This is a genomic window from Paenibacillus sp. D2_2, assembly GCF_031199965.1.
Classification (GTDB): Bacteria; Bacillota; Bacilli; order Paenibacillales; family Paenibacillaceae; genus Fontibacillus.
On sequence record NZ_CP133605.1, the window covers coordinates 4422794 to 4480000 of the forward strand.

Below are 57207 nucleotides of genomic sequence, written 5' to 3' on the forward strand. Positions count from 1 at the left end.
GCTTACACCACGAACCGCTTCAACTTCTTGTTCACGGGTCTGAAAGGAAACGGTTAATTCTTTCACTTCTAGTATAGTTTCCACATTAATCACACCTGCCTAGTATGTATTATATTCAAATCTATCAATTCGAGTGTTGACATAAAAAACAACCTACCATAATATATACTATATCCATCGGAATAATGCAAATTGATGCATCAGGAGGAGATCTGTTGTGGAAGTTGCTAGAGCAACCAAAGAGCAAAAAGGAGAATCGCATTTCATCCAATACATAAGTAACACCTATGCCAAAATGTTGCGGAATCCTTCTTATAGATACTTTTTACTCATCCTAGGAGCACCCGTAAATCTCGCTGTTCTACTATTCTACTTATCTCGCCGGAAGAACGACATCTATCACACCGCACTAGACGAGACTCATCAAGAATTGCTCGAATCAGGATATATGGAGCAACTAATAGAAGAGACGCGAGAACAATTGATAAGAAAACAGCAGTTCTTCAAACAGAATGTCAGCGTAGAACAAACGGAACGCGAGGCCAACAAAATAGCTAAAGCCAGATTTCAGGAAAAGCTGACCGAGAGCACGAATCGCAAGCTGCTGCTTGGTGGACAGCAAAGATTAAGCTATGCCGAGACTTTTGCCTCGTGTATCGAGAACTGGGCTTTTCTGCTTCTCTCATTTATACCTGGGATTTTCATGTATCTGCTGATCTTTCTTTATAGCAGCCCTTATGTGAAATACGTGTTCGAGAGATTGCTCATGAGTCTGCTCGTCATTATAGGAGTATCGGTACTCGTCTTTACGATTCTGCACTTGTCACCGATGAATCCAGCAGCAAATATCCTTGGTGAGACGGCCACGGAAGAACAGATTGCCAACTTTAATAGAATCTATGGACTTGATCAATCTTATCTATCTCAGCTGTGGAATAGCATCAAAGGGATTGCCACCTTCGATCTCGGCAAATCCTTCTCCGGCAATGAGCAGGTAACTGCAACAATCGCCAGAAAGTTTCCGATCACCTTCACGCTGACGATTATCTCACTACTCATGTCCATGATCATCGCTATACCGGTAGGAATCATCTCAGCAATGAAGCGCAATTCCTTCTGGGATTATACGTTCATGTTTATTGCCCTGATCGGCCTGTCCATTCCAAGCTTCTGGCAGGGGCTGATCTTTATATTGAACTTCTCGATCAAGCTGCACTGGCTACCGGCTGACTTACAATCCACAGAACTGGCTGTCTCTGATCATGCCGACGGTCGTGCTTGGGACCGGACTTACCGCGTCTGTCGCCAGGATGACCCGTTCTTCCACTCTGGAGGTCATCAATGAGGATTACATTATTACAGCCAAGGCCAAAGGACTTAGCAAACGTCAGGTGCTCTGGAGACATGCGGTCCGCAACGCCATGATCCCAATCATTACCGTCATCGGCTTGCAATTCGGCGGTATGCTGGGCGGATCGGCGGTCACCGAGAAAGTATTTAATATTAGCGGGATCGGGAGCTATATCGTAGATAAGCAATTTATCCCCGATATCCCAAGCATTATGGGCGGAGTTGTCTATACCGCAATCACAATATCGTTGATCAACGTCATTATCGATGTACTGTATGCCTTTTTCGATCCAAGAATCCGAACCAAAATGAAACAATATTAAAGCAGGTGTATATATGATCAAGACGAACTTGAAAACTTCTGAGGAGTACGGCAAAGCGGTCTTCGCTTTGGTTGTCTCCCTTGCCTTATCCTTGTTACTGCTGCTGAACAGCTACAATTTCACAGCACAGGCTGTTAATTCCTATATCTTTGCCGCTTTTCTCGCATATGCGCTGTTCACTATCATTCAAGCGGCCATCACCCTGCTGATCAGGAGAGATATTCTCTTATATGGAGAGATCAGAAACCTTACTAGAGCACTCGGCTTTATACAGCTGGCTAGCATTGTGACAGGGAATCTGTTCACGGTCACTTCTGCTTTTATCTCGTGAAGAAGCACAGAACCCCAGAGTATGCCCTGGCTGTATATTCACTACTTACAGGTATCTTTGTGTTTGCAGTATCTGCGCTTAATCTGTTCAAACCATATGTATCAGATACCTTTTTACCTGGGATGTCCATTCTATTGATCATAAGTCTATTTCATCTCATCGCATTGCTGCTTGTGGCGAAATATGTACGTGGTCATCAGACCATCGCTCCATGGATGTCAATCATTGCTTATCTGCTGATTCTAACCGCCGTAACCGGTAACCTATTTGCTCTACTATTAGGCATCAACTTATTGCTGAAGATTCGTAGCCAAGGGAAACCTACCTCAGCAAAGTGGGAGGATGTTTGGGAGAAAATCACGAGGAATACAGCGGCAATGATCGGTTTGTTCTTTATCATTTTCTTGTTCTCAATTTCGATCTGCAGCCTGTTCACCTTCGATTATGCGATGGCAACAGAGAATAACTATAGCGCCATATTGCAGCATCCGAGTCTAGCTTATCCACTTGGTACGGACAATTTCGGCAGATGTCTATTCTCGCGCATCATATTCGGTGCACGTACTTCCTTGATTGTAGGACTAATCTCTACAGCGATTCCCCTTGTTATCGGCGGCATTCTGGGAGCTGTATCTGGCTATTATGGGCGCCACACCGACAATATCATCATGCGGCTGCTAGATATTCTATATGCAATTCCCGGTGTTCTGCTGGCGATTGCGATTATTGCCGCATTCGGCGCCAACACCATAAACCTGATTCTAGCGCTAAGCGTGGGCTCCATTCCTACTTATGCAAGAACAATGCGGGCTAATGTATTGCTTGTCTCTACCTTCGAATATGTCGATGCTGCCCGAGCCTTCGGATCCAAAGATGCTGCGATCATCTTCAAGCATATTGTTCCGAACTCGCTCGCACCGATGATTGTTAAGGCTACTCTGACGATTGGCGCAGCCGTGATCTCTACTAGCAGTCTCAGCTTCCTTGGTCTCGGCGTAGAGCCGCATATCCCGGAATGGGGAAATATTCTGAAGCTGGGCAGCACTTATCTAGAGACAAATTCTTACTTAGCCATTTACCCAGGACTAGCCATCATAGCTCTTGTCCTGTCCTTTAACTTTCTTGGTGACGGACTTCGCGATGCACTTGATCCTAAATTGAGCTAGTTTCTTATATTTACTCTGGATGTACTCTTTTTCATTTAAGGTTGGCCTTCATTTTCATCAGCAATGCGGAGTCTTGACTCTCATTTGCCCTAGGAGAATGAATCAATATATATATAACAACAATTTAGGAGGGAACTATTCATGAAAAAATCTTCTTTGCTTGCACTACTGCTTACGTTTGGGCTGGTAGCGAGCGGTTGCTCCGTAAAAACCAAGACGGATGTGGCAAGTAAACCAGATAACTCTGGAACGGCAACGGTTCAGGATAATAAGCCAGTAGATATTGAATTGCTAAGCATGAGCTCTAATGAATCAGATACTAATATTATTCGCGACCAATTAACGAAGAACGGCTTCAATGTGAAGCTGAACATTCAGCCCGACTACGGCAGCTACAAGGCACAAGAGGATGCGGGGAACTTCGATATCGCTATCTCCAGCTGGACCACTGTTACCGGGAATCCCGATTATGCGGTCAGATCGCTATTTAAGACTGGCGGAGACTACAGCATTATCTCTGATCCCGAACTGGACAAGCTGATCGATGAAGCAGCAACTGAAACAGCGGATCAATACACAGGAACCTACAAGCAATTGGAACAACGTCTCGTATTTGACAAAGCTTATATTGCGCCACTCTACATTTCCCTGAAGAGTCAGGCCGTGAACAAGGATGTGCTCAACCCAAATACTGTCCGACTCTCCAAATCCCGCGCTCTGGCTTGGGAGACGATTGATTTCAACGATACATCCAAACGGAACAAGGAGCCGCTTATTCTGACGCAATCCGCTTCAGTATTGACTTCCTTAGACCCGATCAAGGGTAATGACGGCTCGATTAACCAGCTTAATACGAATATGTATGTGCGCCTGATTAATCTGACGGATGATGACAAAATTACGTCCGATGGCTCTCTATCCTATAATCACAGCATTGCAGAAGGTAATACGGAATATTATTTCATCCTTAGGGACGATATTGACTTTGCCAAAATCGAGAACAAGAAGGCCGTCGACACCGGTGAACGTGTAGGCGCGGATGACGTCATCTTCTCCCTCGATCGGGCCAAGGATAAGAACTCGGTACCGGATCACCGGACTTACAGTCTTCATGAGCATATTAAAACCATCGAGACTGTTACTGACCTGTCCGCTCTGGACAATGTGAAGCAATCCTCGGGCAACGGTACAGTTAGAGAAGCCCTTGAAGCTGGCCTCGATACGAAGATCAAAGAACTCGTAGCCGACAAGAATCAAGCGGACAGCAAAGCGGGCAAATATCAAGTTGTGAAGTTGACGACGACCGAGCCTTTCCCGCAAGTGCTGAATTACTTGGCGCACCAGTCTGCCGGGATCGTCTCCAAGAAGCAAGTAGAGAGCATCAATACTTATGATGTAGCGAAATTCGACGTTAATAAGGATATCCCTTACGGGGATCAGAACACAGTTACAGAAGGAAGCAAATACAACAATACTTTGTATGCCAGCGGCCCTTATATTTTATCTTATAAAAATGACTATGAAGGCATCTTCTACAAAAACCCTGGTTACCGTAAAGGTTCTGAATTCGAACCGAAAATCTCAACCGTGAAGGTACGCTTCATTGCTGATACCGATAGCGCTCTGTCCGCACTGCGTAGCGGTGAGATTCACCTCCTCTACGGCGTGCCGGAGACGAAGTTCGATACGGTTGAGAGCGACAGCAAGCTGAAGCTACAAAGCATTGAGAGTAACGGAGTAACTTACCTGCTGTTCAATACGAGTAATCGCGATGTAGCTAAGAGTGATGATCTGAGAAAAGCAGTGCTCTACTCGATCAATCAGGATGAGTTCCTGCAATTCTATAGCAACAGGAAGATCAAGGCTTTCTCGACCGTTAGCCCGATCGTTAAGACCGGCAATGAGTTGACGGCTGACCCAGCCAAGGTGAAGGAATACCTGGATAAATACAAAGCATCAAAATAAGCAGTGAACAAATCATTTCCATAGCAAAAAGAACCCTTGAATCCGCCGCCAAAATGGCAGATTTAAGGGTTCTTTACTTTTATAAAATTTGAAATAATGGTTTCTCCGAAATAAAGTGAACTGGAATATCGGGCAGCTTCGTCTGAAGCGATTCGGCCAAATATCTCATACCCGGTGCCTCACTCTCCGCATGTCCTAGGATCAGGAGCGCCCGCGGTTTGTTCTGAGTGAGCGAATCTTTAACGTATTCCGGCGTTTCCCATTCCGGACCCTCTCCGTAAATGATTAAATCAAGATTTTCCTGCTCAAATAGTGGGATCGCCGGGTTCCCCCGCCTCTGTATCCGACCAGAATACCGATTCTCTCACATGGCATCGTACTATCTCCGACGACGCGCACTTGTCCCAGGCCCAGCTTGCTCTTAACATAAACAGCCATTTCCGCAACCGTCATTCCCGGCAATCGGATGATCGCAGCATAGGAACTATAACCCTCCAGTTCATCTAGCCAGCCCAACTCCCGTACTAAGCCATAAGTTATTCCATCGGGCTGGGAGCGATGTATTCCATCATGATTTCGATATATCGCAATTCCACTCTGTTCGATCATTCTGATCTTCTCCCGTACTACATCAGTTCCTGCGATCTGCTCACCCGGCTTAAAATGACTATAATATAAACCTTCATGAGTAATCAGCAAATTGACTCCAAGAGACTTGGCTTTATCAATGACATGCTGGCTGGCATTAAAGGCCGTGGCAATTCCCTTCACCGCTGCATTCAGATCCCCATACTCGAGCCTGTCTACTCCATTCTCTGGCAGATCCCCACCCGGCTCTGTTAACAGCTCCAATATCTCACGTATGCTTATACTCAATGGAATCGATACCTCCTGATTCGTCTAATCTATGTATGTTGAACTAATTATGATATCGTCCCTCCAACCTATCATGCTGGGGAGTAAATAACCATTGCCACTTCTATCGGAAGTTTATCCAAATTACGCCTGGCAGGTAGAAGTTGAACTTATTATAGTACGGATGAGGGCAGCCGGGTAAAATGTTTCTCCGATCGCTGTAGCTCACAGAATTTCTCTTGCCCATTCCCTACCCTTTCTTTAATTCAACATCTAACATCGCCCTATAAACAGCAAAAAGCTGAGGATTTCGAAGCAACAGGCAGCTCAGATGTACTTAACACTGAACTGTCTGTTGCTTTCGGTCTCCTCAGCCACTGTAATTAGGCTGAATTCACAACCTAATAGTATTCAGATTCATCCTGTCTCCTTCTTCTACAATAAAGAATTCAACAGCTCTACATTCAATCCCGAAGTGTTCGGGAGCACAATATCAGCCCCTGCTGCCTTCAATGCTTCAGCTTCACCGATGCCGACTGCCTTCATTCCTGCTGCCTTGATTGCTTCGACTCCAGCTGTCGCGTCCTCGATGCCAACGCAGTATTCTGGCATCGCTCCAACCTCTTCGGCACCGCGTAGGAATAGGTCTGGTGCTGGTTTGCCGTGCTTCACGGAATCTGGATGAACGACATAACGGAACAGGTTGTCAATCTCAAGCGAACGCAATATTTGCGGTGCGTTCTTACTCGCTGAAGCAATGACGGCCGGAATGCCTTGAGCATTCAGCTCGGTCAGCAATGAGACGATACCCGGATAAGTGTCAGCTGGAGTAAGATTAACCAGCAATGAGACATAATGTTCATTCTTCTGCCGGGCTAACTCCGCCTTCTCCTCCTCCGTATAATCATTCTCCTTGCCACCCAGTCGTAAGATCCGCTCCAGCGATTCGCCGCGGCTGATACCTTTCAAGGTCTCGTTAAATTCACGTTCGAACGGAATCCCGATCGATTCGCCAAGCTGCTTCCAAGCTACATAATGATATTCCGCTGTATCGGTAATGACTCCGTCCAGGTCGAATATAACTGCTTCCAGCTTCATGTTCTCTCTCCATTTCCTCTTGTCTATTTATATCATTTATATCGTTAAGGCATTTACATGTTCAGTTCAATGAGTTTTTCTGTGCTCGATATTGTCTGTCCATTCCATTCTACTGTTACCGTCCAGCCTGCATCATTGCGGATTTGACCCGTTAAGAGTCCATCCTGTTCTTTCAGAGACAGATCAAATTCAGCATTAGCGATGACCAAACGTTCCAGCGCGCATGCTTTACCGTTCCAAGCCGAAGGCAGCTGCGGACGCAATTTCAATTCCTGGCGAGCCGCAAACGGTTCAACTCCGAAGAAATGGCGGACAAACGGTACGGCCAACGCGTAGATCGTCCAAGCCTGCACAACGCAACCATAATCCGGTGACATCTCAGAGAAGGAACCTGGTAGAGCGCGTGAGAAGCTACGACGCATCCGGTTCAAAAGATCAAGCGCGGCATCCGCATTTCCGTTAGCCGCCTCAGCTACCGCATGTACCCCGGTAGAGATTGTCATCGTGCCTTGTTGGAATGTTCCGGACAAATACGTACCGTAATCACCGATAAAAGTATCATTTCGCATATTATCGAGCGCTCTACGTGCCTTATCAGGATCTGCAATCCCAGCTTCCATTGGGGTCACAATCACCCAGTTCTTGTTCAGCAGCCAGCCACGATCCGCATTAGCATTCCCACTGTTGTTAGCGTCAGCCAGCAGACCTTCTACATACTCGCGATAACCTGTGATACCCTGCCCTTCAGCCAGCGAGACAAGGTAATCAACCTTCGGTGCTACATCGCTAGCTGGTGCAACCGCGTCAGCATACAAGCCTTCATTCTCTTGCCAGAATATGCGGTTGATCGCTTCTCTGCTGCGCGTCGCGAGATCGCTATATTTACTATGAGCCACAGTGTCCTGCAAATATGCGCTCATTTCCGCCATCGCTTGTAAAGCTTTCGCCGTATAGACGGCGCTGTCGACCAGTTCCATGTTCAGACCAGCGATTTCAATAATGCCATAACCGGAAGGGAACAGATCATGATCCGGGTCCATCTCTTCCAACAGCCAATCGATGCCTTTCACGCAATAGGCATAATGACGGCGAAGCAGTTCCTCATCCCCAGTCCAGCAGAATAGATCCCAGACAAAGGCGATATAATGCGCAGTCTCCTGCGTATTGCCCGGGTTGGATACAGCGCCAAGCGTCGTCACCTCATGAATAAAGCGCCCGTTGCCGTTAACCTCCTCTGACTTCTGCAAGAGCAGATTCAACGTATCCTTGGCAAGCTGCGGATCTCCAATCGCTAGTACACCTTGTAAGGAATAGGTGTTGTCGCAGCCGAACCACCAAGGATATGTTGGACCGCCGGCAGTCAGAGCACGCCCGGTCCCGTCCACCTTCTGGATCAGCCATTGATTATTCCATTTTGCCCAATTGAAGACGTTATTCCAGTCCGTTTCCCCTTCGATCGTAAGCTTGGCCCGATCTGCCACGGCGTTGTATACCTCTTGCTTCTCAGCAAGCAGTTCTTGATGACTCGCAGCAAGGTGACGATAAGAATCCGCACATTCTTCCGCGGACACATATGAACCAGCAACGAACAGATTGAAGTGGCAGCTCTCGCCCGCTGGGATCGTCAGCTCAGTTTTGAAGGCAATCCCGCAGCCCGCACCGGCAGTAAATTCTGGACCATACAGCTCGGAACCGACATCCAATTGTTCCCCAGGCAGGTCTGTGCCGACTTGAACGAACCAGTCATTCTCAGGGTCACGAACAAACACTTCACGTGGATTTAACACAGTAGCTTGATCTCCGGCACCCTTACGGACACCTACCTCATCTGAGAACCAGACCGCCCGCAGATCGGTGCGCACAAGCAGTTCTACCTTCAGATGAAGTTCCCCTTCGCCATAATGACGAAGATCATAGCCAGCAGTCATACCTTTAACTTGCTCAGGCGCAAACTGTGTACGTTCCATCGCTATAGGAATATAACTGAGACCATGGTCGTATTGGAAGCGACTACCCCAAGGCTCGCTTGTAAAGCCGTCAGCCCGAGACCATACAGAAATATTCCGCTTCGTATCGGTTAGCTTCAACCAGAAGCCATCCAGCAGTTTCACCGGATGCAACCAAACTCCGCCCATTTCATTAGCTATGTGATGACCGAAATCAGGAAAATAGCCATCCTGTGAACCACAGATTTTGACGTATTCTCCGCCGTTATAATATAAGTTGAATGGATGTTTGCTGTTGATTCCAGCCATCTCTATCTTCATCTCCTCCATTATATGAGGTATACAATAGGTCCTCTTTTGAACTCTCGCTATAAGAACATGAACGCATTCAGTAGCATCAGCCTTTTACAGCCGAAGAAATTGAAATGCCTTCGATGAAATATTTTTGCGCAATAAAGAACAGAATTAATGCTGGCAGCATAATGAGAATTGTCGCAGCCATCAACATGTTCCACTCGACGTTATACATCCCTTTGAACATGGACAAACCAAGTGCCAACGTATATTTATCATTAGAGTTCAAATATATCAACGGGCTTTGGAAGTCATTCCACACCCCCATAAAGGTGAAGATGGAAACCGCAATAAGCGGAGCCTTTGAGAGCGGAGCTATAATCCGAGTAAAAATATGCCACCGGTTCGCTCCATCCACAAATGCTGACTCATCCAGCTCACGCGGAATACCGCGCATAAACTGACGAATCAGGAAGATGTTAAATGCTCCTCCGCCCAATCCACCAAAAAATGCAGGCAATATCAACGGTAAGAATGAATTGGTTAAGCCGACTTGCTTGAAGAGCAAGAAGGTCGGGATCAATGTTACCTGGCTCGGCAACATCATCGTAGCCAGCAGGATAAGGAACAAAGTTTGTTTGCCGCGGAAATTGAAACGCGCGAATCCATAGGCACAAAGAGCCCCCGTAAAAATAGTTCCTATCATAACCGGAATGAGAATAATTACCGTGTTACGCAGAAATAAAAAGAACGGAATAGCAGTTACCGCATCCGAGTAGTTGGACCATATCCATTTCCGTGGGAAAAAGGAATTTCCGAACACTTCGGCCGGTGTTTTGAGCGAAGTAGTTACCGTCCACAGTAGTGGTACAAGTACAATTGCGGTGCCCACAATGAGAATCAGAAGAGCGAGCCACTGAGATGGATTCATTTTTTTTAGAGTTTTTTGCATAGTAGGTCTCCCCCTTCCTTTAGTCTCGATCATCGCCCTGGTAGTACACCCAGAAGGACGAACTGCGGATAACCAGAAGCGTAAATACTAGAATTATCATGAACAGAATCCAGGAGAGCGCAGACGCATAACCCATATCGAATTCTTTAAATGCCTTGTTGTACAAATAGAGATTGTAGAATAAGGTCGAGTTGAGCGGGCCGCCATTCGTCATAACGAATGCCTGGGTGAAATATTGGAATCCACCGATAATTCCCATGATCAGATTGAAAAATATAGTTGGGGTAATCATCGGTAATGTGATGCTGAAGAAACGACGGAATACACCAGCACCATCAAGTTCCCCTGCTTCGTAAAGATCTTCTGGCACCCCTTGTAGACCTGACAAGTAAATGATGATTGTATTGCCGACTCCCCAAAGCCCCATAACGATCAGAGCGCCAAGTGCATAACTAGGATCCTGAAGCCAAGCCGGCCCTTGAATACCGAACCAGCTTAACGCCTGATTCAGAATTCCGTATTCCGGGTTGAAGATCATCACCCACATCATCGAAGTGGCAACAGCTGGAATTACGGATGGCATAAAATAAATAAGGCGGAAAAATTTCATTCCGCGTGTACGCATATTGAGCAGTAAAGCCATCAGAAGCGAAGCGACCTGATATAAAGGTACTGACACTAATGCAAAAATAAAAGTAACTTTTAGCGATTGATAAAATAAGTCGTCGTGGAAAATAGCTTTAAAGTTATCCAGCCCTACGAATTGAATGGACTCAACGCCGGTGATTACATCCCATTTACTGAAGGATAATATTAGTGAAAAAATCATCGGCCCAAGCGTGAATAAAATCAGTCCTAGCAGCCAAGGGAGAATATACAAGTATCCCGCTCGATCCGATTTGGTGTTATTCATGACAACCTCCTTGATAGAAGCGGTGAAGCACCGAAATCAGCGCTTCACCCGCAGCAATTTTTTACTTGATTTTGGAATCGACAGTTTTAGCCGCTTCATCAAGCGCGCCCTTCACATCCGCCTTGCCAAGCAATACTTTCTCCAAGGCTTGAGTGAATGCATCTTTAAAGATTGGGCCGTTACTAGAACGCATTGTCACAGGTTTCTGTGCAAAATTCATCATTTCAATGACTGGTTTATCTTTTTCTTCGGTTGCTTTAACTTGATCAAGTTCAGCTGTAGTAGCAGGCAATACTAGACCGTCTTTGGAACGAAGCTTCTGAGCATCTGTACCGGACAACCATTTCATCAGTTCATATGCTTCTTCTTTATGCTTCGATTTCGAGTTCATAGCCCAGCCTGCAGCTGCGATAATGCCAGCACGTTCACCGTTCGGACCTTTTGGAATCAAGGCAGAACCGTACTCTACATCGGATTTATCCAAATCGGATTTGACCCAACGTCCAGTAACCATCATAGCCAATTTATCCGTCATGAACATGGAGGAGTCTCCGCCCATCGTTTGTGTATCTTGAGGAGTCGGCGACACTCTGTTCGCGCCTATAGACATATCAACGTACTTCTGCATAGCACTTACCGTTTTTTCACTATTCATGAAGCCTTCAGCTTTAGTACCATCTTCATTAGCAATGTCGGTATCGTGCGCCCACAGGTAAGTGTAGATCGGGTATTCCCAAGTGCCTGCATTGAAACCGAATTGAGTATATTTGCCGTTTTCTTGCTTAGTCAGTTTTTGCGCTGTTGCAATCATATCGTCCCAAGTCCAGTCATCGCTTGGATAAGCAATACCGGCTTCATCAAAGACACGTTTGTTGTACCACAGAGCCAACGGATTGAAATCCTTTGGTAAATAATACAACTTGTCGTTGATCCGTCCCATATCGACCAGATCCTTTTGAAAGATGCCTAAATCGAAAGATTGATCCTTCGCGATATAATCGTCAAGTGGTTCAATTACACCTTTGTCTACAAAAGAGTAGAAGTCACCTTCACCAACAAGGAATACGTCCGGTGCAGTACCACTTGCGAGCGAAGTCGTCAACTTGGTACCATAACCATCGCCAGGTACCGGCTAAAATTTAACATTGATATTCGGATGGGAAGCATTGAATTCATCAGCCAGAGTCTGTTCGACAGATCCACTGTTTACATCTCCCCAAATGGTGAAGGTAAGATCAACCTTCCCTTTGCTTTCGGTATTTCCTTTATTAGAAGCAGAGTTGCTGCTGCTATTGTCCGTTTTGCCCGTGGAGCAAGCGGAGAGTAGCATTACTGAAGCGAGAACTGTTGCCATTGCAATTGACCATTTCTTTTTCATGTTGAATGACCTCCCATTATCATTTTCTAGATATTAATTAATAATAGTATTGCCTTTGATCTCCTGCGATTGACCGTTTATGAATAATTGAACCGGCTCACCTGCAGTGTTGTTAATAGAAATTTGCTCGTGCGTGATACTGATTTCAAGCAACTTGCCCTGCCAATGCAGCGGGAAGCTTAATTTCTCCCAATGCTCCGGAAGCTTAGGTGCTAAATGAAGCTGACCATCTAGCATTCTTACTCCGGCAAAGCCTAATACAACACACTCCCAAATCCCGCCAAGTGATGCGGAATGGATACCAGCATCTGATGAATGTACCTTCGGTCCCAGATCGATCTCAGCTGCTCTCTTGAAGAGATGATAAGCGAGTTCTTTGTCGCCGAAGTCGCTGGCCAGAATCGAATGAGTCGAGAGAGACAGCGATGAATCATGCAACGTCTTTTCTTCGTAATATTCATAGTTCGCGAGCTTCACTTCAGGTGTAAATTTATTTTCCAACAAGAAGAACAGCATCATAATGTCCGCTTGCTTCGAAACCTGCATATTACCAACCTGATCCAGGTTGTAGTCATTAAATATACTTCCTACTTTTTCCTGATCCTTGTAAGGCGTTAGATCAATAATTTCTTTCTGCAAATATGTGTCGTCCTGAGGAATAATCAGATTCTCATTCGGCTGTGGAAGATAGATCAGATCCAGCTTGCTCTCCCATACCTTCCGAGCTTCTTGTAAGTTAAGCAGTTCATTATAACGCTTAAACAGTTCCGGACTCTCTGTCTCTAGCTTGCTGTAATACTGCATTGCCAATTCAATATTGAAATGGGCCATGTAATTGGTGAAGGCATTGTTGTCCACATGCTCTTTGTACTCATCTGGACCGACAACTTCGTTAATCTCATAACGTCCTTCCGATTCGTCCCACTCCAGCCGACTCGCCCAGAATATCGCCGTATCAAAGATCATCTCGTAGCCGTAACGCTCCATGAAGTCTTCATCTCCGGTTGCCCGGTAGTAGTGCCATACGGCATAAGCGATATCAGATGTAATATGCTGCTCGATAAATCCAGACCAAATCTTTGTCTGCTCTCCTGTCACGATATCAACCGCGCCCCAGACCGGCGTTACTTCACCATCGGATGGCCAAGCAGCTTCCCAAGGATACATCGCTCCGGCAAAGCCGTTCTCCTTCGCTTTGCGGCGAGCTCCTTCAAGACCTAGATAACGGTATTCCAACAGCGAACGAGCTGTCTTAGGATTGCTATAAATATAGAATGGCAGAATGAAGATCTCTGTATCCCAGAAGGAATGTCCTTTGTAACCTTCGCCACTCAATCCTTTCGCACCAATCCCCATTCTCCGGTCATGGGCCGGGTCATGACGACCAGATGGTACAATGCGAAGCGCAATGCCAGAAGGTCAAAAGAATCCTTCGATTCGATCGTAATTCCATATTCATTCCAAACCTTCGCCCAAGCAGCTGCATGATCGCGGAACAGTTCATTGTAACCTGTAGTATACACGCTTCTCAACTCGCCAAGAGCATGTTCTCTCATCGCTGGCAAGCTGTAATCTTGCGCAAAAGCTTGGTCACGGCTTGTATGAATCGTTACTACTTTCTCGAAGCTGAGGTTCTGGCCTTCTTGAAGATCTACACTGTAAGCGATTGCCACCTTACGACGATCGATCTCCATTGCCGGATTAACCTCAATTTCCTGACCATCTAATTTTAAGCGATGTGCGGCTCCAATGACAAAATCAACTTTGGATTCTGTTGTTGTCTGAATTAGCTCCAAGTATTTCTTATCATAAATCCGTTTCTCGCCTTCATGGAAATGCTGACTACCGCTATTGCTGACCTGAGCATCAATGCCTGACGCGATCGACAATTTAACAGGTCCATTTAGAACCTTCACGTCCAGCTTCATAGCGATCAGATGCAGACGATCTAGAGATACAAACCTGCGGAAAGTAAATTCCAGCTTCTTGCCTTCCTCATTGCTCCAGATGAAGGAACGAACCAGTTCCGCATCACGTAGATTCAAACTGCGGCTGTATTCTGTCACTTCTCCCTGTTCCAACGAGAATCTCTTACCGTCGATCCGGATATCTAGCCCAGTGACGTCCGCCGCATTTGGCAGTTCACTCACTTCAAATTCGTCGAAGCGGTTAAAGGTACCGTTTACGAACAGATTACGCTTCTCTCCAACGTAGGATTCTTCGGCTGCGGAACGCAGTCCCATATAGCCGTTGCCTAAAGCCATTACAGCTTCGCACTTTCCGAGCGCAAGGGTCGAGAAGTTCTCCTCCGTTACTACCCAGTCCGACGCTCCGTCCGGCAGTTTCTTGTTGTAATTTAGCATGGCTTAAATTTCCTTTCTACTCCTGATTCAATTATCCTCTGACACTTGTAAACGTTCCCGAAATCGTTTTCGAATCTGAAAAAAAAGTTCGAATCCGATTCCGAAAACTCTCTTGTTTTTTAGTCTATGTTGCAAAGGTTTTCGAAAACGTTTTCGAACATATTATAAAGTCATTATCGATTGTCTGTCAACTATTTTGAAGGGAAGAATTTTATTGTAGCCTGGCAAATTATTCTCCAACATCTTCACTACCTGCTCCAAAGCCGCAAAACCAACGCCTGCGAAATCCTGCCTAATCGTCGACAGCTTAGGCGTTGTGTAACTGGATAGCACGATATCATCGAAGCCCATAATCGAAATATCCTCTGGGATGCGAATACCGATCTCTTTACAACGGTTCATCATACCGATTGCCATTAGATCACTGGATACAAATATTGCTGTCAAATGAGGATTGTTATTAATGTAAGATTCCGTCAACTCATAGGCTTTATCTTCACTAAAATCGGCCTCGATCACACGCGAAGCAACGAAGGTAATTCCCGCGCTCTCTAACGCCTCACGATAGCCCTGTTCACGCTGAATACTAACCGTCGCATATTTATGCCCATTCACCATACCGATCTCGCAATGTCCTTTGCTAATCAAGTATTGCACTGCCCGCTTAGCAGCCAGTAGATTGTCCGTAATAACAGAGCCTGTATGCGGCCCTACTGTATGAGCATCGACGACGATACAAGGAATATCGCTCTCGACCAGTTCTTTAAAGTAAGGGTCAGTCGTCCGCAGACCTGAAATCACGACTCCTGCTATTTTGTGGTCTTTACAGAATTGCCAATAAGACCGATCCTGCTGCTCGGAAAGGCTGCGGGTATAGATGACAACCTCGTACCCATATTGGGTAGCGGCGGCATATACCCCGCTCATAATTTGAAACATAACGCCGTCCTTACCGCTCGTCTGCTCAAAGTTGGATATGATTAGCGCAATCGTCTTGGTTACTTTATGCTTGAGATTCTTCGCGAGCATATTCGGAGAATAATTCAGCTCCTGAGCCGCTTTAAGAACCCTCTGCTTGGTTGCTTCACTTACATCGCTATATCCGTTTAAGGTCTTGGAGACCGCCGAAATGGAGACATTAGCATGCTTGGCCACATCTTTAATAGATACCATTGTGTTTGCACTACCATCCTCTATTCAATTTTCATCATTTTCTGTTTCGTTTTCATTATAGCATATAGGTCAAAGGCAGGAAAAAGCTTGTAAAGTTGAAATTCCAACTTTACAAGCTTCATGGCATTACTCTAAAAAAAATTGCATCGTCCTATCCGACGACTCTGGCAAATATTCATGTCCGAAGTCAGGATAAATAACGAGCCGCTTCTTCGCATTCATTTTATTGTAGGCTGCAAATTGCGTTGAAGGCGGACAGATGGTGTCCATTAATCCAACGATCATCATCACTTCGCCTTTTATCCGTTCAGCCAGGAACTGGATGTCGATATAGCCAAGCTTCTCGAATATATCATGCTCACGTTCATGCAACATATCATAATAGCGGAAATATGTACGCAGTTCACCGTATGCTCCCTGATCCAGATCCATATCCCATGTACGCTTGTAATCACTAAGAAAAGGGTAGATCGGCGCCAGCTTCTTCACCCTTGGCTCCAATGCAGCACATGCTATTGTAAGCCCGCCTCCTTGTGAGCCCCTACCGCATATACGCGATCCGGGTCAACTTCCGGCAGTTTCATCGCTATCCCGGCAAGCTGTGCCGTATCCAAGAATATATGGCGGAATAGCAGCTCATCCGGATGGTCATCTAGACCGCGGATAATATGTCCATGGTGGGTATTACCCTTCACCCCTCCTACATCTTCCGAGCTCCCCCTGACCGCGGCAATCCATAGCAAGTACAGAGAAGCCTAGCGAGGCAAAGGCCAGTTTCTCACTCCAATCTCCGGCATGGCCAGAATAGCCGTGAAACATAACTACTGCCGGATGAGGTTCTATCGCGTGCTTAGGCCGTACATACTTCGCGTGAATTCTCGCTCCCTTTACACCAGTAAAATACAAGTCAAAGCATTCCGCATTCGGCACTTGAAAGCTGCTAGGAACAAGCTCAATTTGCGAGTCCACCGCACGCATCTCCGCCAGAGCCCGCTCCCAGTATTCATCAAAATCCACTGGGCGTGGATTGGTTCCTTGATAGGTTTTCAATTGTTCTAATGGCATATCAACAATTGGCATACTTCTCCTCCTCTTCCTATTAGCTTACTAACTATATTAACTAGTTAGCTTTATTCGCTGGCTTCATATTCCTTATATTCTTCTTCAGCTTCCTCTGGTCTAGCTTGAACAGGAAGGATGATCGTAACCAGTGTACCTTGAAATTCCTCGCTCTCTATTGAGAGCTTCAATTGCTCTCCGTAATACAATCGCAGACGCTGATAGACATTAATTAGTCCCACACCACTGGAGGATGAAGTCCGGTTTCGGAAGCGTTGTCCTACCGTCACCTCCGTTTCCATCGCCAGCGACTGTCTTACCAGCTCCAGTTCCTCCTCACTCATTCCGACCCCGTTATCCTGCACCATGAGCTTTAAGAATTGCCCAAGGTCTCAGTTCGAATCACCAGTTCGCCTTCTCCATACAATTCCTCGATACCATGCTGTAATGCATTTTCAATGATCGGTTGCAGAATAAATTTGAGTACCGGAAGCCCCATGGCTTGTTCATCCAATTCCCAGCGGACAATGAACTTATTCTGAAAGCGTAGCTCCTGAATCGTCAAATAATTGCGCGCATGCTCAAGCTCATCGGATAGGGCTACAACCTCACTACCTGTATTGATCGTGAACCTGAATATTTTGGCTAACGATTTAACCATCGTGCTTACTTCAGTCGCTCCATACTGATGAGCCCGCATATTAATCGCTTCCAGCGTATTATACAGAAAATGAGGATTGATTTGCTGCTGCAGCATGCCCAGCTCTGCTTTCATTCTTGAAGTAACCAACTTCTTCTCACGTATTTCCTTATCCACATTTTCCTGCATCAGCTCGCGAATCTGTCTTAGCATCTGATTGAAGCTGGCAACGAGCCTGCCGATCTCATCCCGCGGCTGCTCTCCAGCCCTATCCTTCATTTCAGCAGGCAGAGGCTCCTCATTCTCGATAGCCTGCGTTAACCGCTCGATCGGTCTAACGAGCAAATAAGCGATTTGTCTCATTACAAGGAGTATAATTATTATGATAAGCACAAGTAGAAGGCCAAACCGATAAAACATCGAATGGATTTTCAGATAAATATCATCGATTGTCATGAAGATATACGAATACCAGCCAGGCTTCTCTAGACTGCGTTGAACAACCACCTGGTTGCTGCCCTCCACCTGCTGAATCTGCACGTCAAGTTCTTCCTTGTCTGGAACGCTCCATTGACTGACCGCAGCTTCTTGGAATGATTTAGGTGTAAGATGCGAGTAGATCAATTTCCCTTCACGATCAAGGATAACGAAGCTCTGCTTACGATCTGTCGTCGCATACGAGAAGGCATCTTCCTTCAATACCACCTGCAGGAATGCCGTAGTCGGCCTATCCGTGACACCGGACGAAACCTCCAGCTTCTTCACAAGCATTAGAGCCGGGTGGCCGTATACATCCTTGAGTCCGGTCAACCAAACCATCTCCTCAGCTTCAAGCTGCTCCAGCACATTTTTCTCATAGGAATGGAGCTTGAACAAGGTCCGATTATTATTAAAGACCGAGGAATATTTGGCTACTCCACTCACATCATAAATTACAAAATAAGAAATATCATTGAGTCCCGGATAGCTTGATACCGTGAAATCATCCATATTTCCCCTATACAAATAAGGCGAGGTCAAGTTCGTCAGCCTGCTGTCTGTGGACAATCGATTTGTTAAATTCTCATACCGTTCCACTCGGCTTTGCAGCTCGGTAACTAAATGATCCGAGGACTCTACAGATAGATCCACCGCTTTATCGAATACATATCTGTACATTAAAAAAGCGTACATGACGATAACAAGCAGCACGGGAATCAAGACTGAGGACAGCAGCATAACGAGCATCTTCTTGCGGATCGTAAACCTTGATAACCAGCCACGCGAAAAGCGCTGCTCCGGTATGCTCCTAAAATCAAGGTCATTTTCCTTCTTCCATACCGCTCTCGCCAAGGCCTGATAAGGATACATCACCGCATTGGCAAGCCGATAGGCAATCATCAAGCTAAGCAGCAGGCTGCAGGCAAGGAAGATGATAAAAGTATAAGTATCGCCCCACTTCCAGATTGAATCATTTTGCATCTGCTCAAAGATAATGACACGTATGCCGTAAGGGGGAACGGGAACGGTCCTGACATAATAGCGGCCGCCCAGAAACTGCTCCCATTCCGTCTCTCCGGCAGCAGCCAGCTTAGCCGCCTTCTCCATAAGTTCCCGATCAGGTACATTCGTCCATAAGATCTGCTGATTTTCATCCAGAATCCCCACATATCCATTCCAAATTCGGGATGAAGGTAGCTCGGCCGTAAGTATACGCTCATCAAACACAATGACTGAGAGCACATTAAGGGCGTTAACCCCGTTATTAATAATTATATGACCTTCAATACTGGTAGCGAATTGACTTAATCGATCCCATGTTTCTCGCGGCAGCAAGCCCCTCTTCCCCTCTAACACGCTGGAGAACATACCTTCTGGAATATAAGCCGGCATCCCGTAATAACGAGTTAACAAATCTAACAGTCCGGCATCCTGCAGATCCTCGATCCACGGAATTTGACTGTCATCTATCGATTCGCCAGATTTCATTAACTTACCGAAATTTTTCTGGTTGATGTTATCGCCTATGAAATAGATACGTTCCACCGCCTCCGGCGACAGATGAAGCTGTTCCAGACGCGACGACAGCTCCTGCCGTGCAATTCGCTCTTCCTCAGAAGGACGCAGGCTGTAGAAAGAACGAGCATACAGAATAAAATCATTTTGCTCCAGCTGTAGAGCCAATGAGTTCATTTCATTCAGTTTCGATATCATTTGGCTCTCAATATGACTTGCTATATTCTGTTCGGATGCCCTTCTGATCTCGGAGCTGGTATCGTTAATATTCCATGAGCCAATTCCGAAAATGATAATCTCGGACAATAGAGTAAGCAGCAGTGCTACACCTATGAGCATGTTGCGGTAATAACGGAATTTCATGGCACTTCTCCTGCATAAGCGGCATTTCGATATTCAAGCGGAGAGAGCTGAACATATTTTTTGAACACTAGTGTAAAATACCTCGGATTTTCATAACCTACCATTTCTCCAACCTCATGTACCTTATGATTGGTTTGCTTAAGCAAGCTCTTAGCCTTTTCAATACGGAATGAGGTAATGTAATCTATATATTTCTGGCCTGTCAGTTCCTTGAACAGATAGCTCAAATAGCTGGCGTTCAAATGTACATATTCGGCTACATCTTCCAGTGTAATCGTCCGGTCATAATTGCGATCGATAAATTGCTTGGCTTCTTGGATTAGTCGGTGTCCATTGTTAATCTGCTCCGCATTACGCACAGCTTCTTGCGGTTCTGCCGCAACGATGCTCTGTAAATCTTCACTAGCTGAATCATCCTGCCGAAAAAGCGCGGTTGCCTCCTGATAAGATCTATAAATCTGGTTTGGCTGCTGTACAACTGTTCCAATGGTATACACCAGCTTAGATTTAAACAGGCCCCGGAATCGCTTCAGACCCTGTATCACCTGCTCAAGCTCAACGACTAACGACTGCGGATCTTCCTTATAGCCGTCAATCGCCGCCCGATCCGTCCAGATCAGCACACATTGCCCGTCGGAATCGACATAATGGTAGCCTTTATCCCATAGATCCTGCATCAAATTGTCCAACGTAAATAAAATAAGGCTCCAGTCCTTTTCTCTAACTCCTCTAGGGCGCTTCGGATATTCTGTAAAACGGAGCAAGCACACAACATACTCGTTGTATTCCTCCAGCATAATTTCCGCAGCGCTGCTTTCCAGTTCAATCGCATCCTCTTTCATCTCAGTAAGCAGAAGGTCGCTTAAAAAGCGCTTTCGTAAATGTTGTACCGAAAGCTTCGCTTTACGTTCCCATACTGCACGCTGCAATTCATGGACCCGCTCCTGCTCGATCAACCGCACCGCCTTGGCTAATATTTTGCCGTAATCCCCAAAATCTAGCGGTTTCAGCAAATAATCAAGTGAGCCGTGCTTCATGCAGGTTCTCGCATATTCGAAATCATCATAACCGGACAATACGATAATCTTCATATGGGGATATCGAGCAGCAACCTTCTCCGCTAACTCCAGACCGTCCATCAGTGGCATACGAATATCCGTCACTAGCAGATCAACCTGCTCATTCATCATCGTCTGCAAGGCAAATAAGCCATTCTCACAATCTGCAACAACGTCAATACGATAAGAAGAATAGTCAAAGCTACGCAGGCCTTGTCTAATTTCATATTCATCATCAACGATCATCAGGTTGTACCGATTGTTAGTCATAGCATCTCTTCCTTTCTTGTTCGCCTTACTCCGATGTTAATTACACGGTCATCTAGTTAGGACAAAGTCAAATTCCTAACATATTCATTTTTTTTAAGAGGAATATCCCCGAGCCTTTCAGCCTGCTTCCCGCCGATAACCAATCCTTCAATATGGACGCCATCAACGATATGCGAAGCATCAGAACCGTGAAATAATGAAGCAGTACCCTCTGGAATCTTAATATTACGGAAAGTAACATTACGAATCTGTCCCGGCTCCTGATCGACCGACCAGCGATCCTTAAAAATAAGACAAATCATTGCATGCTGCCGTTCTTCCTCAATAGTTATATTCTCAAAGCGGATATTCGAAATCGTTCCCCGGTCACCAACGACAATACAGAGCGAACCGACCTCCTCCGTCCATACTGCCGTGCTGTGAACTACATTACAGTTTTCGAATACGACGTCTGAAATATCTGTTCTCGTCTCTCCGGCAATTCCGAAGCAGCGTACTTTATCGTTCCATACTGTGCAATCGGATACATAAATATCACGACCTCCTATCGCTGGCGGCGCATCCATCGCCTTTACAGCAACGGCATCATCGCCAGTACGAATGAAGCAATCGGTCACCTGAATCCGTTCGCAGTTCACAATATCGATTCCATCACTGTTCTCACGATAACCGATCAATGTCAGATCGGCAATGGAGGAATCGACACAATTGGACAGATGTATTGTCCAGTGTGAGGTTCCTACAATCGTCAGACCTTCTATCGATACATCTCGGCAGCCTGTCAGCAGCATCACCTTGCGTGCATGCCAGTCTAGCATCGACATATCAATAATGCCTCTGCCATGAATTCGTATACTCTCAGCTTGTTCAGCAGTAATAAAATCAACGTAATTCGGTTTATTCGCCCAGTCGCTAGCAACAACAGGAGCTTCATCCTCCGGTACATACAACTGCAGCACCGCTCCACCTGGCAATATATAAGGATTCGCCGGACCGCAGTTCAAACGAGCTTACCTTATGCAGACCCGGACCATAATACTTTACCTTACTATCCGTCGGATCGGCTGCCCCTTCTTCCTTAGCGTGCAAAGTAATAACTAGAGGACGCTCCGTATTCCCATTAGCCTCCACAATGATTTTCGCGGGTCTGTCTACCGGAATATGAATCTCTTGATCGACTAGCTTCGCCTCGACCCCTAAAGAGAGCGGGCGGATCACAGCCGACTCGGTACTCCCTCTTCTCTTGGCAATCAGCTTGAAGCCTCCCGGATCACCGACGAAGCTTAAGGAGGCAAAAGAAAGCGGCCCTCCATTCGTAACTGGCGCAGCATATACGGGCACTGCCTGGCCTTCTACATACAGCTCCCAATCACGGGACAGCACAAGTCCTTCCGGATCAGGTGCAAAAGCGTCTTCGCCCTGCGTTCGCAATCTTTCCTCATTCGAGGAATAGCTTATTCCAACATGCGCAGGATCTATTTTTATAAGTGTTCCATTACTATTTACGATAATTTCTGCTTCCATTTTGATCTCTCCTCTGTAGTTCTGTAGCTCAAGCTGCGGTTTAAAATAACAGCATTAAGCGACCCGCCTGATAGCCTGCCTTAAAGAAGGCCGGACGTTCATAAGGATGTGTATTCGGCAGATGCAAAGAGACAAGCAGTTCTCCCTCAAAGGTACGGAACAGCATACCATGACCGCCGTTCTTTTCGAACAGCTGCTCACGTTCCTGAACCCATGGGCCTGTAATGCTGCCGCTCTCAGATCGGGCTATTCCGATTGCGTATCCGTCCTTACCGTGACTGGACCAGATCATCAGCAGCTTGCCGTCAGGTGCAAGATAAAGGAAGGGGCCGTCGGTTACAAAATTACTAGGTCCCTCTTCCTCCACTGGCCAGTGTGCATCGGTAGCACGGAACAAGACGAGTGGATCACTTGCTGGCCCAGATAAATCCGCTGCAAGGCGCATCGCACACATCTCGCCATTTCCCACCTGCGTCCATTCATGGCAGAAGATCATCCACGGATCACCATGCTCATCCGTGTACAGTGTACCGTCGAGGCATTCCCAATCCGCAGGCGTAACTGGCCCTTCCCCCATAGGCACAAATGGCCCTAGCGGAGCATCCGCTTTAAGAATCTGAGTCCCCCGGCATTTGCCCTCAGCTTTAAAGCTGGCGAACATATAATATCCGCCCTCGTAATAATGCACCTCTGGTGCCCAAAAATGATGGTCCGCCCAGAAGCCCTCAGGCTTCCGGAATACCGGGAAGGGACCTTCCCAGCGGTGTAAGTCGCGGCTACGGTAGCCGTCAAAGCCAATAGCAGCACCGCCCCATGAAGTCACCCCCATAGTTCCGTACATATAATAAAAGCCAGCGTCTTTATCGGCATATACGAACGGATCACGGATGTGTATATCGCCAAGCTGCAGTAGCTTCTCTTGCGCGTCCTGATACGGTAAGCTTCCCGGCTGTATAGCATCCTGCTTCATCATATCTCGATTCAACCTACCCACCCCCTACTTTACTTCGATATCCTTAACATAATCGTTAACGGTAAATAAAGGATCGTCTTTCTTCAGCTTCTCGCCGTTCACTGTTATATTCTCGAACCGGACTTTTGAGATTAGCCGATCCTTGCTCCATCCCTCAAGCTTAATTTCATTAGAACCATCAGAATAGGATTCGATATTCCGATATGTGATGCCGCTGATCTGTCCAGGCCAGGCCCAGTTGCCCTGCAGCGCTCCGAAATAGAACGTATCTGACATCTGAATATTGATTAGGCGCTTCGCCTTTTCAACCCGGATATTCTCAAAAGTTACTTCACTGATCTCCGTCCCATGTAGCGCAAATATGTTAATGGCCGACCGATCCGGTAATACATCAGGATGATCCCGATCATCATAATTGTGCAAAATATCGATATTGCTGAAGGTGATATTCCTGAAATAAGGCGCTACGGTCTCTGCACCAATACCAATCGCATTATTCGCATCCGCCCAGAGTTGGGCATTTTTGTACGTAATATTGTAGACAGGCAGTGCATCCTTTGGCTCTTCATGGGACAATCCCTTAATAGCTACCGCATCATCTGCGGAATGAACAAAGGACCCGTCGAACACAATGTCGTGGCTGCTGTTAATATTAAATCCGTCACTGCTTGCAAACCGCGGACTTACCGCCTTATAATTAGTCACCTCTATATTGCTGCTGCCGTGCATCGCTGCTGTCCAACTACTGGCATCCCGGTTGACAATAATATCCCGAATGACAGAATCCGTTACAAAGCCTAAAGTAAGAGCTATATCATCATATTCATCATTGGAACGGTAATCATTAAGCAATATTCCTCTGCCGCGGATCGTAATGTTACTGGCCTGATCCGCCCGAACTCTGCCACGCACCACAGCTCCACCGCTAATATAGAGTGTCTGATCCGATCGCAGTATCAGCGGCGGTTCACCGTAATCTCCCAGATCATGAAAGCCCGGTTCAAAAAATATGACATTCGGGTCATTCTTATCAGGGATATCCGCCTCCGGCTTCTGCGCGAATAAGTGCAACACCTTCCCTTGATAATCGCCGTTGAGGACAATCGTGACTGGAACCTGTCTATTTAATTCAAAGCGAATGGTATTCCCTTCACGTTCTCCCTCAATCCCTAATGATCTTGGAATTATCTCAAAGCTATCGAATGGAAAATCCGGTGTAATCTCCATTTTGCTGCGGCCCGGCATGTCAAAGTAACCGTAAGAAATCGGCTCATTCCAGCTATTAAGACCCGCGTTATACAAATCTATCTCCTGCTCTCCGGCAAACACTTTGAAATCATAGGAGCGATAATTAGCAGGTAGATCCTCAGGTGCTTTATAGTTGATAATCGGCTGTTCTTCCTTCAGCTCAGGAGGCAGGAGCGCCTGCTGTTCCTTAACGCTTGTTGGAGAGCATCCCGAGATCAGAGCAGTTAATAGACCGATTAACAGAAGTATAGTCACCCAACCGTTACCGCGAGCTTGTGGACAGGATATCGCTAGCTTCTTATTTCCCATGAAATGTCACCTCTCAGCCTTAAGCTTCTTTTATCAGTCAGGCACTTAGGCCCTTATAGGCGTTTAGCCTTTTACAGCAGATGCTACTACCCCTTCTACCAAATAACGTTGGCCGATAAAGAAGACAACAATAATAGGCAGCACAAACAAGACCAATCCAGCGCTCTGTACCTGCGTCATAGTAATTTCCTTCTGTCCCGGGAATACGTAACCAATCGAGAATAATGCGGTTGCCAGTGGATATTTAGCGTCCTGCAGGAACATAAACGGCGTAATATAGTCATTCCCCCATGCACCGTTAAAAGCCAGGATCGATACGGTCGCGACTACTGGTAAAGAGATCGGCAGGAATATATTCCAGAAAATACGGAACGTCGTGCACCCGTCGATTCTAGCTGCCTCCTCCAGATCACGAGGAAAACCCGCGAAGAACTGGCGATATAAGAAAATGCTGAATGCACTACCGCCCAGGCCCCAGAAGAACCACGGCCAAAACGTATTAACAAGACCAAGCTTGAAAAAGATAACGTAGGTCGGTATTTGAGTAACGATCCCCGGTAGCATCATCGTAGATAGCATGAGTAGGAACAGTATATTTTTTCCGGGTCCTCTTAATCTAGCGAAGCCATAGCCGACGAACGCGCTTGTTATTGTAGGAATAATGACCGAGAAGGCCGTAATAATGATTGAGTTCTTCGTATATCCCCAATAATCGATAAATGTGAGAGCATATTTATAGTTAATAAAATGCAGGCCCGTCGGCAGGAATGTTGACGCCGCCCCTACCTGCTGCAATGAATTTGTAACCAGCCAATATAAAGGCATCACGAACAATACCGACAAAACAATGAGTAAAACATATACCGCTATTCGGAAAGGCAATCTTTTCATTCCCGCATTAACCATCTTATTTGCCCTCCTGATCTACTTCATAAAATACCCAGAACCTGCTTGTCGTGAATACAACAATGGTTAGAATAAGAATCATAACAAACAGCACCCATAACAACGCCAGACCGTAGCCAAATCGGCCGTAAGCAAATATCTGCTGAAAAGCATGTACCGAATAAACATAGTTCGGTCGAAGCGGCGTCGAGAGCAAACTGTTTGAATTGGCTGCAAGTAGAATGGGCTGCACGAAGATCTGTAGCGAGCTGATAATACTCATAATAAATTGGAAGAACAGTACCGGCGTCACTAACGGAATCGTTATTTTCACAAAACGCTGTATGGTCGTTGCTCCGTCAATCGCTGCCGCTTCATACAGATCCTTGGACACTCCCTTTAGTCCTGCCAAATAGATAAGTATCCCTCCGCCAACACCCCACAGGAGCATAATAATCAGCGGATAGATCGCATAATCGTATCCAAGCCAATCCACCGCCTCCAACCCCAGAGCTTCCAGCAACTTATTCATAATGCCGTCATCGACGAACAAGGAACGCCACATCGTCCCTACAGCAACTACAGGAATAATCGACGGAATAAAGAATAAAGTGCGGTAAATACCGATACGCTTAATATTCTGATTCAGTAGAACAGCTAACAGAAAGCCTAATATAATCGTAGACGGCACCATAATCACAGTAAAAAATAAAGTCCTACCGAGCGAATACATCGCATCATTATCCGTAAAAACCTTGCGGTAATTATCCAGACCAACAAACACCAGACGATCCATATTGAAGCCTGCATAATTGGTAAAGCTCAAATACAGACCATATAAGAGCGGAATTAATCCGAGCACAATAAAAACGATGAACCACGGAGATATAAATAAATAAAACTCTATTGCTTCTTTAAAGCTTCTTCCGCGAAACCTACTTCGTTTGCTGTGGAAGGCAGCGTTTGTCTCATGTACAATCTGTCTGTTCACCAAAAGCCCTCCTTGCTTCCGAGTTCAATTTAAGAAGGGCTGCCGAAAGCATTGCTTCCGCCAACCCTTCTGAGATTCCCTTATGGGCTAACCAGCTGCTTGCCTTCCGTAATGAGCGTGTTCAGCTCCTCTGTCATTTTCTGAACAGCTCCATCGACTGTGTCTTTATCGAAATATACTGGTGTAAAGTACTTATCGATAATGGAGTTCACGGCTTGATAGTTCAAATAAGGGTTATACGGCAGACTTCCATCTGTATACTGAAGTTCATTCTGAATAAAGTCATAGTTCATCTTGTCAAATGTTGATTCCTGAGGCAACATTTCCGTCAATGTCTTGGTGCCTGGCAAGCCATAACCTGCTTTAGCCCGTTCAACGGCAGGCTCTGCTCCGAAGAACCATTCAAACACTTCCCAAGCTTCCTTTGGATGCTTCGTATTATTATAAATAATCGCTCCTGTACCTGCGCCTGTTGGTGAGATCCGCTTGCCGCCTTCCACCACCGGAGCCGGTGCTACGCCAAAATCATCCAGACGGTCCTTTGTCAATTCATTGGTCTTCAGGAAACCTGAGAACCAATAACCTGCAATAATAATCGCGGCCTTGTTATCCACGAACAATTGACCGCCCCAATCTGTCTCCTGCTGTAACGGACTAGGTCCAATTCCCGACTTCGCCGTATCCACCCAGAATTTCAATAAATCCTTCGTTCCCGGTTTATCCAGCTCAGCTTGGCTGAAATCGGCATTGAACATGCTGCTTCCCTGCTGAAGTAATTGCAGATTCAGCAAATCCTGATTCGCTGCAATCGTACTGTTGTAATAAGCAAGACCATACTGCGTTGTCTTCTTGCCATTTTTTACAGTTAGCTTATTAGCAAGCTCAACCAACTCCTGCCAGGTCATCGCTTCTGTACTGCTAGGGAACGGCACCCGGCCTCTTCAAACAATTTCTTGTTATAATAGATCGTATAATCCGGCGACCAGTCTTTAGGGAAACCGTAGATTGCTCCTTCGCCATGCTTACCGGAGGCAAGATCATACTTAAATTGATTCACGACCGGAAGGAAATCTTCCATGTCAAACACTTTGCTGGCTTGGAAATTTTCAGTCAGATCCATCGCCATTCCTTTAAGTACAAAGCCTGGAAGCTCTGTGACGGAATTGGTGCGAATAATATCCGGGCCGTTACCCGCGGCCATCATAGCCATCAGCTTGTTGTAGTCCGCTGAGACAATCTCGACCTTAATATTTGGATGCGTTTTCTCAAATTCAGCTACGAGTTCACTAGTAAATTCCGTGTCGTACATCGTATGACGGATGACTACCTGTTTCTCGTTCTTCGCTGTATCCTTCGACTCTCCGTCCACAGCGTTACTTCTCTCGTTATTGCCTGATGAATTAACCGTATTACCTCCACCACTACATGCGCTCATCAACAGCAGACTTGATATTACAAGTACAGAAAAGCATGCTGTCCACCAAGATCTTCTCATCGATATCCCCCTCGTAAAACCCTTCAGTTGTGTTGTACACCTCAAATTATAAAATTGATCCCTACCCTCAACAACGTCGTATCTTTTTTGATTCGTTCATATTTATTTGGGATTTATCACTTCCATAAAAAAAGCCCGCTTCACCCTAATTAAATTAGAGTAGAAACGGACTTAGTAATAATAAATAGCAATTCCCGGCCTTATTTAGGCTGGATATATCCTTCCGCTTTCAGCAGCTCAGCGATCAGGACGGCACCACCAGCAGCACCGCGCAGAGTGTTGTGAGACAAGCCGACAAATTTATAATCGTATAATGAATCCTCACGTAGACGACCGACGGATACGCCCATACCGCGCTCGATGTTACGATCCAGATTCGTCTGTGGTCTGTTCTCTTCTTCAAAGTACGTAATGAATTGCTTCGGTGCGCTTGGCAAGCCAAGCTCCTGCGGACGTCCAGCAAATTGACTCCAACGCTGAATGATCTCTTCCTTCGAAGGTTTATTCTCAAATTTGACAAACACGGTAGCCAAATGACCATCTGTTACAGGAACGCGAATGCATTGGGTTGTAATCACCGGCGAGCTAGCCTTAACGATCTCTCCGTCTGCAACATGGCCCCAAATACGAAGCGGCTCCTGCTCGCTCTTCTCTTCTTCCCCACCGATATACGGGATAACGTTATCCAGCATTTCCGGCCAATCTGTGAAATTCTTACCTGCTCCCGAGATCGCTTGATAAGTGGAGGCAACCACCTCAGTTGGTTTGAAATCAAGCAAAGCATTTAACGCAGGGACATAGCTTTGGATCGAACAGTTGGGTTTTACTGCAATAAAGCCAGTCTTCGTACCGAGGCGCTTTCTTTGAGCCTCTATCACTTCAATATGCTCAGGATTAATTTCCGGAATCACCATCGGAACGTCCGGCGTCCAGCGATGAGCTGAGTTGTTAGAAATAACAGGCGTACCTGTCTTCGCATAAGCTTCTTCCAACGCACGAATCTCGTCTTTTTTATATCTACAGCACAGAATACAAAATCCACGTCAGCCGCAACTTCTTCTACCTTTGCAGCATCCTGTACGATAATATTTTTCACTTGTTCTGGAATGGGGCCAGCCATCTTCCAGCGATTCTGGACCGACTCCTCGTAAGTTTTGCCCGCTGATCTGCCGCTAGCTGCAATACTTACCACCTCAAACCATGGATGACCATCCAACAGCTGTACAAAACGCTGCCCGACCATGCCTGTTCCTCCGATAATCCCCACTTTAAGCCTTTCTGCCATGATTCTCCATTCCTTTCCTTAATAGCTATTTATTTTGTTTGCATCCGCCGGTATATTCCGTACGGTAAATCCCATACTTTTAAAGGTTGTTTAATTTTAAACACATACTTTTAGTAGATACTTATGCGAATCCTTTGTTACAGGTACCACAGCTTTATTATACAAAAAAATCCCACCCCTAAGACTGCCGTCTTAGGGACGAGATTTGGATTCTCGCGGTACCACCCTAAATTCACCAATATGTCACCATATCAGCCTCTTCAAGTACAGCACAAAGTGCATATACTTTAGCTCTATAACAGGAGCTCCTGTCACACTATCTCCTGATGATCTCAGGTTCCGGAGTGCTGCTCAGAGTCTTTTTCGGATAAGCGATTCTTTGCTCCTTTTCAGCGCAACGGAGCTCTCTGGGAAAGAATCTGTCTACCTACTCTTCTCTTCATCGCATTTATATTACTGATTATAATATAAAAAATTCGGCTGGAGGTAAACCATTTTTCCCCTCTTTTATAGAAATTATTATTCATCTTCTTTGTTTATCAGTTTCAGGGTCAACTCAAAGGTGATTTGTTTCTCTTCAATCCGATAGTTTTCGGCCAATTCCGGACCGCAAGAATTCGATCCGACACCGCTCATCCGGTAATCCAGATGAACAAAAGTCTCTGGCCGTCTCTTCAGCTTGTGAAGATGAGTGGCCGCAGTGAGATCCTGTGTCATATAATGAGCAGCCTGGAATGAGAACGGCTGCGGTGCATCAATGCGCAGTCCCATTCCCCGTTCATTCGAAATGATTGCCCAATTTGTATCATAACGCGAACCGAATTCCTGTGGCACAAGATAAGGTACAAACATTTGATCTACGCTGGTCAGAAATACACCGCGGCGCACACTCAGACGTTTGTCGATATAGCTCTCGTGCGGCCCGAACCCAGAGTATTCTACTTCCTCATTTCCAGGCGCTAATACAAGCTCAAGTCCAAAGCGCGGTAGCCATGGCAGATTCTTTCCTACTTCCGCTGTCGTCTTCAAGGTCAATTCCCCGGAGGCAGTCACTTTCCACTCCATCCGTCCTCGTAGAAATGGAGCATGTATATATGCCCCGAGTGAGTAGTCAATACTAATGCAAATAACACCGTCGGAGTCTACATCCCACTCAGACCGATATACCTTCATCACCGCCTTGTCATAGCCTAACTGCTCCCATGCCTGCCGAATATTACGATCATTGTCTGTGGGCGCACGCCAAATGCTTAGCATCGCAGGGGCTGCTAGCCGCTCGAGTCCATCCCGTTCCAGCTTAATAAGAGTCCCTCGATTCAGATCAAACTCATATCGGAAATCAAAGCCATTCAGCAGCAGCTTGCCGTCAGCTTCTTCGGCGTTAAGCTTTCCTTTAGCAGGCAATATCCGACTTACGGTGGCTTCCCTTGCAATTCCCGCCTGTTCTCTTGGAAATTCCAATTCAGCAAATGTCAATTCATAACCAGGCCCCTCCCACTCCATCTCCCGGTCAAGCCGGAAGGAGAGCTGGAGCACCAGACGTCCAGGATTAGGAGGGAGTGTGTATGGCAGGATTACTGTCTCCCATTCATGCGGCGCCGCCTTTAGTCCCTGTACTTTGCCTTGACCAATAAGTACGTCATCCTCCAAGAGTCTCCAATAAGTTGCAATATGAGAAAGATCCATAAAATCATAACGGTTACCGATTCGCACCTGGCCGGTAGCAAGATCTACCGCCTCCACCCGGACCGGTGCAAGCACTTGCTTCAGCTCCAACAATCCGGCATGTGGTACACGATCTGGTGATACCAGTCCGTCTATGCAGAAATTGCCGTCATTCGGCTGATCTCCAAAGTCTCCACCATATGCATAATAAGGGGTTCCATCCTCTGTATGGGTCAGAATTCCATGGTCCACCCATTCCCACACACAACCACCCATCAACTTAGGGTAGGTCTCGAATACTTCCCAGTAATCACGCAGATCGCCCGGACCATTACCCATGGCATGACTGTATTCACATAGAAAGAGCGGCTTCTTATTATATTCGTTGCGCCCATATTCAGCGCAGCTCTCTACAGAGCCATACATCCAGCTATCAACGTCAAGGCTTCGAGTACGTTCGGGTTCGGACTGAGAATTAGGTGCCCCTTCATAATGGACCAGACGGGATGAATCTCGTAGCTTGATCCATTCAGCCATAGCTATATGGTTAGCCCCAAAACCCGACTCATTGCCAAGCGACCAGATCAGTACAGAGGGGTGATTCTTATCTCGCTCCACCAGACGTTCAGCACGATCAAGATAGGCCTCCCGCCAGTTCGGGTCTTCACTGAGAGCATCCGTCTGAGCAGATGTCCATGGAGTACCTACGCTCATTCCATGGCATTCCAAATCCGCTTCATCGACCAGATAGAAGCCTAGCTCATTGCAAAGCTCCAGGAAACGAGGATCGTTCGGGTAATGGGAAGTCCGCACCGTGTTAATATTATGCTGCTTCATCAGTAGCAGATCGCGCTTCATATGATTTAGTGGAACCGTCTGTCCCAGAAGCGGATGCGAATCATGCCGATTGACGCCCTTCAATTTCAAGGCCTGGCCATTCAACTTGAATACACCGTCTGCTACTTCCACGTGTCGCAATCCTACCTGAAAAGCCAAGCTTTCTTCACCAGCCAGCACGTACAAATCGTACAAGTATGGCTCCTCCGCATTCCAGAGCACCGGACGGTCCACATTAATGACAAGAGTCGAGGAGCTGTGGACGAGTGCTTCGGCAGAACCAATAAGTTGCGCTTTTGCATCCCGGAGCTCTGCCCGCACCTCTAGCGGCCCCGTTGTATCCACTTCAACACGCAGTGTGGCTTTTTCGTAATCCGCATCATATTCCTGACGGTTAAACACATCGCGAATATGTGCCTTGTCACGAGCCAAAAGATAGACATCCCGGAAAATTCCCGAATACCGCCAGCAATCCTGATCCTCCAAATATGTACCATCGCACCACTTAAGCACCAGCACAGCGATCCGGTTGACTCCCGCCTTGAGATAAGGGGTGAGCATAAATTCTGCCGGATTACGGCTGCCTTGACTGTAACCAACGTACTGTCCATTTACCCATAGATAGAAGCAGGAGTTAACCCCTTCAAATACGACATATTGCTCCTTTGCAGTCCAATCGATCGGTACCTGAAAATCACGCACATATAATCCAGCAGGATTATCATCAGGCACATAAGGTGGGTCTACGGGAAACGGATATCTCACATTCGTGTAATGAAGCTGGTCGTAACCGTTAACCTGCCAACAAGATGGAACGATGAGATCGTCCCAATTGCTCACATCATTCTCTTCGTTGTAGAATCCATCGGGTGCATCGACCACACTTGAGAAATATTGAAATTTCCAGTTCCCATTCAAGGTCTGATAAAATGGCGAACGCCCCCGTTTCCGGGACTTGGCGTGCTCCACCGTCTCATAGGGAATATAATGAGCACGTGCCGGCTCTCGATTTTCGTGCAATTTGCCTGGATTTTCCCACAATTTAGGCAGGTTCTTCATGAACACTCATCCTTTCCTCCGAATCATAAGATAACAACTACAAGTCTTTGACTAAATTGACTAAAGAAACTTATTTCGATAATCGGTCGGTGTTAATCCATAATTCTTCTTGAAGCTATCCCGGAAATGATCCTGATCCGTGTATCCAATCTGATCACAGATCTCATAAATCTTGATCGTCGGATCTTTAAGGAGCTTAACCGCTGCTTCCATCCGTACCTGGATAATAGCATGGTTCAATGTCGTGCCAGTCACCTCCTTGAACACCTGATTCAGATATTTTTCACTCAATCCAACATGGGAGGCAATATCGTTCAAGGTCAAGCTCCGCTTCATGTAATGGGCCAAAACATATTCAAGGGCCTGATCCACTAGTTTCTTCTTTTTAACATTACCACCTATGCTGTTTAGTGGCATTTGACCTGATAAATTGGGGAGTTGCTCTCTGACCAATTGCTCCGCCATAGCAAGTCCATTGCGCTCCTCTTCTTCCTTGCGGAGCTGAACAACGGCAAGCCCTACCACTCGTTGAATCTGCTCCGGGTCTACCGGCTTCAAGACGTAATCAAGCACTTGTAATGATATAGCCTTGCGGCATATTCAAATTCATTCAAGCCTGACAGGATAATGCATTTCATATCTGGATACCGCTGCAGCACACCTGTGATCAGCTCGATGCCATTTACCTTCGGCATACTAATATCTGTTAATAGAATATGGGGAGCAAGGGCATCCAGTTGTTTCAGAACCTCCTCACCGTTATTCAGTGCTCCGACGACCTCTACATCAAGCGCAAGCCAATCAATGGATCGAACAATGGCTTCCCGAACAGTCCTTACATCTTCTGCTACCAGTAGCTTATACATTATTCATCCTCCATTCTCTCTATCGGTGCAGGATTTCCGAACAAGCTAGGCCTAAGTTCACTTTCATTCTTGATTGCTTCATCCGTATCTGCGATTAATGGCATAACCGCTTCGACACAGGTTCCGTTTGGAACTCTGATATACCGAAGACCATAATCTCCCTTCCGTTCCTTGCAGTTCAGCAAAATTCTGCGATGCACATTTAAAGTTCCATAGCCACCCTCCGAACTCTTCTCCTTGCTGCTCTCTCTAGCTAATCGGTAGTTCATCAAGTCCGGATCTACTCCACTTCCATTGTCCTCCACTCGGAGGATAACGCTTTCAGATTCTCTTCTAGCTGAAATCTCGATTCGACAATCGCTTGTCTTATTGGCAAATCCATGTACAATACAATTTTCCGCAAGCGGCTGCAAAATTAAATGGATCACCAGTACAGCGGCCAGATCCTCAGGAATATCTATGCTGATCGTTAGGTCATCCAGCATTTGCTTTTGAATGTCTAAATAAGCTTCTACCTGACAAGCCTCATCATTGAGAGGGATCCAGGTCTTGCCTTTATTTAATCCATAACGGAACACATTGGCAAGCGAACGGACGATCATACTAGTCTCTATATCTCCTGAAATCAACGCCCGGCAATTGATCAAATCCAATGTATTGTACAAAAAATGAGGATTGATTTGAGCCTGTAACAATTCCAGCTGCAATTGGCGCCGCTCAATTTCTTCAGTAAAGCTCTTCTCAATCAGTTGCCGAATCATAACCAGCATTGCTGAGAACTGTTGGTTTAGCTCGTTGATCTCATAGATTTCTGATATGCTGCTTGGCAAGGGTTCCTCCAACTCCAGCACATCTCGCCGCTGCATAGCATTGACTAACTGTGATATGGGAACTGTAACGCGAGCGACAATCGCGTGCATCCAGATACCAGATACTATCAGTGTAACGAGACCAATAATCGTGCAAATAACTGTTATCGTAAAGGTATATCGACTAAAATGGCTCTCCGGGACTAAGGCCACTAGCTTCCAGCCATTATCGAACGAGTCGTACATAATCCTATAGGATTCGTTATCTACATTTGCCTTAATGGTTCCTTTGATCCCATGAAGCGCTTGAACATAAGGTGTACCGTTCAAATCCTCCATAAATGAATGTTGAGCGCTATATATCACATGATTCTTCTCGTCTAGAAGTAAGTAGTAGCCCTTATCAATGGGTGCATTGCCTATCACGCTTTGAATACTTCGAGTATCCGCTCCAACCATTACAGTACCTATATTCCGGCCATCCTTATAGCTAAGCTTGCGATTAGCCATATACACCATTTTGCCCCTACCAAAGGGTTGAGCCCACCATACTCCATCACTGTCATTGCGATTCAATCGTTGGTACCATTCCTCGCCAGTCAGGTCGTTAGCCTGATAAATTCCCGTTCCCCAAAAAAATGGGCTGGCGCAACAGAATAAAAACTACTGGTAGGCTCCAATAACATAGATACGCTATAAGTCGTCTGAACTGCATCAATTGAAGCAACATTATGGAGCAAGGATAAAAGGGACAGGTTTTGCAGATTTTTCTCCAGTTCAAAGAAATCACCGATTGCCTCGTAATCATTCGTATATTGACGATCAATCAAGTTATCAATAAATTGGTTAGATAACACAAACGCACTTACATTCTTCATTGTATCAAATTGATACCAGACATTCCGATGAACAAATTCCATCGATTGCTCAGCTATTCTCAGCGTATGGTTGTTCTGAACCTGTATCAGAATATAGCTGGACGCCGTCGTGAGCAAGACAATAAATACCACAATCACACCTAATAGTGGCAAGCTTAGTTTGTTGAACAAGCGTGAGGTTTTACGCGATGCGGTAGATATCATCTTCTCATCCCCTGTGCATGGAATATCACCCCTTAACTGAACCTATCATCATCCCCTGGTCGAAATATTTTTGAACAAAAGGATAGATAATCAGCATAGGCAAAGCCACAATAACGATGGCCGACATTGTATACCGATGGTTGGTGGAGGTGTAGTTCCTGCTGCCTCCAACAGTTCGGGAGGTACGCTGGAATTGGCTATTATGGTGCGGAGGACTAGTTGCACCGGAGCCTTGTTCCAATCCGTCACATATAGCATAGCATTAAAGAAATCATTCCAGTAGACTACCAAATACATTAAACCAATAGAAGCCATAACCGGCATAGACAATGGCAGCACAATTTGCCACAAAATGCGGAATTCCGAGGCTCCATCAATGGCAGCAGATTCTTTCAAACTTTCCGGGATACCTTCGAAGAAAGTCTTCATAATGATCATATAGAACGCGCTGAAAGCCATAACCAGGATCAATACATATGAGGTGTTCAGAAGGCCTAATTGCTTGATCGTAATATAGGTGGGGATCATCCCCCTCTAAACAACATCGTAAATACAAAAAACAGAATAAGGACTCTACGTCCGGGCAGCTTTTTCTCAGCCAGAGTATAGGCGGCGCCGGAGGTCAGGATTAGTGCAAGAATCACACCACCGGCTGTATTTTTCAGCGTAGTACCATAGGCTTGATATATCAATGAACCCTTCTCCAGCAAATATTTGTAATACTCTAGGCTAAACGAAGTTGGGAACAGGACCATGCCATTCTTGGCACTAAATATGTGATAAGGAGTAACGGATACAGTAATGACATACCAGAAGGGCAAAATAATAACAACTGTAATGAGGGATAAAAGAATATAGTTAGAGACGACAAATAATTTTTCTTTAGCGGTAAGCTTCATGATCCGGTCTCCTCCCTAGAAAATGCCCGAATCATTGATTCGTTTGGCAAAATGATTGGCTGTCAGCACCATCGCTAATCCGATAATTCCTTTGATGACATCTGCCGCAGCAGCCAAGCTAATATTGAATTGCTCAACCCCGACGCGGTAAATATAAGTATCCAAAATATCACCGACCTGCAGGACCATTGGATTGTACAGATTGATTACCTGATCAAGACCTGCACTCATAATAAAGCCGACCCGCAAAATAAACATGACTACGATCGTGCCCGATATCCCCGGCAGCGTCATATAAATGATGCGTTGGAAACGAGTAGCTCCATCTACAACGGCTGCTTCATTGACTTCTGGATTCAGACCGGCGATGGCCGCAATATAAATAATTGCCGCCCATCCCATCTCCTTCATCGCATCGGTCACCACCAAGATCGTTCGGAAGTAATGATGATCAGCAAGTAAATAAGCAGGACTTCCGCCTAGAAGCTCAATCAACTTATTAACAATCCCGGTTTCCGGAGAGAGAAGTATAGTAATAATTCCCCCGTATACGACCCAGGAGACGAATCTCGGCAGGTACACGGCAGTTTGTAGCGTCTTTTTAAACCATTTAATGCGAATTTCATTTAAGGCAAGCGCTAATAGAATCGGACAGATGAAGCCGCTAATCATCTTGTACAAATTAATAATCAGCGTATTCTTAAAGGCCGTCCAGAACATATCGGACTCAAACAATGCATAAAAATAGTTTAGCCCTGCCCATTCACTACCACCGATCCCGCGAATAAAATTGTAGTCCATAAAGGCTACGCTGATCCCGAAAACCGGGAGATAATCAAAAATGAAAACCCACAAAAATGCTGGAAGCAAAAGAAGATACAACAATTTAAACTTCCATATCTTATCCAGCACTTTCTTCAATCCTGATTCATGCACAGTTTTAACGATCATTTGCGCCGATTTTAACTCGCTCCCCATTCTTTTTATGCCTCCTTGTTCCTTCTACAACCGTTTCGAAAGGGCTTTCATAAATAATATATCTAATCCCTCCTTTTACGAAAACCGGACAGAAGCGAAGTATTACAGGGAAAAGTCGAGTTTTCTGTTATTAAGAAAAAAGGACGGGAACAGGCTGCTCTGGAAAGAGCGGACCTATTCCCGTTCATTGTTCGTGCGTTCAATGGGCCGATGATTTTCCTTACCCTAAAAGGGGATTACTTGCCCTGTTTTTTCTTAAAGGATGCTTCCAACTCGCTCAAAATTTGCGTACCGCCTTGTGTTTTCCATTTTTCCACGAAGTCATCAAATTTCTTGATGTCCCCGCCCATAATGATCTGAGTAAACACGGAGTCGCGCATCGTATTGAGCTCTACCAGCTTGGCAATTTTGGTTGGAGAATCCAAGAAGTTAGATGCGTCTGTAATTTGATACTTATTCGTAATAGCAACATCAAGTGATTGGGAAAATCGAAGTGGTAACGACTCTAGATAACGTGGCCAACCTTTCAGCCCTGGAGCAAACAGATAGCTCTGGGTACCGCGGAAATTCCCGTCTTTGTCTTGCATCGTTTTAGGATCTACCAGATCTGTCATTACTGACATTTTATCGTTTTCAATCTTATAGTCTTCGCCTTCGATCCCCCATACGGTAAGCATTTGATTTTCTGGCGACAGGGAGTCCTCGATAATCTGCAGTACCTGGGCAGGATCCTTTGTCTTGACGCTAATTGCCGTCATTTGGTTGAATGGGGCGCCTGCAGGGGCGACTGCCGTACCATCGGCTCCGACAAGGGAACCGGTCAGTGTTAGATATTTATAAGGAGTAGTAGATTGGTCAGGCAAGCTGCCATCTGATGCTAGCTCTCCGCTTTGCTTCAACAGATTCGTCTCGATTTGTGTATCGTAATCGTTAGCTGTAGACCACCACCCCATCCAGGAGAACAGCTTGCCACTATAGAGCTTGGTCCGTAGTTGCTCTTCTTTGATGGTAGCGAACTCTTTATCGATTAGTCCTTCCGAGTACATTTTTTGGAGGAATAGAAGTGCTTCTCTCATATTCGGATCAATATCATAATTGCTGAATTTGCCATCCACTTCCGTGAAGAAGCCTGGTGTCACACCGAATGCACCAAAAATATGATCAAAGGAATTGTTAGCGTATTTTTGTTGGCCAACCTCCGCGTTATAACCTCCGAGTGGGATAACGTTGGGATTATCCACTTTGATCTTCTTGAGCAAATTGTAATAATCATCAAGCGTTGTCGGTGCAGGTGTACTTTCCAGAAGATCTGTGCGCATTACCAAATCCCAGCGGTAGCCTGCTCCCGGACCACCTTGATAAGGAATTCCGTACAGTTTACCGTTAACCTTAGCCTTTTCGAAAACCTCCGCAGGCACTTCTCTCATAATGTTTGGCGTGTCTTTCTCGTTGATCAGATCGGTCAGGTCTACAAAGGCACCCTGCTGTGCATACTTTTGAAAGTCGTCGGCAAAATCAATTCTGACAACATCAGGAAAGTCCCCGCTCGCCATCTTCAGATTTAGCTTTGTCTTGTACTGTTGCACATCAACCATTTCTGGAATGATCTCAATGTTCAGCTTTTTCTCGATTGCCTGTTTGACGACATCCTTGGAAGAATCATACGGCTTCGAAATATCCTGTCCTTTAAGCCATTTCAGTGTATAAGGTTGATCTACTGAATTCGTCTCCTTACCCTCTGAAGGTGAAGCAGACGGTGAAGAAGGCGGCGAGGCAGACGGTTCTCCAGAGTTGCCACATCCCGTTAATGCTACCGTCCCCGCCAGAACAACAGCCAGCATACTACTAGTCAACTTGTTTCTTAATTTTGCCATTTGCTAGAAGACCTCCTCAAATTGTACTCTATTTCCCCTTAAAAACGGACTGAACTAAAGCTCAAAAGAAAGCGTTCACATGTCAAAATTAATAAAAAATACCTTCCCTGAAAACCGGGTAAAAGGACGATAATACCGGATAAAAGTCTTATTTGCCTGCTATGAGTGTAACTAGCCCTGCGGGCGGAACAGAAATTTGCTGTATCCCTTCTATTTCCAGCCCGTACTCCTGCACCACACGCCCGGTAGTGTCTTGTACTGTAAAATAAGCGAAAACTGGGGAGAAGAACGATTTTACCGGGGAAATCCTGATCTCATGTCATACTAATAAAAAACGGCCCCGCTTAATGCGAGGCCTTGTTCCAATCGAAGTCGATGACATTTAGAAATGCTTTGGCCAATACCATATGGCCGACAGCATTTGGATGAACCCGATCCCAAGCTATCGTCGCCGGGTAAATGGACTCGAGGACAGAAGCAAATGCTTGCTGTGTATCAACGAACAAACAGCCATAATCATCGGCAACGCGCTTCACGACAGATCCATACCGATCCATGGCCGCTCTCATTAGATCATTTGAGTTAGGCTCCAGATAATATGGAGTCATAAGGATAAGTCCTTTCAAAGAGGGAAGCGTTGATTCTACCAATTTTCTAAGCGTCGACTCATATTCCTCAAGATATACATGCCCCTCTGTTATCTGCGGAGTATCAAATTGTCTCCATACATCGTTGATTCCAATCATAATAGACAGCCAATCTGGCTTCAAGTCTAGTACATCTGTTGTCCACCGTTGTTGCAAATCCTGGATCGTATTGCCGCTCACGCCCATATTCGTGACCCGAATGCCTCGCTTAGGATATATGGACTGGATCAGGGCGTCTACCATCATGACATATCCTTTTCCAATCCCTCCAAATAGACCTTCTCCATAAGGACGCGCCCTCTCACAATCTGTTACAGAGTCGCCAATCATGATCAGCTTCTCGTTATTCCCAATTAACATAGTTGTCTCTCCCTTAGTCAAATCAATTACAAGAGAACTTCACTAGAAATGTGTTAATTTCATAAGGTTTGAACAAATGGCGGATCTCGGGACCGTCCACTGCTTCCAATAGAGGGCGTTCCATCATATCGCATACCTGCCAGGAGTAGACCGGGTAATCGCTAGTTAGTGTGACCTCACTACGTCCACCCAGATATTCGTGTAGTCGGACGATCAGACCATCACCTTGCTCTGACAGCTTCACCGCATCTATCGCGATGCCTTCGGCATCAGTCCGGATCAGTGATCTGCCCACTCCGGCCGTATAACCCCCTGCACCGCTTGCAATGGGTTATTCAGTGACCACGCTTCCTCCACCGTTCGTCCGGCAGCCCAATCTCCCAAATGCGGCAACAAAGCGTAAGTGAAGAGGTGCTCGCCCTGATCAGCCTGCCAGTCCGGCTCTGTGGCCGACTTAATCAATGACAGCCGCATCACATGATCCTTGATGTCGTATCCATATTTGCAGTCATTGAGAAGGCTCACGCCATACCCACGTTCCGACAAATCGGCCCATTGATGCCCCACACTCTCGAATCTCGCATAATCCCAGCTCGTATTCCAGTGGGTCGGCCGCTTCACATTGCCGAATTGAATGTCATAAGTGGCTTCTGTGGATCTTACCGCTACCGGGAACGCAACCTTCAACAGCTGCTGCTGTTCGTGCCAATCGACTAGCGTCTCGAAGTCAATCCGCCGATTTCCCGAGTACACCTTAATCTTCTGGGTAATGGTAGAGTCCATATAGCCCCATTTCAATTCCAGTACAGCGGCCAGCGGTCCGCTCTCAATCAAGGATATAGACTGCAAATCTGTAATCTCCCGCATTTTCTCCTGATAGAACAGATCAATATCCCATGCCTCGTACATTTTGGGCTTATCCTCGAACACTTGCAGTACATTGCCGCACTCTCCCGTGGCGAGTACTTCCCGCTCAGCTTCACGGTCGTAAATGCGGGTTATTTGTCCCGACCCGTTCCATTCCAGCACATAGAATGGAGTGGTCAGCCGGGAATCTCCCCAGTGGAAGGGCACATCTAACTGGGAAGGTTCAGCCGGACAGGCTTTAAGAATTGTAGAACCCATCATAGGAAGATCGGGAGCTTCAATCAGCCATTTGTCTCCCTGCCTTTGTGAACGCAGCACGCGTCCACTTCCGTCTCTCCATTCCCTGTCTTGGCACTCCCTATCCGCTAAAATAACAAGATCGCTCCGGTTATAGAAGGCACCATTGAACACTGTATATTCTATTTCATCGCTTCCGCCGTTTAAGGCCATTAAACCCGCCTTGGCCAAAGCGGCAGCTTCCTCGCCAATCCGAAGCGCTTCCGCATACTCTGCTCGGGAATCCTCATATACCTCGCGGATGGATGAGCCAGGAATAATATCATGGAACTGATTGCGCAGAATGATTTTCCAACCTTCATACAGCTGCTGAGCCGGATAACTGGAGAAATCCCCTTCTCCGCAGCCAGCATCGCTTGCAGCCATTCGGATTCCCGGTACAGCAGCTCCAACTTCCGATTCATCCGTTTGTTATATGCCTGGCTCGTATATGTGCCTCTATGGAATTCCAGATACAGCTCACCATCCCATGTGTGGACATACTCGTCAGTGCTCTCAATCGTTCTCTGCAACCGTTCAAAGTACTCATCGGCCCGCCCCGTCTTCACGTTTGGAACTCCTGGAATCTCATCCAGTCTGCGGCGCATTTCCAGCATCTCACGGTTAACTCCGCCTCCACCATCACCATACCCGTAGGACAGCAGCAGCTCCCGGTTCAGATTTTTGTCCCTGTATTGATCCCAGATGCCCTGCACCGAGAACGGCTCGATCAGCCCGTTGTATGTATAATACCAAGCGCTGGACTCAGGCCCTTCCGGCGTCGTAATGAAATGGGCCAGTACCTCGGTACCGTCGATGCCTCTCCAACGGAATGTGTCATGCGGCATACGATTGTATTGGCTCCAACTGATTTTGGTCGTCATGAAGGTGTCGATGCCTGATTTGCTTAAAATTTGTGGTAGCGCCCAGCTGTAGCCAAACACATCTGGAAGCCAGAGATATTTGCATTCCGCGCCAAACTCCTCGCGGAAGAATTTCGTACCGTACAGAATCTGACGGACTAGCGATTCGCCGCTCGTCAGGTTGCAATCCGCCTCCAGCCACATCGCCCCGCCAGCTTCCCAACGCCCTTCCTTGACACGCTCGGCAATTTCGGCGTAAATCTCTGGATAATCCTGCTTGATATAGTCGTACAACTGCGGCTGGGTCTGCAGGAAGATATACTCGGGAAACTGCTTCATCAGCCTCAGGACGGTGGAGAAGGAGCGCGCCGCTTTTCCCGCGTATGGGTCAGCCGCCACAGCCAGGCGACATCGATATGGGTATGGCCAACTGCCGTAACCGTAACCGGATGCTCTCGCTTCATCGCCGCCAGCTTCGTCTGCAGCAGGGCACTACCAGCGGCAACGGAGGCATAGAATGCTTCGCTGCCAGGCCGCGACCAATCCAGCTCAGCAAACGCACGATTCAGCGTTGCGATTAGCTCCTGTTTCTCCGGCTGGCTGTCCGCTAGCTGCCTGCTTACAGCAAGTACAGCTCGGCCGGTGAAGTATAAATGATCCGCCGCTTCGTCCAAGCAAGCCAACTCTGCCAGCTTGATGCGATGCTCCTGTGGCGTTGGCTTACCGCCACCTTCAAGACCAGACCACAAACGGAAAGCAAAATCCAACGTGCTTCCCGCAGAATCTTCCTCCAGAAACACCTCCTGGTGATTGGAATCCACGCCTTGATACGGCTTCCCGTTCAGGAACAGTAATGATTCAAATCCGCTATTGTTGCCTCCCCCTGTCCGTCCGAAATCAAAGCGGCCTACAATTCGCCGGCCCTTCCAGTCTGCTGGCACATCCACCCGCTTGTACATCCACAAATAACGGTCGCGACCTGTCCAGTAATCCCCCAGGTGGATAACGGAATGGCCGGCAGGCTGCGAAGGATATTCTCCATTGGCTCCATCCTCATCCTCTTGTACCTGCCATTCCACCAACTGTATAGCTTCTCGGTAACGATAGGTTCCCAATTCCTTAATACGCGCTTCCAACTTCTCTTCCGTCCAAAACATCCGTTTCTCCTCCTTTGGGTTATAACACGTGTTATATGCTATGAAATAAGCGGTTACCCACAAAATGGGACCGCATTTTATAACCGATGCAGAACTAAGTATACCTTTACTATCTTCTTCACCTGCACAACCTGTTACGCACTTTCACCCGGTCTCAGAATGGCCGGTAGCCATACCTTTTCCGACAGCTCCTGTTCCTGATCTATCTGTCCCAGTACACAGCGCACCGCTTCCTCGCCCATGCTTACATAGGGAATCTCTACGCAGCTTAATGTGGGGAGACTTAGACGATGTCCCTGAATCATATTGTCCGCGGCCATGATCTTTAGCTCATCACCGATGTGCAAACCCAAGCTTTGTGCCGCCCGGTAAAGATCTGGAACCGCATTGGACCAATTCACGAGCACTGGAGGCAGCGTTTCTCCGGCTCCAGCTTTGGCTACACCCTCTAACCATTCCAACCAAGTGACTTGGCCTTCCTTCTCTTCATGACGGGAGACCTCTGGACTCAAGCTATACTTGCGACACCAGTCCATATAAGCGGCTCTACGCATCTTTTCCGCCCAGATTACACGACCTGCAGGTGCTCCGTAAACTTCAGCATATAGCGGAGCCACCTCCATATCAGGGTTACGCTTCAACAAATAGTCCAGAGCCATCGTTACACTGCCTCTATAATCAGCCAGCACGGAAGATACCCCTGCCGTCTCCGCATAGCCTTCAACCGATACGTATGGTACACCTGCAGCTTTAACTTTCGTAGCCCATTCCTTGCTGCGATAGCTTGTGCTATCCAATGTAACGATTCCGTCGATCTTTCGCTGATGGTAGAGATCCAGCAGCTCATTCCTCGCTTCTCCTGATTGTCTATATCCTGGAGAGCACAGAAGAATATGATATCCTCTAGCCTCGCATTCCCGCTGCATGCCCTCCAACAGGCGGATGAACAGCGGATGACGGGTATCGCCAAAGGCAGCCAGTGTCATACTGCGTCCCGTCTTCATGCTACGCGCCTGGGCGTCCACATGATAATTCAGCTCGTGGATCGCAGCCAGTACCTTCTCCCGTGTCTCCGCGCTAACCCCAATCCCAGGCGTCGCGTTCAGCACCGCGGATACTACGCTGCGGGATACTCCGGCCAGCTGAGCCACATCATGGCTGGTAATTCTTTTTTTCCCATATTAGCACCTCGGCAAGAGTATAACACGTGTTATAAGAGATGTATAGGTGTTTTTTCCATAAGCAAAAAACCGCTTAGCCCTGCCGCTAAACGGTCCATTATGCTACATCTGAATCGACTCAATCATCCCATGAACGGCATTCTGCCATTCATCCTTCATATTAGCTGGAGCAGTAAAATCAATCTCAAGAAGTGCGCCATCTAATTCTGCCCAAGCCTTGAAATGATAAGTGTCATTACCTTTCTTGGAGGGGATGATAACTTCATTGATCGCAATGCACTTCCCATGTACGAGCTGCGTCTCATCCTTTAACCACTCTAACGTTACTCCAAGATTGTCTTGTTCGAGAATCGCCTTCAACTTCAATCGACCCATATCGATCTGAGAATCACTTACCATTTGCTCAGGATCATGTTGTATCTCGAGCCTGACTTTCTTGTTGCTATCCGCAAACACAAGCTTTGATGTGGATGTTTCTTTCGATTGTACTTCTAGTCCCTGTGGTAACTTCAGTGACATTAAACTCGAGAACAATTCAGTCATCCCTTGCTCAGCTTTCTCATTATTCAGCGGATCAAAAGTCGTGGCCCCTCCCTCACCAGCACCATTCTCTTTGGTACCCTGGAAGTTACAAGCAGAAATATTTGCTGCTATAACGGCGGTTATCAAACATACGGCCATCCATTTTTTCACCCTGAAGCATTCCTTTCTTTTCGAATTTGAATTTGCCAGCTACTCATTTAAGTAGGTTGTTACTCGGTTTGCGACCAAATCTGCAACCGCTTGAGCTGATTTCTGACCGCTATAGTAAGCCTCAGCTTCCTCTGCGATGATCGCTTGAATCTTCGAATCATTTTTTTGCGGCGTGATCGCATGGGTCAGCATCTGCTTAATCATGTCGATGTCTTCCTTCTGAATCGAGATCACGGATCCCATTGGCGACTCAATAGTGCCTTTGTCCTCAAGATCCTTGAACGTCTTCTCGTTAACCTTTTTATTGACAGAGAACCCTTGTAATCCAGGCATGGTCTGTATTTCTTCGGACAATAAGAACTTGATGAAATCCCATGCTTCTGCCTGCACATTCGAATTCCTATTTATCCCTAAGTTCTTATACATCACGAAGGTGCTTCCAACCTGTTGTCCAGCAGCAAGTGGCTTACGATAGATCTTCCCTTGCTCATAGAACATCGCTGGCCCTACGAAATAATCTTCAGGCGATAGGATCAAAGACGGTGCAAAAAAATAATCTCCTGCGTTAACTTCAGCTTCCGTAACCACCTTATCCGAATACATCGTCTCCACTTGTTCCATCAGTCCAACGAATGCATTGACATCAAAGCTCGCAGGGCGCTTCTCTTCATGGACAATGCGAGTATAGTTATCGACTAACAGAATGTTCAACATCTGCTCGGGTGCGGTATTCCCCATCGAATATGCGTGTCCGCCGGATGCCGCCAGACGTTTGCCCACCGCTGTGAACTCCCCCCATGTCCATGTGCTGTCATCGAATTTTACGCCGGATTGCTCAATTGCCTTTTTATCGCCCATAAGACTGTCTAAGAAGAACCGCAGAGGCAACGAATAGAGTCCCCCTCTCATCTTGGCCCCGTCCAGGATGTTCATCTCATACGAATTGGAATCAAAGGTAGGGTCCTGCTTCATCAGCTCGCTCAAGCTCACTAGCGCTTGCTTGTCTACGTATTTCTCAACCGGCAGACCGTTCACATCCAGGGTGACCAAATCGGCCCCTTTACCAGACAGTAGCTCTGTATTGGTGGTCTTCACAAATTTCTCGAGATCACCTTCTAGATTGGACCTCTCCCCTTGGCTGTATTCCTTGATTTGAATATCCACATCGGGATGTTGCTCCTCATACTTTTTCGCGGCCTGGGAATACATAGGATCCGCTTGGAATACGGATAAGACAACGGTTTTCTTCCCGTTTTGTTCCTGCTGCCCTTCTTGCTTCGCTTCACCACCCTGTCCGCCAGCACATGCTGCCAACGTCATCGTAATTAGAACGATTAGACTAAGTGCACCACTTTTTTTCATCCTATCCCCTCCTCTTCACTCTCTATGTGATCGATGTAGTCTAAGCGCATTAGACTCTTACACGTTGACCTTCTGTTAGCGGCTCGGTACTCTCGACAATGATAAGATCTTTCATGTATACCCCTTGTAGCACCAAGGTTTCTTGGCCATTCGTTCCCCCTAATTGGACGGGAGCCTTACGAACAATAAAGGTATTACCCAGCGGGCCTGAACGCTCTTCGATAACAAGCACATAGCTGTTCTTTCCATCCTGATGAATTGCTTGGTTCAACACGAGCATGCCTCCATCGGTCTTCTCCGATTGTGTTAATTCCACGCTCACAAGATCATTCGCTTGAACATTCGGATGTTGGACTTTCACAACGACCCGTTGACTCGAAGTCATCTGAGATGTATTTCCTTCCGAACCCTCTTGGAAGGAGGTCCCTACATCATCGCCTATCATCGGACGAATTCCGGTAATGATCCCTTCAACCGGAACTTTAGTCCCCTCATGTTCGATTTCAACGTTCATCTTCTCCTCAGTACGTAATTTTCGAGCCCAGTCATCCGGAATGATAATCTCGAATTGATAGCCTTGCTGCGTATTCGTTAAGCTGATATCTGGCCCTCCGCTCCCCGATGGCAGTTGCGGCATCGCATTTACTTGTGTCACAACACCGTCAAAAGGTGCGATAATGTGTCTTCGATCATTCGCCTCCGACTGCATCATGCTCACTTTTCGTTCCTGCACATCAATGGCTAATTGCGCACGTTCTAACTCCCGCTTCGAGCGGCGTACCTGCATCTCGTCATCATTTTGTACGGCTTCAATATATTCATCTTGCAAGTCAACTAACGTTAGCCGCTGCCCTGTAAGGCCCGCCTGTGCATCCAGGATCTCCTGCTCAGAAGCAGGATTCTCATAGGTAACTAACGTCTGCCCCTTAGCCACCTGATCCCCCTCTTTCACATGAACCTCGCTAACTGACCAATCCGCCTTGTTCGATAAATCGATATGTTGTCGAGCCATCAGTCTAGCCGTGCCACTCCACGTGGTTACTAGCGTTCCTTCTCTCCCTAGTTCTGTTCGTACCTTAGGTAGATGTAACGTCAGTAATGTATTGCTCGCTAGGGTAAGGAGAAGGAGCAAGCCGATGAACCATCCAGAGAGCCACACGATAATTCTTTTTTTCTTGCATCCAGCGCTTCTGTGAACCCTGTATCCATCCTATTCCTCCTCTCATGAGCTACCCCTTGATCCCCGACATTTGAATTCCTTCGATAAAATAAGACTCCGCATACAAAAACAGTAGCACCATTGGCGTCATATAGATCAGCGATGCGGCAAAGCCGATGCCCTGTTCATCCTTATGAATTCTAGATAAATAGAGCGATAATGGCTGCTTAAATCGATCCTCCAAGAAAATCAAAGGCTGCTCGACCATATTCCAATAATCAACGAACAGCAAGACGATCAGTGCGGCAATCCCCGGCTTCATCAAAGGCAGCATAATCCGATAGAAAATGCGATAATGACCTGCTCCATCCATCTGAGCTGCTTCAACCAACGCATAGGGAATCGAGAGCATAAATTGTCTCAGCATGAACACTCCGAAAGCCGCAAATATCCCTGGTAAAATAATCGCGCTAGCCGTGTTCATCAAACCGAGCTTGTCAGCAATTAAATAGTTCGGAACCAAGGTCACTTGGAAAGGCATTAGCATCGTCATCAAGTAAACCCGAAACAAACCTTCTCTCCCCTTGAACCGGAGTTTAGCAAAAGCATACGCTGCTAAAGCACTTACAACCGTCTGTCCCGCAATGATCGCCACGACCATCTCTACGGAATTCCAGAACATGAATAGATAAGTCGGCGTATCTAACAATACCTTCCCGTACTGTTCAAAGGACAGCCAATCCGGGATAAGCTTCAAATTCACAAATTGAGCAGACTCCCCCTGCGTAACGAATGGCATTTTACCTACTAGCTCGTAATTGTCTCGAATTTCATGCACTGTCATGAACGAATTTGTGAAAGTAATCACAATTGGTAGAAGCATCATTAGTCCTATACATGCCATCACCAGCGTAACCGATAGGTTCCGAATGAAACCCGTGTTCTTCATTCTTCCTCCCATATCAATCCATAAATTGTCTATATCGTTTCTCTAACCGAAGCAGCAAAGCCACGATGATAAAGATACCTATCACCATAAGAGTCGCAGCCGCAGACAGCTTCTGCACATCCATCGCGAGGAACATATTGTTCATGTAATGCTGAAGCGTATAGATACTGTCATGCGGATAATCCCCTGCGATCAGATACGTTTCACGGAAAATTTTGAACGTATTCATAATCGACATCAGGACGACGAAGACCATGGTCGGCGTTAAATAGACAAGTGTAATTCCAAACAATTGGTACCACTTGCCGCCCCCTCCAAATCAGCCGTCTCATAGTAATCTCTCGGAATGCTTTGCAGTCCTGCAAGGAACAAGATGATGTTGTAGCCGATATGTTTCCATAGGTAGAACACGGAGATCACACCTCTCGACCAGGCCGATTTCATCCAGTCTACCTGTTCAAGCCCGGCAGTATGCAGCCAAGCGTTAAGAGAACCATTCCAATCAAAAAGCACTTGCCACACCATCACGACGGAGGCTACGGGCACAACTAACGGGAGGACATAAGCCATTCGAAGGAATTGACGCAGATATAGATTCCGGTTCAGAACGAGCGCGATTCCGAGTGACAGCATAAGCATCAGTGGAACATTCACCGCCGTGAACCAGAAGGTATTCGAGACGGCTTTACGAAAAGATTCGCTGCTCAGCAGCTCCTGATAATTCGCAAGCCCAACAAATGAACCGCCGACAGGTCGGTCCAATACCGAGTAGACAAGCCCCATCCCGAACGGAATGAGATAAAATAATGCAAAGCCAATGGCGCTCGGCAACAAGAACGTTACCGCCACCATACTTTCTCTACGGCTGAGACGGTTCCACTTCATGGCTTCTCTGAAGAGAAGAATGCAACACTTGTACTTCCATCTTGAAGGTTCACTTGGAACATCTTCTTGCCATCCTCTATACGCTTGTATATGACGATGGATTGACCATTTCCTTGCACTTTATCAGCATGGGTACCTACCACTTCTGGCTGATATCCATCGGAACGAACATCCAATTGCTTCAAGAATGCACCCGCCATAGCGATCGATTCCGAATCCTGCAATTTCGAAGCATGAGGAGCAAATGGCTCTAAACCAATCGTTTGAACAAATTGAATCTGTCCTGTTTCTACATCAATATTGGCAACAACCTCTTTATGTGGCTCCTCGAATGTCTTTCCTTTCTCAATCAGAATGACATTAAATAGATGGATCTGCTTCCCTCCATTGATTCCTTTGGTAATTTGTGCATTCGCGATCTCGAAGTCCTTCGTCTCAGGGAACCCGCGGTAAATGCGGGCAAGCAATTCTTGTGCGGTCTTATTACCGCTAATCTCATCCGCATATAAAATAGTAGTGATATAATTCGAATCCTCATCCTTGGTGACGAAGCTGCGCAAATCTTCAGTGCCGGATAGATTGAGTAAGGCTCGAATCTGCGCCGCTACGGCAGGTCCGGTATAAAGTACAACCGGCATGAAAAGTATAATCGCAAGCACACATGCAACCATGCGAACTTTCAGATTTGATTTTGCTTTATATTTATCATTGCGATAACGTTTGTACGAAGATTCTTGAATTCGCTCTTGCATTTCAGATGGAATTTCCATTGCTTCAGCACAATCCTGTAGCTTATCACGCAGTTGTTGTTCAATGGACATAAAGTTCTTTCTCCTTTCCCGGCTCATTAGATGGGTTAAGCTCGCGAAGCTTCCCAGTGCTGCATGATGCCTAGATTTGACCGTGCCTACGGGTATGGCCAGCAATTCAGCGATTTCATCAAATGTATAATCGTGATAATAGCGCAGAATAATCACCGTACGAAGTTTGTAGGATAACTGATGAACAAGGGTCAGCATCTCCTGATGGGCCTCTGCCTCAAGAACATGACGATCCGAGAAAATATGCTCCTCCACTTCCAAGAGCTGCTTTTTCTCGAAGATTCGAAACCTCCTCCAGCTCTTGGTTCTCCACTTCTGTATTTGCTTAAGTACAATGCCATGCATCCAGAATCGGAAGGGACGATTCGCATCATAATTGTCTATGGACCGCCACAGCTGAAAATAAATCTCGTTCATTACATCTTCTATTTCATTTTTTTCCGTCATTAGAAATACTACAGAGCGGTAGATTTCGGGGAATGACCATTCATAAATCACTTGAAATGCAGAAGGATCCCCCTCCTTCATCCGTTCAATCCAATGCTCTATATTAATGTCTTTCACCAAAAAAGGGCCCTCCTTTGTAAGCATACAATCTATATTGCCTCGATCATCCGAAAAGGTTCGATTTAAGTATAAAATCCGTAAACATTAATAGCGGTGTAGATTGTAGTTTCACTCATGCGCTAAAGCCGCCTTGATTCACTGCAGTGTGTATTCATTTGGTACAAGTGTACCTTACATTCAATGATTAGCGCAGGGTTAGTTAGTGTGAAACTTCTTTCCCCCATGCTTTGAGCAAATGTTTGAAGCTATAAAATAAAAAAAGCCTTCAAGGATTTTGCAATCCAAGAAGGCTTTACTGTTTGTAAGATTAATGCCGGTAAACTACCATTATTTATCAAAACTACGCTGAGCCCGTCTCAGGATTCGCATCGTTTCCCTCGTTCGAGATTGCTCCTCCCATGTCTGGCAAGTTTGAATAACCCATTCTGGCCTTGATTTTGCGGCATCGTTCAACCAGTTTCCTACAGAATCCTGAACGTATTTTGAAGGGTCTGATTTAACGATATCAAGCAGTGGAAGCGCTAAGCCCGGATTCTCCTTCAGAGCGGCTATATGTTTGGCCCATACTCCATGAGGACGTGTCACTTCAATAGCAAATCTTCGAATATTTGCGTTATCGTCACGGGCCCAGTCGGCCAGCATTCGAATAGCCTCCTTAAGTTCTTGCGCAACATGCTCCCTGACAGCCATCCACGCAATTTCACGTACGCCAAAATGCTCATCGGCAGCAAAAAAACGGATTCTCTGCAATTTTTGATCTAACGTAAGCTCATCTAAGCCTACAATGTAGGCTGCCCAGCATCTGACGCTATCTGAACGATGAGTGGAAAGCTTGTCTATGACCTCGGTTCGTTTGAGATCTGGCATTTGGCTCAGTAGACTAAGCCACCCGCCGGCAATCGCTGGGATCATCTTCATAATCTTTGGAGGAATACTCTTTAAATCGAATAACATCGCCTCTGAATGCTGTTCTAGACCCAATTCGTCCAATATATGAAGCAGCAGGGTGATATGGTCGATCGCCAGCCATTCAGTTAAGTTTACCGTCTCCAACCGTCCTTGCTGCAGCAATTGGAGTAATTCTGGATGAATCTCGCTAACCTTTCTTGCTCCTTTTCTACCTTCATATACACTTAGAGCGGGAATTGATTCTCTTCTATCGATAGTAAGCACCTGCCTTATGCGTTGATAAGTAAACGGTACTGCGACAAGGCTTGCTGCGAGCCTTTTTACTATCCAAAGCATACCTGCATTTCATGTTAGAAGATGTAATGCAGATAACAACTTCTTATTTATATTCCATGTCCACATGCTCGCAGTGTATATAAATTGTCCGAAAATCAGTCTTTATCACTTTCGCTTCTGCTAACTCTTGTAAAGCAAGTGTGACAGCCTCCCTTGATGCACCAACAAGGTGGGCAATTTCCTGATGCGATATTGGGGTATCAATCCTATAGTAATCATTGTCTCGTTGATCACACTTAACCCCGAACTGACGGGAGAGCCTTTGAAAAATGTGCATGATTCTCTCATGAAGCCTCCCAAGTGCGAGATTTTGAGCGAGACTGCTCATATACACTAAGCGTTGGCTTAGAACTTTTAACATATTTAGCATAAAATGCGGATGTTCGACCAGGAAATTCTCGAATCGCTTCTGATCAATCATACAGATATCGGATTCTACAATCGCTTCAATAAACAGGTCTCGGGTTCCCAGTGAGATGCCGTTTAATTCGCCAAAAACATTTCCCTCACTTAATATATCCAACGTAAATTGCTTCCCTTCGGGATTGATCCGGTATAAGCGAACCTTTCCTTTTTTGACGAAGTACAGCTTTTCTTGAAATGATTCCGGGGTTTGTATAAACATCTTTGGGAGATAGGTCGTAATTAAGGTGAGTTCATCCATAACAATTAAGTCTTCTGCGGATAATGCATGCAGCAAATTGAACTGTGATAGATATTGGATTTTATCCATTTTCCCCTCCAGAACTTTAACAAATACAAAAAAAGCTCTTTAGGTTATCTCCTAAAGAACATCCTTGCGATACTATAATGCCGGTGAAGGGACTCGAACCCCCACGGTTTCCCTCACGATTTTGAGTCGCGCGCGTCTGCCAATTCCGCCACACCGGCTTGTAAATGGCGCGCCCTAAGAGATTCGAACTCCTGACCTTTTGATTCGTAGTCAAACGCTCTATCCAGCTGAGCTAAGGGCGCATATTTAGATGGAGCGGACGACGGGAATCGAACCCGCGACCCTCGCCTTGGCAAGGCGATGCTCTACCGCTGAGCCACGTCCGCATAAAATATAAAACTGGTGAGCCATGAAGGACTCGAACCTTCGACACCCTGATTAAAAGTCAGGTGCTCTACCAACTGAGCTAATGGCTCTCATAAGTAAATCTGAGATGAAGTATGAGCTACAGCACAGTTACTTCTAGAAACCAGAATGTTTCTGTCTCACGACTTTGAGAAAATGGCGGAGCCGACGGGATTCGAACCCGCGGTCTCCTGCGTGACAGGCAGGCATGTTAGGCCTCTACACCACGGCTCCACACTATAAATTTGAAGCTAATTGCGGGGCAGGATTTGAACCTACGACCTTCGGGTTATGAGCCCGACGAGCTACCGGACTGCTCCACCCCGCGTCAATTAGAAGAAATATGGTGGAGGCTAACGGGATCGAACCGCTGACCCTCTGCTTGTAAGGCAGATGCTCTCCCAGCTGAGCTAAGCCTCCATACTTGTGAATCATTTAATGAAAGTGGTGACCCGTAGGGATTCGAACCCCTGTTACCTCCGTGAAAGGGAGGTGTCTTAACCCCTTGACCAACGGGCCATAATGGCTCCCCGAACAGGACTCGAACCTGTGACAACTCGATTAACAGTCGAGTGCTCTACCAACTGAGCTATCAGGGAACATTGCTTGGCGACTTCCTACTCTCCCAGGACCCTTCGGTCCAAGTACCATCGGCGCTAGAGGGCTTAACGGTCGTGTTCGGGATGGGTACGTGTGGAACCCCTCCGCCATCGCCACCAAACGGGATTTTGTGCTTACTGCTTACACAGCTTGCCTCAAAATCGTTCAGATGTTTGATCACCTGAAAACTGGATACGAAACTTCATTTGCATTTTAATATTTGGATAAGCCCTCGACCGATTAGTACCTGTCAGCTCCATACATTGCTGCACTTCCACCTCAGGCCTATCAACCTCGTCGTCTTCAAGGGGTCTTACTAATTGGGAAATCTCATCTTGAGGGGGGCTTCACGCTTAGATGCTTTCAGCGCTTATCCCTTCCGCACTTAGCTACCCAGCTATGCTCCTGGCGGAACAACTGGTACACCAGCGGTGCGTCCATCCCGGTCCTCTCGTACTAAGGACAGCTCCTCTCAAATTTCCTACGCCCACGACAGATAGGGACCGAACTGTCTCACGACGTTCTGAACCCAGCTCGCGTACCGCTTTAATGGGCGAACAGCCCAACCCTTGGGACCTACTTCAGCCCCAGGATGCGATGAGCCGACATTGAGGTGCCAAACCTCCCCGTCGATGTGGACTCTTGGGGGAGATAAGCCTGTTATCCCCAGGGTAGCTTTTATCCGTTGAGCGATGGCCCTTCCATGCGGTACCACCGGATCACTAAGCCCGACTTTCGTCCCTGCTCGACTTGTCAGTCTCGCAGTCAAGCTCCCTTTTGCCTTTGCACTCTTCGAATGATTTCCAACCATTCTGAGGGAACCTTGGGGCGCCTCCGTTACTCTTTAGGAGGCGACCGCCCCAGTCAAACTGCCCGCCTGACACTGTCCCCGTACCGGATTACGGTACCAGGTTAGAACTCCAATACGATCAGGGTGGTATCCCAACGGCGCCTCCACCGAAGCTGGCGCTCCGGCTTCCTAGGCTCCCACCTATCCTGTACAAATCGTATCAAAGTCCAATATCAAGCTGCAGTAAAGCTCCATGGGGTCTTTCCGTCTTGTCGCGGGTAACCTGCATCTTCACAGGTATTAAAATTTCACCGGATCTCTCGTTGAGACAGCGCCCAAGTCGTTACGCCATTCGTGCGGGTCAGAATTTACCTGACAAGGAATTTCGCTACCTTAGGACCGTTATAGTTACGGCCGCCGTTTACTGGGGCTTCGGTTCATAGCTTCGGGATTACTCCCTAACCACTCCCCTTAACCTTCCAGCACCGGGCAGGCGTCAGCCCGTATACTTCGCCTTGCGGCTTCGCACAGACCTGTGTTTTTGCTAAACAGTCGCTTGGGCCTTTTCACTGCGGCCCCCTCGTGCTATTCACACTACCGGGGCACCCCTTCTCCCGAAGTTACGGGGTCATTTTGCCGAGTTCCTTAACGAGAGTTCTTCCGCGCGCCTTAGAATTCTCTTCTCGCCTACCTGTGTCGGTTTGCGGTACGGGCACCTTCACCTGGCTAGAGGCTTTTCTTGGCAGTGTGAGATCATGACCTTCGGTACTATAAATTTTCCCTCCCCATCACAGCCCAGCCTTATCGATGTGCGGATTTGCCTACACATCAGCCTCACTGCTTGGACGAGCATCCATCAGCTCGCGTCACTACCCTCCTGCGTCACCCCATTGCTCATAACGGCTTACGGTGGTACAGGAATTTCAACCTGTTGTCCTTCGATTACGCCTTTCGGCCTCACCTTAGGTCCCGACTTACCCTGAGCGGACGAACCTTCCTCAGGAAACCTTGGGCTTTCGGCGGATCAGATTCTCACTGATCTTTTCGTTACTCATACCGGCATTCTCACTTGTATGCAGTCCACCAGTCCTTCCGGTCCAACTTCAATCCGCATACAACGCTCCCCTACCCCTGATACTTAAGTATCAAGCCATAGCTTCGGTGGTGTGTTTAGCCCCGTTACATTTTCGGCGCAGAGTCACTCGACCAGTGAGCTATTACGCACTCTTTAAATGGTGGCTGCTTCTAAGCCAACATCCTGGTTGTCTGTGCAACTCCACATCCTTTCCCACTTAACACACACTTGGGGACCTTAGCTGATGGTCTGGGCTGTTTCCCTTTTGACAATGGATCTTAGCACTCACTGTCTGACTCCCGGATAATAAGTCTATGGCATTCGGAGTTTGACTGAGCTTGGTAACCCTTGGCGGGCCCCG

Annotated in this window: 40 protein-coding genes, 9 tRNA genes, 2 rRNA genes, 8 pseudogenes and 1 other annotated feature (2 of these 60 only partly in view); of the genes and pseudogenes, 3 read left to right on the forward strand and 56 right to left on the reverse strand. The window is 46.6% G+C overall.

Annotated features, from left to right (window positions below; translation table 11 throughout):
• Window positions 1–84, reverse strand: the 5' end (the start) of a protein-coding gene (locus RE628_RS22595; RefSeq protein ID WP_309155211.1) for an ABC transporter ATP-binding protein. It extends 1656 nt beyond the left edge of the window; only the first 84 of its 1740 coding nucleotides appear in the window; its start codon is at window positions 82–84; its stop codon lies beyond the left edge, outside the window.
• A 211-nt stretch (window positions 85–295) separates the two neighbouring features.
• Between RE628_RS22595 and RE628_RS22600 the strand changes: the two are divergent.
• From RE628_RS22600 to RE628_RS22610, 3 genes and pseudogenes are all read left to right on the forward strand, one after another.
• A pseudogene (locus RE628_RS22600) lies at window positions 296–1673 on the forward strand (ABC transporter permease).
• A 13-nt stretch (window positions 1674–1686) separates the two neighbouring features.
• A pseudogene (locus tag RE628_RS22605) lies at window positions 1687–3170 on the forward strand (ABC transporter permease).
• Window positions 3171–3311: 141 nt separating this feature from the next.
• The gene (locus tag RE628_RS22610; protein ID WP_309155213.1) at window positions 3312–5135 is read left to right on the forward strand and encodes an ABC transporter substrate-binding protein; all 1824 of its coding nucleotides are present in this window, start codon (window positions 3312–3314) and stop codon (window positions 5133–5135) included.
• 285 nt (window positions 5136–5420) lie between these two features.
• Here the strand turns inward: RE628_RS22610 and RE628_RS22615 are convergent, their stop codons facing one another.
• From RE628_RS22615 to RE628_RS22880, 55 genes and pseudogenes are all read right to left on the reverse strand, one after another.
• Window positions 5421–6011 (reverse strand): Nif3-like dinuclear metal center hexameric protein, encoded by a 591-nt coding sequence (locus RE628_RS22615; RefSeq protein ID WP_309155214.1) that lies wholly within the window; start codon window positions 6009–6011, stop codon window positions 5421–5423.
• 414 nt (window positions 6012–6425) lie between these two features.
• The gene (gene pgmB / locus RE628_RS22620; RefSeq protein WP_309155215.1) at window positions 6426–7088 is read right to left on the reverse strand and encodes a beta-phosphoglucomutase; all 663 of its coding nucleotides are present in this window, start codon (window positions 7086–7088) and stop codon (window positions 6426–6428) included.
• A gap of 53 nt (window positions 7089–7141) precedes the next feature.
• The gene (locus RE628_RS22625; protein WP_309155216.1) at window positions 7142–9355 is read right to left on the reverse strand and encodes an alpha-L-rhamnosidase-related protein; all 2214 of its coding nucleotides are present in this window, start codon (window positions 9353–9355) and stop codon (window positions 7142–7144) included.
• Window positions 9356–9431: 76 nt separating this feature from the next.
• On the reverse strand, window positions 9432–10280 hold the full coding sequence (locus RE628_RS22630) for a carbohydrate ABC transporter permease (RefSeq protein ID WP_309155217.1): 849 nt from the start codon (window positions 10278–10280) through the stop codon (window positions 9432–9434).
• A gap of 19 nt (window positions 10281–10299) precedes the next feature.
• Window positions 10300–11193, reverse strand: coding sequence for a carbohydrate ABC transporter permease (locus RE628_RS22635; protein ID WP_309155218.1), 894 nt, complete (start codon window positions 11191–11193; stop codon window positions 10300–10302).
• Window positions 11194–11254: 61 nt separating this feature from the next.
• Window positions 11255–12310 (reverse strand): annotated as a pseudogene (locus tag RE628_RS22640) (ABC transporter substrate-binding protein); the annotation flags it as partial.
• Between the two features lie 15 nt (window positions 12311–12325).
• Window positions 12326–12571 carry a hypothetical protein gene (locus RE628_RS22645; RefSeq protein ID WP_309155219.1) on the reverse strand — a complete coding sequence of 82 codons (246 nt, stop codon included), beginning with the start codon at window positions 12569–12571 and terminating at the stop codon, window positions 12326–12328.
• 33 nt (window positions 12572–12604) lie between these two features.
• A pseudogene (locus RE628_RS22650) lies at window positions 12605–14934 on the reverse strand (glycoside hydrolase family 65 protein).
• Window positions 14935–15096: 162 nt separating this feature from the next.
• Window positions 15097–16107 carry a LacI family DNA-binding transcriptional regulator gene (locus tag RE628_RS22655; protein WP_309155220.1) on the reverse strand — a complete coding sequence of 337 codons (1011 nt, stop codon included), beginning with the start codon at window positions 16105–16107 and terminating at the stop codon, window positions 15097–15099.
• A 126-nt stretch (window positions 16108–16233) separates the two neighbouring features.
• Window positions 16234–16802, reverse strand: a pseudogene (locus RE628_RS29800) (acetylxylan esterase).
• Window positions 16792–17187: an acetylxylan esterase gene (locus RE628_RS29805; protein WP_375142986.1), complete on the reverse strand. Its 396-nt coding sequence runs from the start codon at window positions 17185–17187 to the stop codon at window positions 16792–16794. Before RE628_RS29805 ends, RE628_RS29800 begins: the two are co-directional and overlap by 11 nt.
• Window positions 17188–17237: 50 nt before the next feature.
• Window positions 17238–17534, reverse strand: coding sequence for a sensor histidine kinase (locus RE628_RS22665; protein ID WP_309155221.1), 297 nt, complete (start codon window positions 17532–17534; stop codon window positions 17238–17240).
• A 5-nt stretch (window positions 17535–17539) separates the two neighbouring features.
• A complete protein-coding gene (locus tag RE628_RS22670; protein WP_309155222.1) occupies window positions 17540–20164 on the reverse strand; it encodes a histidine kinase in 2625 nt (874 codons plus the stop codon).
• Window positions 20161–21492 (reverse strand): response regulator, encoded by a 1332-nt coding sequence (locus RE628_RS22675; RefSeq protein WP_309155224.1) that lies wholly within the window; start codon window positions 21490–21492, stop codon window positions 20161–20163. The genes RE628_RS22670 and RE628_RS22675 overlap by 4 nt, the downstream gene beginning before the upstream one ends.
• Before the next feature lie 56 nt (window positions 21493–21548).
• A complete protein-coding gene (locus tag RE628_RS22680) occupies window positions 21549–22451 on the reverse strand; it encodes a glycosyl hydrolase family 28 protein (protein ID WP_309155225.1) in 903 nt (300 codons plus the stop codon).
• Window positions 22423–23016 (reverse strand): hypothetical protein, encoded by a 594-nt coding sequence (locus tag RE628_RS22685; RefSeq protein WP_309155226.1) that lies wholly within the window; start codon window positions 23014–23016, stop codon window positions 22423–22425. Before RE628_RS22685 ends, RE628_RS22680 begins: the two co-directional genes overlap by 29 nt.
• Before the next feature lie 40 nt (window positions 23017–23056).
• Window positions 23057–24001 carry a glycoside hydrolase family 43 protein gene (locus tag RE628_RS22690; RefSeq protein ID WP_309155228.1) on the reverse strand — a complete coding sequence of 315 codons (945 nt, stop codon included), beginning with the start codon at window positions 23999–24001 and terminating at the stop codon, window positions 23057–23059.
• A 12-nt stretch (window positions 24002–24013) separates the two neighbouring features.
• Window positions 24014–25546, reverse strand: a complete 1533-nt coding sequence (locus RE628_RS22695) for a glycoside hydrolase family protein (protein WP_309155229.1) — start codon at window positions 25544–25546, stop codon at window positions 24014–24016.
• A gap of 63 nt (window positions 25547–25609) precedes the next feature.
• Window positions 25610–26452 (reverse strand): carbohydrate ABC transporter permease, encoded by an 843-nt coding sequence (locus RE628_RS22700; protein ID WP_309155230.1) that lies wholly within the window; start codon window positions 26450–26452, stop codon window positions 25610–25612.
• A 1-nt stretch (window position 26453) separates the two neighbouring features.
• Entirely contained in the window at window positions 26454–27422 is a 969-nt protein-coding gene (locus tag RE628_RS22705; RefSeq protein WP_309155231.1) for a carbohydrate ABC transporter permease, read from the reverse strand.
• A gap of 80 nt (window positions 27423–27502) precedes the next feature.
• A complete protein-coding gene (locus tag RE628_RS22710; RefSeq protein ID WP_309155232.1) occupies window positions 27503–28354 on the reverse strand; it encodes an extracellular solute-binding protein in 852 nt (283 codons plus the stop codon).
• Entirely contained in the window at window positions 28324–28917 is a 594-nt protein-coding gene (locus RE628_RS22715) for an ABC transporter substrate-binding protein (RefSeq protein WP_309155233.1), read from the reverse strand. The genes RE628_RS22710 and RE628_RS22715 overlap by 31 nt, the downstream gene beginning before the upstream one ends.
• A 200-nt stretch (window positions 28918–29117) precedes the next feature.
• A pseudogene (asd, locus tag RE628_RS22720) lies at window positions 29118–30202 on the reverse strand (aspartate-semialdehyde dehydrogenase).
• A 191-nt stretch (window positions 30203–30393) separates the two neighbouring features.
• Window positions 30394–30654, reverse strand: a binding site (T-box leader).
• A 67-nt stretch (window positions 30655–30721) separates the two neighbouring features.
• Entirely contained in the window at window positions 30722–33763 is a 3042-nt protein-coding gene (locus RE628_RS22725; RefSeq protein WP_309159538.1) for a glycoside hydrolase family 2 TIM barrel-domain containing protein, read from the reverse strand.
• A gap of 60 nt (window positions 33764–33823) precedes the next feature.
• The gene (locus RE628_RS22730; protein ID WP_309155234.1) at window positions 33824–34336 is read right to left on the reverse strand and encodes a helix-turn-helix domain-containing protein; all 513 of its coding nucleotides are present in this window, start codon (window positions 34334–34336) and stop codon (window positions 33824–33826) included.
• Window positions 34318–34629, reverse strand: coding sequence for a response regulator (locus RE628_RS22735; RefSeq protein WP_309155235.1), 312 nt, complete (start codon window positions 34627–34629; stop codon window positions 34318–34320). The genes RE628_RS22730 and RE628_RS22735 overlap by 19 nt, the downstream gene beginning before the upstream one ends.
• Complete coding sequence (locus RE628_RS22740; RefSeq protein ID WP_309155236.1) at window positions 34629–36014, reverse strand: sensor histidine kinase; 1386 nt, start codon at window positions 36012–36014, stop codon at window positions 34629–34631. Before RE628_RS22740 ends, RE628_RS22735 begins: the two co-directional genes overlap by 1 nt.
• Window positions 36015–36037: 23 nt before the next feature.
• Window positions 36038–36520 (reverse strand): hypothetical protein, encoded by a 483-nt coding sequence (locus RE628_RS22745; protein WP_309155237.1) that lies wholly within the window; start codon window positions 36518–36520, stop codon window positions 36038–36040.
• 90 nt (window positions 36521–36610) lie between these two features.
• Window positions 36611–37048 (reverse strand): carbohydrate ABC transporter permease, encoded by a 438-nt coding sequence (locus RE628_RS22750; protein ID WP_309155238.1) that lies wholly within the window; start codon window positions 37046–37048, stop codon window positions 36611–36613.
• Complete coding sequence (locus RE628_RS22755; RefSeq protein WP_309155239.1) at window positions 37045–37419, reverse strand: ABC transporter permease family protein; 375 nt, start codon at window positions 37417–37419, stop codon at window positions 37045–37047. The genes RE628_RS22750 and RE628_RS22755 overlap by 4 nt, the downstream gene beginning before the upstream one ends.
• 15 nt (window positions 37420–37434) lie before the next feature.
• Window positions 37435–38397: an ABC transporter permease gene (locus tag RE628_RS22760; RefSeq protein ID WP_309155240.1), complete on the reverse strand. Its 963-nt coding sequence runs from the start codon at window positions 38395–38397 to the stop codon at window positions 37435–37437.
• 236 nt (window positions 38398–38633) lie between these two features.
• Window positions 38634–40271: an extracellular solute-binding protein gene (locus RE628_RS22765; RefSeq protein ID WP_309155241.1), complete on the reverse strand. Its 1638-nt coding sequence runs from the start codon at window positions 40269–40271 to the stop codon at window positions 38634–38636.
• A 344-nt stretch (window positions 40272–40615) separates the two neighbouring features.
• Window positions 40616–41278, reverse strand: a complete 663-nt coding sequence (locus RE628_RS22770; protein ID WP_309155242.1) for an SGNH/GDSL hydrolase family protein — start codon at window positions 41276–41278, stop codon at window positions 40616–40618.
• A gap of 22 nt (window positions 41279–41300) precedes the next feature.
• Window positions 41301–44441: pseudogene (locus RE628_RS22775) on the reverse strand (alpha-mannosidase).
• 134 nt (window positions 44442–44575) lie between these two features.
• Entirely contained in the window at window positions 44576–45592 is a 1017-nt protein-coding gene (locus tag RE628_RS22780; protein WP_309155243.1) for a LacI family DNA-binding transcriptional regulator, read from the reverse strand.
• Window positions 45593–45724: 132 nt separating this feature from the next.
• Complete coding sequence (locus RE628_RS22785; protein ID WP_309155244.1) at window positions 45725–46303, reverse strand: hypothetical protein; 579 nt, start codon at window positions 46301–46303, stop codon at window positions 45725–45727.
• 51 nt (window positions 46304–46354) lie between these two features.
• Window positions 46355–47677 (reverse strand): ABC transporter substrate-binding protein, encoded by a 1323-nt coding sequence (locus RE628_RS22790; RefSeq protein ID WP_309155245.1) that lies wholly within the window; start codon window positions 47675–47677, stop codon window positions 46355–46357.
• A 49-nt stretch (window positions 47678–47726) separates the two neighbouring features.
• Entirely contained in the window at window positions 47727–48689 is a 963-nt protein-coding gene (locus RE628_RS22795; RefSeq protein ID WP_309155246.1) for an efflux RND transporter periplasmic adaptor subunit, read from the reverse strand.
• Window positions 48690–48753: 64 nt separating this feature from the next.
• Window positions 48754–48903 carry a hypothetical protein gene (locus RE628_RS22800; protein ID WP_309155247.1) on the reverse strand — a complete coding sequence of 50 codons (150 nt, stop codon included), beginning with the start codon at window positions 48901–48903 and terminating at the stop codon, window positions 48754–48756.
• 3 nt (window positions 48904–48906) lie between these two features.
• A complete protein-coding gene (locus RE628_RS22805) occupies window positions 48907–49785 on the reverse strand; it encodes a carbohydrate ABC transporter permease (protein ID WP_309155250.1) in 879 nt (292 codons plus the stop codon).
• Window positions 49786–49798: 13 nt separating this feature from the next.
• Window positions 49799–50670: pseudogene (locus RE628_RS22810) on the reverse strand (carbohydrate ABC transporter permease).
• Window positions 50667–52055 (reverse strand): sigma-70 family RNA polymerase sigma factor, encoded by a 1389-nt coding sequence (locus RE628_RS22815; protein ID WP_309159539.1) that lies wholly within the window; start codon window positions 52053–52055, stop codon window positions 50667–50669. The pseudogene RE628_RS22810 and the gene RE628_RS22815 overlap by 4 nt, the downstream one beginning before the upstream one ends.
• Before the next feature lie 330 nt (window positions 52056–52385).
• Entirely contained in the window at window positions 52386–53303 is a 918-nt protein-coding gene (locus RE628_RS22820) for a DNA alkylation repair protein (RefSeq protein WP_309155253.1), read from the reverse strand.
• Window positions 53304–53346: 43 nt separating this feature from the next.
• Complete coding sequence (locus RE628_RS22825) at window positions 53347–54036, reverse strand: Crp/Fnr family transcriptional regulator (protein ID WP_309155255.1); 690 nt, start codon at window positions 54034–54036, stop codon at window positions 53347–53349.
• 78 nt (window positions 54037–54114) lie between these two features.
• Window positions 54115–54194: transfer RNA gene (locus tag RE628_RS22830), tRNA-Leu, on the reverse strand.
• Between the two features lie 7 nt (window positions 54195–54201).
• Window positions 54202–54278 (reverse strand) — tRNA-Arg (locus tag RE628_RS22835).
• 9 nt (window positions 54279–54287) lie between these two features.
• Window positions 54288–54362 (reverse strand) — tRNA-Gly (locus RE628_RS22840).
• A gap of 14 nt (window positions 54363–54376) precedes the next feature.
• A tRNA-Lys gene (locus tag RE628_RS22845) sits at window positions 54377–54452 on the reverse strand.
• Between the two features lie 86 nt (window positions 54453–54538).
• Window positions 54539–54615: transfer RNA gene (locus tag RE628_RS22850), tRNA-Asp, on the reverse strand.
• Window positions 54616–54636: 21 nt separating this feature from the next.
• Window positions 54637–54709: transfer RNA gene (locus tag RE628_RS22855), tRNA-Met, on the reverse strand.
• Between the two features lie 16 nt (window positions 54710–54725).
• Window positions 54726–54801, reverse strand: a tRNA-Val gene (locus RE628_RS22860).
• A gap of 25 nt (window positions 54802–54826) precedes the next feature.
• Window positions 54827–54900: transfer RNA gene (locus RE628_RS22865), tRNA-Glu, on the reverse strand.
• Window positions 54901–54904: 4 nt separating this feature from the next.
• Window positions 54905–54980, reverse strand: a tRNA-Asn gene (locus tag RE628_RS22870).
• Between the two features lie 5 nt (window positions 54981–54985).
• Window positions 54986–55102: ribosomal RNA gene (gene rrf, locus RE628_RS22875) — 5S ribosomal RNA — on the reverse strand.
• 99 nt (window positions 55103–55201) lie between these two features.
• Window positions 55202–57207: ribosomal RNA gene (locus tag RE628_RS22880) — 23S ribosomal RNA — on the reverse strand; it runs 927 nt beyond the window's last position.

Bases quoted from the DNA above. Each gene is read 5' to 3' on its own strand.
- RE628_RS22820 (WP_309155253.1), bottom strand. From the start codon at position 53,303: ATGCTTTGGATAGTAAAAAGGCTCGCAGCAAGCCTTGTCGCAGTACCG.
- RE628_RS22635 (WP_309155218.1), bottom strand. From the start codon at position 11,193: ATGAATAACACCAAATCGGATCGAGCGGGATACTTGTATATTCTCCCT.
- RE628_RS22765 (WP_309155241.1), bottom strand. From the start codon at position 40,271: ATGGCAAAATTAAGAAACAAGTTGACTAGTAGTATGCTGGCTGTTGTT.
- RE628_RS22715 (WP_309155233.1), bottom strand. From the start codon at position 28,917: ATGAGAAGATCTTGGTGGACAGCATGCTTTTCTGTACTTGTAATATCA.
- RE628_RS22675 (WP_309155224.1), bottom strand. From the start codon at position 21,492: ATGACTAACAATCGGTACAACCTGATGATCGTTGATGATGAATATGAA.
- RE628_RS29805 (WP_375142986.1), bottom strand. From the start codon at position 17,187: ATGCCAATTGTTGATATGCCATTAGAACAATTGAAAACCTATCAAGGA.
- RE628_RS22695 (WP_309155229.1), bottom strand. From the start codon at position 25,546: ATGGGAAATAAGAAGCTAGCGATATCCTGTCCACAAGCTCGCGGTAAC.
- RE628_RS22805 (WP_309155250.1), bottom strand. From the start codon at position 49,785: ATGAAGAACACGGGTTTCATTCGGAACCTATCGGTTACGCTGGTGATG.
- RE628_RS22700 (WP_309155230.1), bottom strand. From the start codon at position 26,452: ATGGTTAATGCGGGAATGAAAAGATTGCCTTTCCGAATAGCGGTATAT.
- RE628_RS22655 (WP_309155220.1), bottom strand. From the start codon at position 16,107: ATGGTATCTATTAAAGATGTGGCCAAGCATGCTAATGTCTCCATTTCG.
- RE628_RS22630 (WP_309155217.1), bottom strand. From the start codon at position 10,280: ATGCAAAAAACTCTAAAAAAAATGAATCCATCTCAGTGGCTCGCTCTT.
- RE628_RS22735 (WP_309155235.1), bottom strand. From the start codon at position 34,629: ATGTATAAGCTACTGGTAGCAGAAGATGTAAGGACTGTTCGGGAAGCC.
- RE628_RS22800 (WP_309155247.1), bottom strand. From the start codon at position 48,903: ATGAGAGGAGGAATAGGATGGATACAGGGTTCACAGAAGCGCTGGATG.
- RE628_RS22755 (WP_309155239.1), bottom strand. From the start codon at position 37,419: ATGAAGCTTACCGCTAAAGAAAAATTATTTGTCGTCTCTAACTATATT.
- RE628_RS22610 (WP_309155213.1), top strand. From the start codon at position 3,312: ATGAAAAAATCTTCTTTGCTTGCACTACTGCTTACGTTTGGGCTGGTA.
- RE628_RS22795 (WP_309155246.1), bottom strand. From the start codon at position 48,689: ATGGCTCGACAACATATCGATTTATCGAACAAGGCGGATTGGTCAGTT.
- RE628_RS22750 (WP_309155238.1), bottom strand. From the start codon at position 37,048: ATGATCCCCACCTATATTACGATCAAGCAATTAGGCCTTCTGAACACC.
- RE628_RS22745 (WP_309155237.1), bottom strand. From the start codon at position 36,520: ATGATATCTACCGCATCGCGTAAAACCTCACGCTTGTTCAACAAACTA.
- RE628_RS22725 (WP_309159538.1), bottom strand. From the start codon at position 33,763: ATGAAGAACCTGCCTAAATTGTGGGAAAATCCAGGCAAATTGCACGAA.
- RE628_RS22670 (WP_309155222.1), bottom strand. From the start codon at position 20,164: ATGAAATTCCGTTATTACCGCAACATGCTCATAGGTGTAGCACTGCTG.
- RE628_RS22685 (WP_309155226.1), bottom strand. From the start codon at position 23,016: ATGGAAGCAGAAATTATCGTAAATAGTAATGGAACACTTATAAAAATA.
- pgmB (WP_309155215.1), bottom strand. From the start codon at position 7,088: ATGAAGCTGGAAGCAGTTATATTCGACCTGGACGGAGTCATTACCGAT.
- RE628_RS22785 (WP_309155244.1), bottom strand. From the start codon at position 46,303: ATGGCCGTATGTTTGATAACCGCCGTTATAGCAGCAAATATTTCTGCT.
- RE628_RS22770 (WP_309155242.1), bottom strand. From the start codon at position 41,278: ATGTTAATTGGGAATAACGAGAAGCTGATCATGATTGGCGACTCTGTA.
- RE628_RS22625 (WP_309155216.1), bottom strand. From the start codon at position 9,355: ATGAAGATAGAGATGGCTGGAATCAACAGCAAACATCCATTCAACTTA.
- RE628_RS22760 (WP_309155240.1), bottom strand. From the start codon at position 38,397: ATGGGGAGCGAGTTAAAATCGGCGCAAATGATCGTTAAAACTGTGCAT.
- RE628_RS22645 (WP_309155219.1), bottom strand. From the start codon at position 12,571: ATGAAAAAGAAATGGTCAATTGCAATGGCAACAGTTCTCGCTTCAGTA.
- RE628_RS22790 (WP_309155245.1), bottom strand. From the start codon at position 47,677: ATGAAAAAAAGTGGTGCACTTAGTCTAATCGTTCTAATTACGATGACG.
- RE628_RS22665 (WP_309155221.1), bottom strand. From the start codon at position 17,534: ATGGTGCAGGATAACGGGGTCGGAATGAGTGAGGAGGAACTGGAGCTG.
- RE628_RS22825 (WP_309155255.1), bottom strand. From the start codon at position 54,036: ATGGATAAAATCCAATATCTATCACAGTTCAATTTGCTGCATGCATTA.